Annotated in this window: 46 protein-coding genes, 4 tRNA genes, 1 rRNA gene and 2 pseudogenes; 32 read left to right on the forward strand and 21 right to left on the reverse strand. The window is 41.8% G+C overall.

The genetic code is table 11. The features are described from left to right. Positions 1–133: 133 nt before the first annotated feature. Positions 134–248 (forward strand): 5S ribosomal RNA (gene rrf, locus B2W49_RS08440). 138 nt (positions 249–386) lie between these two features. Here the strand turns inward: rrf and B2W49_RS08445 are convergent. The 4 genes from B2W49_RS08445 to B2W49_RS08460 form a co-directional block, all read right to left on the reverse strand. Next, positions 387–1,769, reverse strand: a complete 1,383-nt coding sequence (locus B2W49_RS08445) for a dihydrolipoyl dehydrogenase (RefSeq protein ID WP_291338774.1) — start codon at positions 1,767–1,769, stop codon at positions 387–389. An 89-nt stretch (positions 1,770–1,858) separates the two neighbouring features. Then, on the reverse strand, positions 1,859–2,848 hold the full coding sequence (locus tag B2W49_RS08450; RefSeq protein WP_291338775.1) for a hypothetical protein: 990 nt from the start codon (positions 2,846–2,848) through the stop codon (positions 1,859–1,861). A 391-nt stretch (positions 2,849–3,239) separates the two neighbouring features. Then, entirely contained in the window at positions 3,240–3,662 is a 423-nt protein-coding gene (locus B2W49_RS08455; RefSeq protein ID WP_291338776.1) for a beta-lactamase hydrolase domain-containing protein, read from the reverse strand. Next, on the reverse strand, positions 3,655–3,990 hold the full coding sequence (locus tag B2W49_RS08460; RefSeq protein ID WP_019838040.1) for a TIGR01244 family sulfur transferase: 336 nt from the start codon (positions 3,988–3,990) through the stop codon (positions 3,655–3,657). The genes B2W49_RS08455 and B2W49_RS08460 overlap by 8 nt, the downstream gene beginning before the upstream one ends. 124 nt (positions 3,991–4,114) lie before the next feature. On the opposite strand from B2W49_RS08460, the gene B2W49_RS08465 reads away from it, so the two are divergent. From B2W49_RS08465 to B2W49_RS08475, 3 genes are all read left to right on the forward strand, one after another. Next, on the forward strand, positions 4,115–5,014 hold the full coding sequence (locus B2W49_RS08465; RefSeq protein ID WP_291338777.1) for an alpha/beta hydrolase: 900 nt from the start codon (positions 4,115–4,117) through the stop codon (positions 5,012–5,014). Then, positions 5,011–5,442, forward strand: a complete 432-nt coding sequence (trxC, locus tag B2W49_RS08470) for a thioredoxin TrxC (RefSeq protein WP_104853053.1) — start codon at positions 5,011–5,013, stop codon at positions 5,440–5,442. Before B2W49_RS08465 ends, trxC begins: the two co-directional genes overlap by 4 nt. A gap of 96 nt (positions 5,443–5,538) precedes the next feature. Continuing rightward, complete coding sequence (locus B2W49_RS08475; RefSeq protein ID WP_414630593.1) at positions 5,539–5,913, forward strand: acyl-CoA thioesterase; 375 nt, start codon at positions 5,539–5,541, stop codon at positions 5,911–5,913. 319 nt (positions 5,914–6,232) lie between these two features. Here the strand turns inward: B2W49_RS08475 and B2W49_RS08480 are convergent, their stop codons facing one another. Both B2W49_RS08480 and B2W49_RS08485 read right to left on the reverse strand, forming a co-directional pair. Beyond that, entirely contained in the window at positions 6,233–6,742 is a 510-nt protein-coding gene (locus B2W49_RS08480; protein WP_291338779.1) for a DUF4442 domain-containing protein, read from the reverse strand. Between the two features lie 12 nt (positions 6,743–6,754). Beyond that, the gene (locus B2W49_RS08485) at positions 6,755–7,243 is read right to left on the reverse strand and encodes a YajQ family cyclic di-GMP-binding protein (RefSeq protein WP_004976234.1); all 489 of its coding nucleotides are present in this window, start codon (positions 7,241–7,243) and stop codon (positions 6,755–6,757) included. Positions 7,244–7,335: 92 nt separating this feature from the next. Between B2W49_RS08485 and B2W49_RS08490 the strand changes: the two genes are divergently transcribed. Further along, on the forward strand, positions 7,336–7,650 hold the full coding sequence (locus B2W49_RS08490; RefSeq protein WP_004976235.1) for a rhodanese-like domain-containing protein: 315 nt from the start codon (positions 7,336–7,338) through the stop codon (positions 7,648–7,650). Between the two features lie 79 nt (positions 7,651–7,729). Here the strand turns inward: B2W49_RS08490 and mnmC are convergent, their stop codons facing one another. From mnmC to B2W49_RS08510, 4 genes are read right to left on the reverse strand one after another with little or no spacing between them, the layout of a single operon-like run. Next, positions 7,730–9,631 (reverse strand): FAD-dependent 5-carboxymethylaminomethyl-2-thiouridine(34) oxidoreductase MnmC, encoded by a 1,902-nt coding sequence (gene mnmC, locus B2W49_RS08495; RefSeq protein ID WP_291338780.1) that lies wholly within the window; start codon positions 9,629–9,631, stop codon positions 7,730–7,732. 37 nt (positions 9,632–9,668) lie between these two features. After that, positions 9,669–10,124, reverse strand: coding sequence for a hypothetical protein (locus tag B2W49_RS08500; protein WP_291338781.1), 456 nt, complete (start codon positions 10,122–10,124; stop codon positions 9,669–9,671). Positions 10,125–10,129: 5 nt separating this feature from the next. Further along, positions 10,130–10,432 carry a YciI family protein gene (locus B2W49_RS08505; RefSeq protein WP_004976238.1) on the reverse strand — a complete coding sequence of 101 codons (303 nt, stop codon included), beginning with the start codon at positions 10,430–10,432 and terminating at the stop codon, positions 10,130–10,132. Positions 10,433–10,461: 29 nt separating this feature from the next. Further along, positions 10,462–11,073 (reverse strand): inner membrane-spanning protein YciB, encoded by a 612-nt coding sequence (locus B2W49_RS08510; protein WP_291338782.1) that lies wholly within the window; start codon positions 11,071–11,073, stop codon positions 10,462–10,464. Between the two features lie 45 nt (positions 11,074–11,118). Between B2W49_RS08510 and B2W49_RS08515 the strand changes: the two genes are divergently transcribed. Then, entirely contained in the window at positions 11,119–11,970 is an 852-nt protein-coding gene (locus B2W49_RS08515; protein WP_019838029.1) for a PHP domain-containing protein, read from the forward strand. Positions 11,971–12,060: 90 nt separating this feature from the next. On the opposite strand, the gene B2W49_RS08520 is transcribed toward B2W49_RS08515, so the two are convergent. Both B2W49_RS08520 and radC read right to left on the reverse strand, forming a co-directional pair. Then, complete coding sequence (locus B2W49_RS08520; RefSeq protein WP_019838028.1) at positions 12,061–12,969, reverse strand: bestrophin family protein; 909 nt, start codon at positions 12,967–12,969, stop codon at positions 12,061–12,063. A gap of 68 nt (positions 12,970–13,037) precedes the next feature. Then, complete coding sequence (gene radC / locus B2W49_RS08525; protein WP_019838027.1) at positions 13,038–13,736, reverse strand: RadC family protein; 699 nt, start codon at positions 13,734–13,736, stop codon at positions 13,038–13,040. A 113-nt stretch (positions 13,737–13,849) separates the two neighbouring features. Here radC and coaBC point away from each other — a divergent pair, with 113 nt between their 5' ends. Next, a complete protein-coding gene (coaBC, locus tag B2W49_RS08530) occupies positions 13,850–15,124 on the forward strand; it encodes a bifunctional phosphopantothenoylcysteine decarboxylase/phosphopantothenate--cysteine ligase CoaBC (RefSeq protein ID WP_019838026.1) in 1,275 nt (424 codons plus the stop codon). 82 nt (positions 15,125–15,206) lie between these two features. Here the strand turns inward: coaBC and secB are convergent, their stop codons facing one another. Genes secB through B2W49_RS08545 form a run of 3 tightly spaced genes read right to left on the reverse strand, consistent with a single transcriptional unit; the run spans position 15,207 to position 16,395 of the window. Next, positions 15,207–15,665 carry a protein-export chaperone SecB gene (secB, locus tag B2W49_RS08535; RefSeq protein ID WP_004976246.1) on the reverse strand — a complete coding sequence of 153 codons (459 nt, stop codon included), beginning with the start codon at positions 15,663–15,665 and terminating at the stop codon, positions 15,207–15,209. A gap of 34 nt (positions 15,666–15,699) precedes the next feature. Then, positions 15,700–15,954, reverse strand: a complete 255-nt coding sequence (gene grxC / locus B2W49_RS08540) for a glutaredoxin 3 (protein WP_004976247.1) — start codon at positions 15,952–15,954, stop codon at positions 15,700–15,702. 33 nt (positions 15,955–15,987) lie between these two features. Next, positions 15,988–16,395: a rhodanese-like domain-containing protein gene (locus B2W49_RS08545; RefSeq protein ID WP_004976250.1), complete on the reverse strand. Its 408-nt coding sequence runs from the start codon at positions 16,393–16,395 to the stop codon at positions 15,988–15,990. A 269-nt stretch (positions 16,396–16,664) separates the two neighbouring features. On the opposite strand from B2W49_RS08545, the gene B2W49_RS08550 reads away from it, so the two are divergent. The 11 genes and pseudogenes from B2W49_RS08550 to B2W49_RS08600 all read left to right on the forward strand — a co-directional run bounded on the left by B2W49_RS08550 (position 16,665) and on the right by B2W49_RS08600 (position 24,620). After that, a complete protein-coding gene (locus tag B2W49_RS08550; protein WP_291338783.1) occupies positions 16,665–17,855 on the forward strand; it encodes a tyrosine-type recombinase/integrase in 1,191 nt (396 codons plus the stop codon). A 140-nt stretch (positions 17,856–17,995) separates the two neighbouring features. Next, positions 17,996–18,868, forward strand: a complete 873-nt coding sequence (locus B2W49_RS08555) for a DUF6387 family protein (protein ID WP_291338784.1) — start codon at positions 17,996–17,998, stop codon at positions 18,866–18,868. An 86-nt stretch (positions 18,869–18,954) separates the two neighbouring features. Continuing rightward, positions 18,955–19,248: a helix-turn-helix transcriptional regulator gene (locus B2W49_RS08560; protein WP_291338785.1), complete on the forward strand. Its 294-nt coding sequence runs from the start codon at positions 18,955–18,957 to the stop codon at positions 19,246–19,248. Between the two features lies 1 nt (position 19,249). Further along, entirely contained in the window at positions 19,250–19,471 is a 222-nt protein-coding gene (locus tag B2W49_RS08565) for a helix-turn-helix domain-containing protein (RefSeq protein WP_291338786.1), read from the forward strand. After that, the gene (locus B2W49_RS08570) at positions 19,468–19,707 is read left to right on the forward strand and encodes a hypothetical protein (RefSeq protein ID WP_291338787.1); all 240 of its coding nucleotides are present in this window, start codon (positions 19,468–19,470) and stop codon (positions 19,705–19,707) included. The genes B2W49_RS08565 and B2W49_RS08570 overlap by 4 nt, the downstream gene beginning before the upstream one ends. Beyond that, positions 19,704–19,901, forward strand: a complete 198-nt coding sequence (locus tag B2W49_RS08575; protein ID WP_291338788.1) for a hypothetical protein — start codon at positions 19,704–19,706, stop codon at positions 19,899–19,901. The genes B2W49_RS08570 and B2W49_RS08575 overlap by 4 nt, the downstream gene beginning before the upstream one ends. A 2-nt stretch (positions 19,902–19,903) precedes the next feature. Then, the gene (locus B2W49_RS08580; protein ID WP_291338789.1) at positions 19,904–20,290 is read left to right on the forward strand and encodes a hypothetical protein; all 387 of its coding nucleotides are present in this window, start codon (positions 19,904–19,906) and stop codon (positions 20,288–20,290) included. Next, positions 20,283–20,678, forward strand: coding sequence for a hypothetical protein (locus B2W49_RS08585; RefSeq protein WP_291338790.1), 396 nt, complete (start codon positions 20,283–20,285; stop codon positions 20,676–20,678). Before B2W49_RS08580 ends, B2W49_RS08585 begins: the two co-directional genes overlap by 8 nt. Continuing rightward, positions 20,675–23,074 carry a DUF3987 domain-containing protein gene (locus B2W49_RS08590; protein WP_291338791.1) on the forward strand — a complete coding sequence of 800 codons (2,400 nt, stop codon included), beginning with the start codon at positions 20,675–20,677 and terminating at the stop codon, positions 23,072–23,074. Before B2W49_RS08585 ends, B2W49_RS08590 begins: the two co-directional genes overlap by 4 nt. A gap of 262 nt (positions 23,075–23,336) precedes the next feature. Then, positions 23,337–23,660: pseudogene (ssb, locus tag B2W49_RS08595) on the forward strand (single-stranded DNA-binding protein); the annotation flags it as partial. A 360-nt stretch (positions 23,661–24,020) separates the two neighbouring features. Next, positions 24,021–24,620 carry a hypothetical protein gene (locus tag B2W49_RS08600; protein WP_291338792.1) on the forward strand — a complete coding sequence of 200 codons (600 nt, stop codon included), beginning with the start codon at positions 24,021–24,023 and terminating at the stop codon, positions 24,618–24,620. A gap of 569 nt (positions 24,621–25,189) precedes the next feature. Here B2W49_RS08600 and rsgA read toward each other — a convergent pair. Further along, on the reverse strand, positions 25,190–26,248 hold the full coding sequence (gene rsgA, locus B2W49_RS08605) for a small ribosomal subunit biogenesis GTPase RsgA (RefSeq protein ID WP_291338793.1): 1,059 nt from the start codon (positions 26,246–26,248) through the stop codon (positions 25,190–25,192). A 123-nt stretch (positions 26,249–26,371) separates the two neighbouring features. On the opposite strand from rsgA, the gene orn reads away from it, so the two are divergent. Beyond that, positions 26,372–26,929: an oligoribonuclease gene (gene orn / locus B2W49_RS08610; RefSeq protein WP_291338794.1), complete on the forward strand. Its 558-nt coding sequence runs from the start codon at positions 26,372–26,374 to the stop codon at positions 26,927–26,929. Between the two features lie 308 nt (positions 26,930–27,237). On the opposite strand, the gene B2W49_RS08615 is transcribed toward orn, so the two are convergent. Beyond that, positions 27,238–28,113: a metal-dependent hydrolase gene (locus tag B2W49_RS08615; protein ID WP_291338795.1), complete on the reverse strand. Its 876-nt coding sequence runs from the start codon at positions 28,111–28,113 to the stop codon at positions 27,238–27,240. 132 nt (positions 28,114–28,245) lie between these two features. Here B2W49_RS08615 and B2W49_RS08620 point away from each other — a divergent pair, with 132 nt between their 5' ends. The 5 genes from B2W49_RS08620 (at position 28,246) to B2W49_RS08640 (ending at position 33,733) form a co-directional block, all read left to right on the forward strand. Continuing rightward, entirely contained in the window at positions 28,246–29,313 is a 1,068-nt protein-coding gene (locus B2W49_RS08620; protein WP_291338796.1) for a helix-turn-helix transcriptional regulator, read from the forward strand. Between the two features lie 406 nt (positions 29,314–29,719). Next, a complete protein-coding gene (gene trpA / locus B2W49_RS08625) occupies positions 29,720–30,523 on the forward strand; it encodes a tryptophan synthase subunit alpha (protein ID WP_291338797.1) in 804 nt (267 codons plus the stop codon). Continuing rightward, the gene (gene accD, locus B2W49_RS08630; RefSeq protein WP_291338798.1) at positions 30,520–31,416 is read left to right on the forward strand and encodes an acetyl-CoA carboxylase, carboxyltransferase subunit beta; all 897 of its coding nucleotides are present in this window, start codon (positions 30,520–30,522) and stop codon (positions 31,414–31,416) included. Before trpA ends, accD begins: the two co-directional genes overlap by 4 nt. Further along, a complete protein-coding gene (folC, locus tag B2W49_RS08635) occupies positions 31,413–32,696 on the forward strand; it encodes a bifunctional tetrahydrofolate synthase/dihydrofolate synthase (RefSeq protein WP_291338799.1) in 1,284 nt (427 codons plus the stop codon). The genes accD and folC overlap by 4 nt, the downstream gene beginning before the upstream one ends. Then, the gene (locus B2W49_RS08640) at positions 32,687–33,733 is read left to right on the forward strand and encodes an SPOR domain-containing protein (protein WP_414630592.1); all 1,047 of its coding nucleotides are present in this window, start codon (positions 32,687–32,689) and stop codon (positions 33,731–33,733) included. Before folC ends, B2W49_RS08640 begins: the two co-directional genes overlap by 10 nt. Before the next feature lie 149 nt (positions 33,734–33,882). On the opposite strand, the gene B2W49_RS08645 is transcribed toward B2W49_RS08640, so the two are convergent. Next, complete coding sequence (locus tag B2W49_RS08645) at positions 33,883–34,524, reverse strand: peroxiredoxin (RefSeq protein WP_291338801.1); 642 nt, start codon at positions 34,522–34,524, stop codon at positions 33,883–33,885. Between the two features lie 338 nt (positions 34,525–34,862). Here B2W49_RS08645 and secA point away from each other — a divergent pair, with 338 nt between their 5' ends. The 8 genes from secA (at position 34,863) to B2W49_RS08685 (ending at position 41,292) form a co-directional block, all read left to right on the forward strand. Then, the gene (secA, locus tag B2W49_RS08650; RefSeq protein ID WP_291338802.1) at positions 34,863–37,577 is read left to right on the forward strand and encodes a preprotein translocase subunit SecA; all 2,715 of its coding nucleotides are present in this window, start codon (positions 34,863–34,865) and stop codon (positions 37,575–37,577) included. Between the two features lie 163 nt (positions 37,578–37,740). After that, the gene (locus B2W49_RS08655; protein ID WP_291338803.1) at positions 37,741–38,097 is read left to right on the forward strand and encodes a hypothetical protein; all 357 of its coding nucleotides are present in this window, start codon (positions 37,741–37,743) and stop codon (positions 38,095–38,097) included. Between the two features lie 194 nt (positions 38,098–38,291). After that, positions 38,292–39,512: a bifunctional glutamate N-acetyltransferase/amino-acid acetyltransferase ArgJ gene (gene argJ / locus B2W49_RS08660; RefSeq protein WP_291338804.1), complete on the forward strand. Its 1,221-nt coding sequence runs from the start codon at positions 38,292–38,294 to the stop codon at positions 39,510–39,512. A 150-nt stretch (positions 39,513–39,662) separates the two neighbouring features. Beyond that, positions 39,663–40,730 carry a quinolinate synthase NadA gene (gene nadA / locus B2W49_RS08665; RefSeq protein WP_291338805.1) on the forward strand — a complete coding sequence of 356 codons (1,068 nt, stop codon included), beginning with the start codon at positions 39,663–39,665 and terminating at the stop codon, positions 40,728–40,730. A gap of 154 nt (positions 40,731–40,884) precedes the next feature. Continuing rightward, positions 40,885–40,961, forward strand: a tRNA-Pro gene (locus B2W49_RS08670). 46 nt (positions 40,962–41,007) lie between these two features. After that, positions 41,008–41,084: transfer RNA gene (locus B2W49_RS08675), tRNA-Arg, on the forward strand. A 37-nt stretch (positions 41,085–41,121) separates the two neighbouring features. After that, positions 41,122–41,197: transfer RNA gene (locus B2W49_RS08680), tRNA-His, on the forward strand. 18 nt (positions 41,198–41,215) lie between these two features. Next, positions 41,216–41,292: transfer RNA gene (locus B2W49_RS08685), tRNA-Pro, on the forward strand. 180 nt (positions 41,293–41,472) lie between these two features. Here the strand turns inward: B2W49_RS08685 and B2W49_RS08690 are convergent. The 3 genes and pseudogenes from B2W49_RS08690 to B2W49_RS08700 all read right to left on the reverse strand — a co-directional run. Then, positions 41,473–41,951: pseudogene (locus B2W49_RS08690) on the reverse strand (OmpA family protein). Next, on the reverse strand, positions 41,944–43,179 hold the full coding sequence (locus B2W49_RS08695; protein ID WP_291338806.1) for a diguanylate cyclase domain-containing protein: 1,236 nt from the start codon (positions 43,177–43,179) through the stop codon (positions 41,944–41,946). Before B2W49_RS08695 ends, B2W49_RS08690 begins: the two are co-directional and overlap by 8 nt. Beyond that, positions 43,176–43,802: YfiR family protein (locus B2W49_RS08700; protein ID WP_291338807.1), on the reverse strand; the 627-nt coding region annotated here is incomplete at its 5' end. The genes B2W49_RS08700 and B2W49_RS08695, both read right to left, overlap by 4 nt.

Raw genomic sequence — 43,802 nt, forward strand, 5'->3', positions numbered from 1 at the left:
GAACGCTAAACAATAAACTTCAGACCCAATAGCCAACCTGTTAATAACTCATTTGGAACCAAGTAAGGCATTACATGCAAAGCATCAAGCAAAAGCAATGTAACTAAGACCCGAACAAGTCCATAACAGTTGTGCTGGCGACCATAGCAAGAGTGAACCACCTGATCCCTTCCCGAACTCAGAAGTGAAACCTCTTCGCGCTGATGGTAGTGTGGGATTACCCATGTGAGAGTAAGTCATCGCCAGCTCATTATTCAAACACCCCCAACTAACGTTGGGGGTGTTTTTTTATGCAGATAAAAAAAGATAGAGACTACTAAAAATAAAGAACACCAAAAAAAACCATCAATGGATGGTTTTTTAGATAAGCATTTTATTTTGTAATTTTAGCCAGCTTCCCGCAGTTGTCTGCGTGCATGTTTAAATGCAGTTCTTAGGCCTTCCTCTAGGGTTGGATGGTAGAAGGGCTTATCTAAAATATCTTCAAGTGTAAGTTCCCCATCAATCATCCATGCAAGTAAATGCGCCATGTGTTCTGCTGCTTTGACAAACAGTTCTGCACCTAAGAGTTTATGGTTACTTGAATCAATATAGACTTCAATACCACCTTTATTTTTACCTAAAACTAAAGCACGACCTTGTTTTTCATAAGAAACAAAACCTGTTGTGAATGCAATATTCTGATCTTTTAGCTGTTTGTAGCTTTGTCCTACAGTTGCCATTTCAGGTGAGCTAAACACAATTCCGATTGGTGTTAGTGTTTTTAAATTTTTTAGGTTTGGATAATTCAGACAATTGTGCACAGCTTCACGGCCTTCATGTGCAGCTTCGTGCTGAATTGGTGTATTTGTATGGGCATCACCGACTACAAAAATAGCATGTTGCCCAAGTTGTTTGGTGTAGGCATCAATCGGGAGGTGTTTTGAATTATTAAAGCTTTGATCTATATTTTCGAGTTGAAGTTGATCTAAATAGCTACGTCTACCTGTAGCAACCAGAACGTAATCTGCAGTTAAGTTTTGCGTTTGTCCATCTTCTTGATACTCAAGTTGTACACCTTGCGCTGTTTTTTTAAGTTGTGTTGGCAAGGTTTCAAATTTAATGTTCAGTTCTTTGCTGAGTGTGTCTTGGGCAATTTTTTGTAGTTCAGGACTACTGAGAGAGCCTACTTTGCGACTACGTGCAAAAATAGTGGTATTTACTCCTAAGCGCTGCATGGCTTGAGCTAATTCGATTGCAATCACACCGCTACCAATAACTGCTAAAGTCTGAGGTATTTTTTCCAATTCAAAAATTTGGTCTGATGTTATTAAGCGCTCCCCCAAAGCTTGTTTCCATGATTGGTCATAAGCAGGGGTAGAACCCACAGCTATAATAAAGGATTTCGCTTGATATCGTTGTCCATTGACTTGAATGGTACGGGCATCTACGAATGTCGCAAAGCCTGAAATTTTGTGGGATGTCTCCCAGCGATCTACATCTTTTTGTGTTGCTGCAGTAAAGCGATCACGTAATTTACGTACGTGTGACATGATTTTGGATGTATCAATTTTTGTATCTACATTAAGTGCAACCTCTTGTGCATGTTGAATGTCATGCATGCGATTGGCACTGGAGATGAGAACTTTACTCGGCATACAACCCACACGGGCACAAGTGGTATCCCAAGGGCCGTGATTAATGATAAGTAGATTTTGGGTATATTTAATGGCTTCTTTATAGGCGCTGATGCCGGCGGTGCCTGCACCAATGATAATGAGGTCGTACATATGTAATCTTAACTTATTAAATTTATTTAAATCTAATACAAAAAAGCCTCCATGTTGGAGGCTTTTTTGTATTCTTAGATTAACATTTATTAGTATTTGATAGCACTTGGAGAGCTAAATTCTGTGATTATACCTGAAGCTGTATTTTTTGATTGGCCTGCATAGGTCACGCCATTAAGAACGTGTTTGAATTTTAAAATTGAATCTACTGCAGATTGTTTAAAGTCAAGAATACTTGGACCTTCCAGGTAAATACTTCCGATAAACTCTTTAGCATTTAATGTTGGTTGCTCGTGTTCTACACGTGTCCCAGATATTGTTACACTCGGCAGGTTTAAAGTTTCAATGCTATTCAAAATCTTATATGTGCTTGGTGCAATGCCTAGCTCAGAATCGATGCGGAAGTTTACTGGTTCAGCAAAAGCTACGTTGGTATTATCATTAATTAATGTATTAAAACCAGAACCTGCTTCTGTTACATAATATTCACTATTGTCAGCTGTTTTAGGTACTTTATAGATACTGAGAGCACCAATTACTGTGCTTTGAGTCGCTCCAACTTCTGTTACTGTTACTTTGAAATCGCTTGTTTCATTATTAATTAGAATAAAACGCTTCTGTAGTCCTGCAGTTTGTGCGAATGGGTATGAAAAAGCCCCTGAAATGGTAATGTCTTGTAAATTTTTTAGGTTATTTTCATTTTCAAAGATAAGTAAATATGTTTCACCATAATAACTTTCTAAATTAGGTGTAATGTCAGTTGATTTTAAACGGATATTTGCTAAATCGTCTCCGATTGTTTGATCATATAGGTTATCTGTTGTGCCATTATCAATAACAAAATCCCAATTATCGTATTTCGATCCTAGTAATTTATTAATATCATCACCTTTGAAAACATAGCAGGCGCGATTATCAATTTTACTTTCATCAAAGCATTTTTCTTTGCGGTTTGTTGCTGCAAAAACTGTGAAGTCAACATTTCTAATATCTTGTGAGATTTTTAGGATACTTTGAGCATAAGCATCTAACGCATGATCAACGTAACCCTTTTGTTCAGGATCTGCTTGTCCAAACAACGCAGCAGCTTCTGTTTTTAAAGAATCAAAAATCTTTTGTGTTTCAGCAGTTGTAGTATTTCCACCTGTTGGTGGTTGCGTAGGAGTGTTCGAGCCACCACCATTATTATAGTAGCCATCACTGCCACCGCCCCCACATGCGGTAAGTAAACCAGTTAATGCTACTGCGAGCGTTCCTTTAAAAAATTCATTGTGTAATACCCCGAATTATATTGTTATTAACAAAAAATAATTTTGCAAAGATAGCATATATTAAAAATGGCGCATATAGCGCCATAGGTTGAACAATAAAAATTATAAACTGGTTCCCACACTCACACCCACCGTTGGACGTACTTGAATAGAACTACACGCACTGAGAAACAAGACACACATTACTGCCAATAAAATTTTATTCATGCAACAAACCTTGAGATTTTGCCTGATGAAATAAAGCACTGGAACGAGCGCCACTACGACAAATCATCAGAATGGGTTTTGGAAGCTCATTATAATATTTGGCAAATTCAAGAATATCTGTTTGAGAAATTTTACCGCTACTAACGGGTTGATAAATCACACTGACCTGAGAATTTTCAGCAATATTGCGTAATTCGCTGACTTTGACCGCATTGCCAATCTCTTGATCAGGGCGGTTCACAATCACAGATTTAAAACCTTGTCGCATCAACTGTGAAAATTTGGCAGCATTCATCTGACCTGCAACACTGACTTGAGTATTTAAAGCCTGAGCATCGTTTTGAGCGTGACTCAACGAGATACTGCTGCAGATCAGAATACAGCAAAACACATGTTTGAGGATGTGTTTAGTCATCCAACAAATCCATTTGTTTAGCTAACTGAAATAAGTTGTTTGAGCGGTTACCTGTACGGCAGAACATCAACACAGGTTTTGGCAATTCATTATAGTGATTGGCAAATGCACGAACATCTAACTCGGTAATTTGACCAGATACTACAGGCTGATAAACATAATCCAAACCTGCAGCACGTGCTGCTTCTTCAATTTGTGCACTAGTGGGCTGTTCAGGACCACCTTCCATATCTGGGCGGTTATTAATAATTGACTTAAAACCTTTCTCAAGTACCTGAGTTACATGCTCAGGACCAATTTGACCTGCAAAACCGACTTGTTCAGACATGGGGAACACTCCATCATTTTATTCATGACAATATGCTTTATGATAGCATTAAGCAGATTCATGAGCTGAATGTTCTGAAATATTTATAACGACGATAACGATAAAATAACGCAATGGAGCGCTTATGCATTCCTATATGGTTGAGCCTTTATATGTCAAAAGTGATCATGAGGTGATTGCTGCAGACTTTTATCGCCCTAAATCTATAGAAAAACCCGCGGTGATTCTGATGGCGCATGGTCTGGCGGCCTTGCGTCATTTTAAATTGGTGCAATATGCACAACACTTTGCTCAGGCAGGCTATGCCGTGGTGCTATTTGATTATCGCTATTGGGGTGGAAGTACAGGGCGTCCACGTGAGTTGGTGTCCATAGAGGCGCAGTTAGATGACTGGCGCAGCATGATTTCACACATTGCAGAACGTAAATCCATTGATGCCAAACGTATGATTCTGTGGGGGACATCGCTCAGCGGTGGATATGTACTGAGTTTGGCCTCGCGCTTACACAATATTGCCGCAGTCATGGTACAAGTGCCTTTTGTAGATGGTGCGGAAAGTGCCAAGTTGTATCCTTTACAGCAACTTCCGAAAGCTTTAAAAATTTCCAGTCAGGACTATATGGGAGCAAAGGTGGGCATGTCACCCAAAACACTGGCAGTGGTGGCGCAAAAAGAACTGTGTTTTTTTCCGACTACAGACAGTTATGCAGGTTATATGTCGATTGTGAACCCCGACCATTACTGGAGTGGGGAAATTCCTGCGCGGGTATTTTTTAATTTGATTCGTTATCGTCCCATTCAAGAAGTGCGGCAAATCAACATTCCTGTGTTATTTATTGCCGCACTGCGTGACAGCCTGATTCCAATTGAATCGAGTCGTGAAACGGCCACCAATATTGCGCCTTATGTGCAATATGAGGAGTGGGATATGCATCATTTCGATATTTATCATGGCGAATGGTTTAAAAAAGCCATTCAGACCCAATTAGAGTTTTTACAGCAACTGTTTGGAGTTAGTAAATGATAATTGTATGCCCTGAATGCGGTGCAAAAAACCGTGTACCTGAAGATAAATTATCTGCCAATCCTGCATGTGGGCAGTGTCATCAAGCGCTGATCCCACTTGCACCCATTGAATTAAATGAGCAAAATTTCAGTAATTTTATTCAAAATAGTGATTTACCTATTTTGATTGACCTTTGGGCGGACTGGTGTGGTCCTTGTAAAATGATGGCACCACATTTTGCAACAGTCGCTAAGCAAAATCCGCAGGTGGTGTTTGCCAAAATTGATACCGAAGCCAATCCACGTTTAAGCAGCGCGTTTCATGTGCGCAGTATTCCAACACTGGTATTGATGAATAAAAGCAATGAAATTGCTAGAATAAGCGGCGCGCTACGAGCGACTGAATTACAACAGTGGTTGGATCAGCAACTCAACGCCCAGTCTTAATGCACTGTTCGTGCTAATTTAATGCAAATGTCCGGAGTGAACGTGTCAGATTCTCATGCAAAACCAGAGGGAGTGCTTTCCCTACAAACAATTGCCATGCCAGCAGATACCAACTGGAGTGGAGATGTCTTTGGAGGCTGGATCGTTTCTCAGATGGATTTGGCAGGTGCGATTCATGCCGAGCGTTTTAGTAAAGGACGTTGTGCTACGATTTCCATTAACCAAATGACTTTTTTGGTGCCTGTAAAAGTGGGCGATGTGATCAGTTGCTACACCAAAATTCTAAAAGTGGGCAATACCTCCATTCAAATGCAAATTGAAGTGTGGGATAGCCATGACGATTCACGTGAAGCTGTGCGCGTCACCGAAGGGGTATTTACCTTTGTTGCGGTTGACGTCAAAGGCTCAAAACGTCAGATACCTGAAGAAGCCAAACAGAAGTTTTTAGAAGCTCAGGCTAGGGGCTGTTGACATTTCATAAATGGCTTGCGCTGTAGGCTAAAACTGAGCAGATCAGGCATGAAACGCAGGGAATAGCGAGACTATTGCCAAGTTTCATAACGTAATCTGAGAAAGTTTTAGCCACAGCCTTTCAGGACAAGCATATTTTTTGCTGCTATTGCGTTATGTGCCAGTCATTTAGAATGACTAAATTTCCTGTCCCATGCCTTATATCAGCTAAAAATATGCGTCGTCGCAAACATAGACGAATTGTCAACAGACCCTAATCATCATAATTAAAAAATCCCAGCTCAGTAGCTGGGATTTTTTTATTGGAGAGAAACAAGTATCAATCTTGTTTTTGCTTTAAATGTGCTTTCGACACCCATGCCCACAACATTTCACACTGAATCGGGGCTTCCCCTGATTCATCAATCACACTGACATTGACCAGCGTTTCGCCTTTGTCGGTGCTGTGCATGCGTTGTTGCTGTTCTGGGCTTAATGTAGCAATCGCTGTCATTGCACCTTGAGTCGGACGTTTAAAGTCCACTTTCAGGCTTTTAATCAGCACAATGGCACTATCTGGTACATTCATAGCCGTTACAAAACCTGTGGCAGTTTCGGCCAACAGTGTCATAGCACAGGCATGCACCTGTCCAATATGGTTCTGCATGGCTTTATGATTGGCAAGACTGACCACCACTTGTGATGGAGTTACTTCGTGATAGCGAATTTTCGCAGTGCCCACCATTGGTACGACACGACCAAAGGCTTGACTCAAAAGGCGGCTTTGAATGCCTTTCGGCAATTTTGATGTTGCTTTGACCAGTTTGTTTAAGCGATTGGTTGGTGTCATGACATCCTCAAATTAATCTTTAAAGTTGTTAAATTGCAGCGGCAGACCAAATTGTTGCTCTTTCAAGAACGCCATGACTTGTTGCAATGTATCGCGTTTCTTGTCGGTTACACGAATTTTGTCACCCTGAATAGAAGATTGCACTTTAATGCCACTGTCTTTAATGGCTTTGTTAATTTTTTTTGCGGTATCTGAGTCAAGACCATCTTTAAGTTTGATCACTTGAATCACATTTTTACCTGATGCGGTCATTTTTTGAGGGTCAAGTGCTTGAATGTCGACTTTACGCTTATAGAAGTGATTTTCGAGCATGGTATACACTTGCTCACATTGGAAATCACTTTCAGTGGAGATTTTAATCTCTTTGTTTTTTTCATTGAGGTCGATAGAAACGTCCTGACCACGAAAATCGAAACGAGTACCGATTTCTTTTTGTGTGTTTTGAACCGCATGATTCACTTCAAAAAGTTCTAATTCAGAAACAATATCGAAAGAAGGCATAATGAAGACCTTTGCAAATGGAAACAATATCTGAGATGCTAGGGATGTTTTCTTCATTTGCCAAGTGTTGTTTTACATCAAAGGAGTGCGCAATGATCCGTAAACAAGAAATTACAACATTTGAGTTCCCAGCTGACGCGATTATCTGGGATGTACGTGATGCAAGTGCTTATGCCGAAGCTCATGTTAAAGGTGCTGTGAATCAGCCAATTAACGATCTATCAGCAGAGAGCCTCACTCAGGTGTCGGCGGATCAACCCATTTACATTTTATGTGGTGGCGGAAGTAAAGCCCCACGTGCAGCGGAAAAACTAGAAGGTTTGGACAGCTCACGTGAGTATGTGGTTTTAATGGGTGGTACACGTGCTGCGCGTGATGCAGGCATGCCTTTGGAACAAGGTCACTAAGTATCATCAATATGAAGAAAGCGCCGCAAGGCGCTTTTTTGTTGGGTATCTTTTTATTGTAGTCCGCTATAAGTAAGCGTCAGGTTGAAGGTGGAAGCGCTTTAAAATAAGGTTTTTTGGTTTTCCTCTTTTTCTGAAAGCGTGTAGCTGCCAGTTTTTGTAGTAAATTTTTAGGTACAGGGCATGCTTCTGCTAAAACTTGTGCTGCCAGTATTTCACTGCACAACGGAGCAAATAAAAAGCCTTTAGAACCCAGTCCTGCAAAGCTGTAAATTTCCTGATCATCACGCATTTTGCCAAGCAAGGGAAAATAGTCCTGACTTTGGGCGCGTAGCGAAGCACGACCTTGCCAAGTATCTATAGGTGCTAAGTTTTCCGCATACGCAGGAAAGACATTGTGGATAAGTTCGTAGTTATGCACATGGTCTTCTGCCAAGACGTCACAATCTTCCCGATTTGGATAAAACGATGCACCTAAAATCAGTTGATCGGCATTGAGCTGCATGCAATAGCCGCCATAACTATAGGCTTGTGATAATGGCAAAGCCTGATCGGCATTATTTACCCAGCTGACTTGCCCACGAATAGGTTTAAGCACAGGGTAATACTCAAAAAAAGCACCACTTTGCAGTGCAGCACAGACGATGACATGATCAAATGTTCCAAGTTCAGCATCTACGCTGTGTAAGATCAATTGCTGTGCTGTCGGGGTGATTTGTTTAATTTGTGCTTGTTGAAACTGAATGTGCGGATGCGTAAGAATTTCATCACGCAGTTGATGCGGAGAAACTGCACCTGCTTGTAATAAATTCAAACTGGCAAAGTCACTTTGTGGCGTGAGTTCGGTTGCATGCTGTGCTGCTAAAATACCTTTTGGATATTGTGCGGCTAAATCCAACAATTCATCGGCATGTTTCAGTGCCAGTTGGTGAATCTGCAACGGACGAAATGCCTTGAATGTGGCATAGTGATTTAAAGCATATTGCCATGCCAAGGTCATTAAATGGTCGGCACTTTGATGAATTGGGCAAAGTTTGGGATTTAAGAGCGCCAAAGGATTGCCAGAACCGCCTGCAAGTGGTGCTGTTTGATCGTATAGCGTGACTTGATGCCCTCGTTGAGCAAATGCCCAAGCGCAGCTTAAACCCGCAATGCCTGCGCCTATGATCGCAATATGGCGCTGTTGGTTGCTTGTTGTGGTATTTGTTGCAGTTTGAGTTTTGTTCTGATCGGAGATTGACGCTATTTCAGGTACTTGCCAGATAGCTTTCAGCATTTCCCGTTTGTGTCCAAAACCGCGTGGGCGGGTGATGTGAATACCGTGTTGTTTTAAGCCACGTTTGAGTACGCCTGCCACACTAAAAGAGGCAAAGGTCGTGCCGTAATCGGACAGCGCTACAATCGGGTTGAGTACGGTTTCCTGCCACATATCTGGGTTACAGGAGGGGGCAAAGCCATCTAAAAACCAAGCATTGACAGGAGCAGTTTTGGGAATGACAGGAAAAACCTCCTGAGCATCGCCTAGCCATAAATCTAGGCTAAAGCGTTCATCTGGAAAGTTTAAACGATGACAGCCTGCAATAGCGGCAGGGTATTGCTGAATCAGCTGTTCAGACAGATGACTCAGTTCTGGCCAAGCGGCTAAGGCACGAATTAGATCGGCTTTGCGGAGTGGAAATTTTTCTACAGAAATGGCCTGCAAGTGACTGTGATTATTAGGACGTACCTGTTGCCACAATTGCCACAGCGCTAAAATATTTAAGCCTGTTCCAAAGCCTGTTTCACCTACGCAAAAATATTCAAAATCGTTGAGTGCTGCCAAGCGGGTGGGTAAGTCGTTGCCCTGTAAAAACACATGCCGCGTTTCGAGCAGGCCATTGTCTTTAGAGAAATACACATCACCAAACTGTTTGGAAATGGGCACATCAATGCCATCGACCAGTTGCCAATCCAGCTCGGCAGTTTGAATAGGCTGAAACAAATCCAGAGTACCTTAAATTAAGAGGTGAGGGCTCACCTTACCATTGGCGGCGACGTTTGGTATAGACGTAGCTGGCAATTAAGAAGCCGAGCAATACGCCAACCGCGAGTGTTGCAGCACCGTATAAAAACATTTGCGCACTGCGTTCACTTTGCAGTACTTGAACTTGCACGCCTAAATTATCGTTTTTAAGTTGCAGTTCCTGATTCTGTGCCAAAGCATCGAGGTTCGCTTGTTCAAGTTGTTGCAAACGTGTGCTTTGGTCTTTAATTAATGCTTTGGTTTTGGCTTCCTGAAGAGTTTTATTTTTGGCAATTTGCTCTGCAGTTAGGGGTTTATCCTGTGCGGGAGTAACCCCATTGGCTGTTGCTGCCGCTGCCGTGTTGGTCACAGCAGCAGGAGCAGGTGCAGTAGGTGTGGTTGTGGCTGGCTCAACTGCATAAACAGGTGAACTGAGTAGAACAGCAACAACACTGGCAACAACGAAACGCATAGCGCTTATCCTTGAGGGAATGCTTTATTGAATGGCTTAACGTCAATGTGGCTATATACGCCTTCTTTTAAGAAAGGTTCATCTTGTAGCCAAGCATCGAGTGCTTCACGACTGTCAAAATCGACAATCATGGTGCTGCCATAAAAGCCTGCTTGTGGATTGCTTGGGTCTTTTGGCATTGCCCCCGCCACAATTAAGCGACCTTCGGCATCGAGTTGTTGCAAACGTGCAAGATGTGCAGGACGGGTCGCAAGACGTTTTTCCAGTGTACCTTCACGGTCAGTACAACTCAGAACAAATAAAGGCATAGTTACTCTCGAATATCGCAGATCAGAAATTATTCAGATGTTTTAAAGTATTTGCGCAATACAATAAACTGCACAATGATAAAGGAAAACATCACAATCATGTCACCAAAAGCGGTGAATTCACCCCAATATTTTCCATCCATAAATAAAAATGCAAAAAATACGTGTAGGAAAGACATGACTGCAAACATGGCTGCCCAAGCATAATTCAAGTTTTTCCAGCCAGCTTCGGTTAAGTTGAACACAGGGCCAAATAAGCGTTGAATCAGTGGTTTACGGTCTTTGCTAAACCATGGTGACAGCAAAAAAGCACCTGCAAATACAATGTTTAAAATGGCAGCTTTCAGGCGAATATAAAAATCATCGCTTAACATTAAGGTAACGCCACCAAAAATTACAGTCATAAACAACACAATCCACTGTTGTTTATCTAAACGGAATTTTTGCATGATGAACAATGCGCCGTACACCACCAGCATTGAGATGATCAGCCCTGTGGTGGCTACCAAAATATGGTTATTATCGACACCGCCTGCAGAGCCGATGAGTTGTAGTAATTGATGATTAGTGTCTTTTGGATCTACAGTTTTGTATAAATAAAAGAAAATAATGAGGGGCACAAAGTCTAAAAGTGCTTTCATGTTAGAGTATCTAAATCTGATCAAATAAATGACATAGTATAAGTGATGCACGGCGTAGATTTACATACACACAGTAATATTTCTGATGGAACTTTGTCACCCGCAGAACTGGTGGCGGCAGCCATTCAACAGGGCATTCATACCTTGGCATTGACTGATCATGACAGCATGGATGGTGTGGCGTTGGCACGACAAGCCGCACAGGGGCAGGCTTTAGAGATTATTTCGGGTGTGGAAATTTCCAGCCAATGGTCACGTCCTGCCACTCAAAAAAGCTACAGCGTGCATGTGGTGGCGTTAAATATGCAAAATCCTGCACCTTTACAGGCGCTGCTTGAACAGCAAAAACAAATTCGTGCAGAACGTGCCAAACAAATTTGTGATTTACTCACTCCGCTGATTGGGCAAGATATTTATAACGATGTGCTGCTTAAAGTCGAAGGCGTGGCAGATCGGATTACCCGTACCCACATTGCCAAAACTTTACAGGAAAAAGGTATTGTAACGCGAGTGCAGCAAGCATTTGATAAATACATCAAAGAAGGCAAAAAGGCTTATGTGAAATTTGATGGTCTGAGTTTGGAAGATACGATTCGGGTAATACATGACAGTCAGGGTTTTGCTGTGTTGGCGCATCCCACCCGTTATGATTTATCTGCGACTAATATTCGTTATTTGATTGAAATTTTTGCCAAATATGGGGGCGATGCAGTGGAGTTGCCACCTAATATTGACCCTGCATCGACCCGTCAAATGGTGGATCGCTTGATTGCTGGACATGGTCTAAAAGTATCTGTTGGCAGTGATTTTCATGGTGAAAATATGCCGTGGATTAAATTAGGCAATATTCCGCGGGTAAAAGAAGGTCAAATCGGGATTTGGGAGAGTTTTGTTTGACCTCTCCTGGAAGGAGAGGCGATATCCATTTTTAAAATTTAGAAAAGATAAAAACGCCTTCTCCCTCTGAGAGAAGGTTGGGAAAAGGGTCTAAAGTAAATTATTGTCCTGTGCCTGAATCGGTGGTGGCGTTGGTTTGCCCAGCGTGCCCAATAATTCAATTTCAATGGTACGCACCATCGCATCTAAAGGTAAGTCATTGCTTTGTGTGCCAAAAGGTTCTTCAATTTCTGAACTGAGCGCATCCAGACCTAAAAAAGTATAAGCTAAAATACCAACCAAAAGCGGAGTTGCCAATCCAAGCGTAGACCCTAAACTAAATGGTAGCATAAAACAGAAAAAGTACACGGTACGATTTAGTAATACCGAATAAGCAAATGGCAGTGGGGTGGTGGCAATACGGTCACAACCCGTGAGAACCAAACTCAGCTCTGTGACGTATTGATTCATTTGTGTGTAAATAATATCGGAAATTTCGCCCTCTTTGAGTGCTTGCATCAACTCCCATTGAATCAAGCTCAGCGTGTATTGCGGTGCGTTCGCTTGTTGATACAGTTGGGTAATCGCTTGCTGACTCATGCCACTGGTTTGAATTAACTCGGTTGGATTGGCGGTTTGATGACGAAGTCGGTCACGCAAGACATTGGCGAATACAATCACGTGTTGAATGACGCGTTCACGTCGTGCCTGACTGAGGATACGACAGTCGCGGTCAAAGTGGCGCGCGGTGGCAATCAGCAAGCCCCAAAGTTTACGTGCTTCCCACCAACGGTCATAACAGGCAGAGTTTTTAAAGCCTAAAAAAATCGACAACACCACCCCAATTAAAGTAAAGCCAACCAAAGGCAATTCTGGAAAATGAAAATAGCCAATATAAGACAAACCACCAATAATTGTGGAGATGAGCATCACCACGCCCAAAGGCGGCAAGATCTTCGGTAAAATCGTGCCCCGCCAAGAAAATAGTAAGTTAAATACACTGGGTTGATCGACTATCATTTTATTAGAATCATCACAATTTTTTGATGATCTTCTGTGCTTGTGCGGGCTTTGTCAATATACAAATTTTAAGTGTGCTCAAATTTAAGCAGTTGTTGTTCGGCAAAGGAAAAATTACCTTCACTTGAGATGATGCAGTGATCAATCAAACGCAGCTCTAGCAACTGACAGGCTTGCTGAATCTGCTGCGTCAGGACTAAATCTGCAGGGGAAGGATGTGGCAATCCGAAAGGATGATTGTGTGCAATCACAATCGCCGTTGCATGTTGGCTAATCGCAAAACGTAGCAATTGATTAATAGAAATTTCACACGAATTTACTGCACCATAAAATAACTTTTTAAAGCTGATTTTGCGTAAACAGGCATCAAGGCAAAGTACTGCAAATACCTCACGTGTTTCACCCAAAAGTTCAAAACGCAAATACTCCATCAGACGTTTGGAATTGCTAAGCTCAAGCGCATCTTGTTTTAAATGTTCGGCTACATAGCGCCGTCCAAGTTCTTTGACTGCCATGAGTTGCGAGTATTTACTGCTGCCCATGCCGTGAAACTGACATAGTTCTGCGATTGGAGCATCCAACAAGGTGGTTAAGTTGCCAAAATGTTGAATCAGCAGTCGTGCTAACTCTACTGCAGAATGTTGCTGTGAGCCTGAGCGCAAGAAAATAGCCAACAGTTCGGCATCTGATAAACTGCCAGCACCATTTTGAATCAGACGTTCACGTGGCCGTTCTTGTTCAGGCCAATGTTTAATAGATAAATGCATTGTTATTTGACTTTTTTATTCTAAATTGGAAACTTTAATCCAAGCAGATCTCTTGGGAATGACATTATTTAATGCTATTGTGAGCGCCACTGCAACAAAAAGGTGGCTTATTTGTGAGCTTCGATTTAAGCGTCATCCCTCATAAAAACATTATTTTAGCTGTGACAGGCGGCATTGCGGCCTATAAAAGTGCGATTTTAGTGCGTCGTTTAAAGGACGCAGGGTTTAGTGTTCGCGTGGTCATGACCAAGGGGGCACAAGCTTTTATTACACCGCTGACTTTTCAAGCACTGTCGGGCAATCCAGTACATACCGAATTATTAGATACCGAAGCCGAAGCAGGTATGGGGCATATTGAATTGGCACGTTGGGCCGATTTAATTTTGGTTGCGCCCGCCAGTTGCGACACCTTAGCCAAATTTGCTGCAGGTCTGGCCGATGATTTGCTCAGTACTTTATATTTAGCCACCAATGCACCAGTTTGGGTTGCACCTGCCATGAATCAGCAAATGTGGGCAGCCAAAGCCACACAGCGTAACTTAACCACTTTGGTGGAAGATGGCGTGCACGTAATTATGCCCGATGCGGGCGAACAAGCCTGTGGAGATGTTGGTTTAGGGCGTATGCCAGAACCTGAAGATTTGGCGCTTCAGGTGACGCAGTATTTTCATCAGGCGCAGCGTGCTTTGGTGGAAAAATTTGGTATGTTGGCCGGTAAAAATGTCACCATTACGGCAGGTCCAACCCGCGAAGCTTTAGACCCTGTGCGTTATATTTCTAACCACAGTACAGGCAAAATGGGTTTTTCTTTGGCTGCAGCTTGTTATGCGGCAGGGGCAAAAGTAACGCTTATTGCAGGTCCAGTCAGTTTAGATACACCTAATGGGGTACAGCGAATTAATGTGTCTTCTGCAATTCAAATGCTAGATACCAGTTTGCAAATGCTAGAACAAGGTTGTGATATTTTCATCGCGACAGCCGCAGTGGCGGATTACCGTGTGGCAGAAATTGCGGAACACAAAATTAAAAAATCAGGCGATGAGCTGAATGTGGCCTTGGTCAAAAACCCAGATATTGTTGCGACTATTGCTCAGCAGAAAAAACGTCCGTTTATGGTCGGCTTTGCCGCAGAAACTCGCAATGTAGAACAATATGCAGCAGGCAAATTGGTGGCGAAAAAATTGGATATGATCGCTTGCAATGACGTTTCTCGTGCCGATATTGGTTTTGCTTCCGATGAAAATGCCATGACCGTATTTTTTGCCGAAAGTTACCGTATGGAAAAACGCGATTTGGAAAAAGCCTCGAAACAGGAAATTGCGCAGCAATTGGTCGAAGCAATTCATGATGCCTTGTATCGTGACCCATCACAGGATGATGAGTTTTAACCTTTATCGTATATCCATAAGTTAGTGACATAAAAAAAACCGCTGAAATTTCAGCGGTTTTTTAGCTTAAATACAGCGTAAATTAAGCTTGGCCTTCGGCTGCAGCAGCTTGAGCACGTTGCATATTGGCTTCAAACTCTGCATCGAAGTTGATTGGGGTGAGCAATAATTGCGGGAAGCTGCCTTTGGTAACCATATCATTTACAGCTTCACGCAAGAATGGGAACAAAATGTTCGGGCAGTATGCGCCAAGAATGTATGGTAAACGCTCCTCTTCAACGCCATCAATTAAGAAAATACCAGCTTGGGTCACATCAACAATAAATGCCGTATCGCCCGCGTTGTTGGCTTGAACTACAACTTTTAATGCCACTTCAAAGTGGGTTGGATCAATTTTTTCTGCTGAAGATGACAGGTTGATGTTCAATTCAGGCTGCCATTCTTTGGTAAATACTTGTGCCCCAGGAACTTCAAAAGAAATGTCTTTAGTATAAATACGCTCTAAAGCCAATTGTGGTTGAGCTTGTTGTTCTTCACTCATATTAAATCCTTAAGAGTTGGTTATCGTGTTATGTTTATGCCAATAATTGATCAAGCTTGCCTTCGCGATCTAACGCATATAATTGGTCAAAGCCGCCAATAAATTGGTCATTGATGAAAATTTGTGGAACGGTACGATGATTGGTACGTTGCATTAATTCAACACGTACTTCAGGCGCTTCATTCGACAAATTAATTTCTTTATAGGCAACGCCTTTACGCTCAAGGAGTTGTTTTGCACGAATGCAGTATGGACATACAGTCGTTGAATAAATAGTGACTTCAGCCATGATTGTTCTCCTTGCGAAAAATATTGGGTAAAACTATTTGCTTTTTACTAAAGGTAAACCTTGTGCTTTCCAGTTGCTAATACCGCCATCTAAACGATAGGCATCGGTATGTGCGACCTGTTGTAAAGCACTGCCTGCAACCTGACCCAAGTTACAGATAAAGACCAATGGACGATCTGAGGTTTTTAACTCTTCAACATGCTTGGTAATTTGGCTATAGGGAATATTGCGGCTACCACTGATATGGCCTTCACGGAAATCTTTGGCATCACGTAAATCAATCAACATTGCATTTTTAGCTTTGACTAAAATACCTAAAGATTGTGGGGAAATTTTGCGACCATTGCGTTGACCTTCTAACACAAAAAACAACACCACCAATACTGCCAGCGTCCCAAATAAGAAGGGATGATTTCCCATAAATTCGAACCAACGTTCCACAAGTCACCTAATTACAATGTCAAAATTGTTCAAGAGTATAGCGTATAAATATAGCAGTATTCTAACAAAAACCAACTATCACACGCCATAACTCTAAGCCTTTGCCGTAAAAGGTTTTAGGCTACTTTGTTGTGAACGGCAACAACATGCAATAGACTAACAAAACCACCCAAGCGGAGGTTAAATTGGAGGTTAAAAAAAATTGATTGCCATAAAATATTACACCTCTCTAATGCTATGAAAATTAAAGAAATGTCGTGAGGTCGCCCATGCTGTCTAAATTGCAGATTGATGCTATCAAGCCAACGTCAAAAACACAGAAAATACATGACAGTGAGTTATTGTATTTATTTGTATCTCCGACAGGTCGCAAGACTTGGAAAGTGCTTTATACGCTTGATGGAAAGAAAAGCACAATCACACTGGGCGAATATCCAAAGGTGCTGAATGCTAAAGATGCTCGTTTAAGACGTGATGAGATAAAAAAACAAATATCTGAGGGCATTAATCCGACTGAGCAAAAACGACAGGAAAAAATCAAAGACTTGTCAGAGATGAGTTTTGCCGACCTGATACGGCTTTATATGGAAAAGGTCACACCACACAAAAGAGGTGGAGCTGTAGAGGTCACTGTATTAAATGGTTATATAAAATCATTTCCCCGATTGATGAAAAAACCAGTAAACCAACTGGGGCAGCTAGATATGATTCAATTTAGGGATGAACGGTTGAAAAAGGTTAAGAGTGCAACAGTAGCTCGTGACTTAGGCTTACTGGGTGCTGTGTTCAAATACGCACGCCAGGAACTAAGGATTATGACCGAGTCCCCATTGCACGATATAGCAAAGCCGAAGCAGTCACCGAGTAGAAATAGACGCATATCTCAAGACGAGATTAATAGAATCCTAGACGCATTCAAATATGATGGTATCTCTCAACCAGTCACCAAGAAACAACAAGCGGCGTGGGTATTTCTATTTGCTATTGAGACGGCGATGCGAGCAAGCGAGATAACCAACCTAAAGTGGGCAGACGTTTACGATAGGCATGTTGAACTAGAAATCACAAAGAACGGTACAGCTAGAAAAGTCCCTTTATCTAAGCGAGCTATTGAGCTTCTAAGCTATATGCGAGGGATACATGAAACCGATGTTTGTACTGTGAAAAACCTAGTCGCAAAGGGCGAAGTGGGCGGAAACGGCTTATCTACAATTTTTAATCAGGTTGTGAAGCGTGAATTAAAAATTAATGACTTAACTTTCCACGACACCCGACATGAAGCCATCTCACGGATGGTTAAAAATGCAAAACTCTCAGTAGAGGTACTGGCAAAAATCACAGGTCATAAAACCATTGGTATTCTCATTAATACCTATTACAACCCTGATATTGAAGAACTGGCAGACCATCTACACAAAGAGGATGACCCCGACATTATTCCATTTAAAAAGACAGTGTAAGCGACAAGCAAGGACGTTCAATAACTTTCTATTACATGATTATTTGATATATTTAGATTGCTAGGTATAGGAGGCATCCGACAAGCAAGCACCCAACTTGTTTACCTAGCGACTTTTGGGGATGCTGTGGGAGGCATGAATTGAAACGTATAAGCGATAAAAAAAAGATACCTGAATTTTTTAATAATAAGAGATATGACGAACATTATAAAAATTTTAGTGTTGTGGGGCTAACTCACGAAATCCAAGATAGGCAAAGCACGTCACCCCACATTAATTCAATACTTGAAGGTGATTACGCCACCCCAATCACAGAGGATGACAGAAAGAATAAAAAATTTATAACCATAAAGTATTTTAAAATTATTGATGGTAAGCGCGTTGAATATACTCCACCACCTCGAACTATCGAACAAATTATTGAGGATGGTAAAGAGTCATATCTACGATGGATTGAGACACGAGCAGAGTCAGAATTTTTAGACCATCCCCAACTTGGCAGAATATCAAACAGGAGAAAGCCGCCTAGAATACTTGCGGGACTTCAAATCTATAATACGCCATATATACAGCCAATTAAAATTATAAGTGATGATATAGATACTCGTTTTGAATATGCGCATAGACGCAATATAGATAAGTATGATGAGTACCCAGCAATTAGTATTAATCTTGATTTTTCGGATGATGCAATCATTGCAGATATAAAAAAGCATTTAAAAAAATTGAGAAAGCAACTAAAGCACAGACCAAAACTCCTACCGCCTAAAGAGTTTATAAGAAAGTTTAAAAACTTTCGGACGCTACAAGTCATTGATATTCTTTTATGGCAGAGGCTAACAGACCAACACATTGAGTACGATACACTGGCAGAGTTTTTATTTCCTCATGGTCAATACACTGGAAAGCAATTGCGAGAAACAATCATACCTTTTGCAAAAAAACTCTTAAATTCAAGAAGTAATGAGAGTGCATATCTATTCTATTTATCAGATCAAAGTAGTGAAAAGTAATATTCATTCGATGTCACAACTCTAATAATTATTAAAAAACATACTGCACCCAAGCAATAACGCTTTCCAACTTGCAAGGGTGCAACATGTCAGCACATGAAAAATACGCTCGTATTAAACAATTAGCGAGCGCACCATCTACCCCCGAAAAAATCTACACCATTAAGACAGGTGAGAACGCAGGCAAGAAACGCAAAGTAAGCGCAAAGCCTGAGCGCATCGGACTGTTACCAGTGACCGAAAAAACTATATGGACTTGGGTGCGTGATGGGAAATTTCCGAAGCCTTTAAAACTCTCAAGCAACGTCACTGTATGGCGCATGTCAGAGGTCGAGGCGTGGATTGAAGAACAAGCCGACATTGCAACAATGGAGGCTTAACATGAACAAAACTACTCAAGACCAAACCATCCTAAATCACCTCAAAAGCGGTAAAACCATCACACAGGCAGAGGCGGCTAACTCTTATGGCTATTACCGACTAAGTGCGAATATCGAGCGTTTACGCAAAGCTGGCTACGACATTGTGACCCATTACGAGAAGAACAGTCGCAGCACTGGCAGACATGCACGGTATGAACTTATTAGCGAGGTGAAATCATGAAAGATTTTGTATTGGCTTCATACCGACCAATGAATGACACAGAAACCGAAGCACATTTAATCGTGAATGATGATGCGATGGTTTTTGTGGAACTTGATGTGGTGGATGGTGCAGAGCTAGAGATTTTGGCGGCTCATGCACAATTAATGAAAAACCCCGATGCGGTGGACGTTTTGGCATTTCACTACGGCAGCTTAAAGACGTTGTTTGACAAGTTGGCAGAGGTGAAGTCATGAGCGAAATTATAGATTTTAAATCTGCAAGCGTGGTGGATGACCTCCCCTTTACAGATGATGAATTGCGGTTAGCGAATATCTACGATGTTGCAGTCGGTTTAATTATTGATATTGAGGATGGACGTATTTTCTCAATGGCAGAAATCAAAGCACAGATGATTGAAGTCCTAGAGATTATTCAAGAGGAGTTATAAGCATGAAAGAGCTATTTTTTGAAATGTTTAAGGGATTGCTTCTAGGCATGTGCTTTGTTTTGCTTTGCTTTGTTATTGCAAGTCTAAGCCGTTCCGCTTATGCTGTAGGCCTCTCAAATAGTCTTAGCGATTCCTCACATCGTAAAAGTGATTTTTTTGTGCCTAAGTTTTGCAAAGCCTCTCAAGCTGTGCAGAAAACAAGCGCAAGCGTTTCAGCTACGCCAACAAGGCTGCAATCCATCTATGATGGGATGACATCACAAAATAAGTCAGCAATGGCGAATATGTGGGGCGAGTCTAAGACCTCGAGAGTGAATCCCATCACCAGTTTTATATTGGTGAAACTTCTCAAAACTCAAACTGTCTTAGGAGGCAATTCTCATGCCTAAACAAATCAATAAAACCGCTCAAAACTTTTTAGAAAATTCTCAAGTGATTATTGAATCACTGGAGGGTACATTGCTTCGCTTATATGTGAGCTATGACCAACACGACATATCAGATGACAAAGCAAAGGCGATGCTTGAAGTATGCGAAACGCTGGCAAGTGCCGCTTTAGAAGATATTGAAAGTGCAAGCGCAAAAACAATCCTAGACATCTCAATGATTGTTAATCTTGCTACTGGCATCTTATACACGCTTGAAGAACTTGCGCATTTAAACCTAGCAAAAGGGCATACAGCAGCAGCTATAAACGGACTAACCCTAGCTTGTAGCTCATTAGATGAATTGCTAGAAGTTGCGGTGGATTATGTAATGAAAGGGGGTGCGAAATGAATGCAAAACCCCAACTAAATACACTTGCACCAAGTATGAAAGAGGCAGAGCGCATGTTAGACATGCTGGATGCTGGCGGTGAATTTACCTTTCAAACCTTTGCTGATGCAGACAAAAACAAAAACCTTGTTCATATCTATCACGGCTCACTAGAGGCTCATTTTGACACCTTAGCGCGGCTGAATGGTCAAGGTGCAGGCGTATTCGTTACGGTCAATCAAACCGACTTACAAGGTCGTACAAGCGACAATGTAACGCGTGTGCGTGCGCTATGGGTGGATTTTGACACAGTAGACCATGCGCGATTAGATCGGCTGATGAATATGGATGGCATTCCACCCAACTTGATTATTGAGAGTTCCGCAGGCAAGCATCACGCTTACTGGATTATTGCCGAAAATGACGAGATTCCACTTAATCAATTTACTGAACTACAAAAGCGATTAATTCATCACTTTGCTGATGATGGTGCAGATAAAGCTATTCATGATTTACCGCGAGTTATGCGGCTAACTGGCTTCTATCACCGCAAGGGGGAGGCATTTATGACGCAAGTGGTACATTCTGATGAATGGCGAGATGCTGCGGACTTGATTGCATGGATTGAATCGCTACCCATGCCTGAGGTGGCAAAACCAAAGGCACAGGCAGAAAAACCACAAGCAAGACAAACACAACAAACACAACAAGCACATTATAACCTAGATTTTAAACAGGCTAAATTATTAGCGCGTGGTCGTTGGGAGGAGATTCTAAGTCGCATTGGCTACCCATTTACAGCAACAGCACCTAATGAGCATGTTGCATGTCCTATGTGTGGCGGTGTAGATCGGTTTAGATTCGACAACGAAAATGGCGATGGCTCTTTTATCTGCTCACAGGGTACAGGCGAAGCGATTGCTGGCGATGGTTTTGCACTATTAGAACATGGTGGAAAATCAGCAGCAGAGGCATTGCAGGCAGTCACTCATGCACTATTTGCAATGGGCTTGATTAGTGAGTATGACAGCAGCAAAACAGATCGTGAATGGGGAGAACCGCAACTTTTACACATTGCTGGCCAATATGTTGAGGGTGAATATCCTATTCATGCTTTCCCTGATGTTATTGCAAAAGCTATTAAGAAATCCGCTCATTTTCACAATGTACCGTTAGCAGTAGCGGCTCAAACGTATTTAGGCGAGCAAGCATATATAGCGCAAAGACACATCAAAGCACCCAGCGACAAGTCAGAAAAAGGGCAGCCATGCAGCCTATTCATGCTTACTATTTTTCCATCGGGAGAGGGTAAAGACGTTTGCAAGAATGATGCTTCAAAAATCAGTGGGGAAATCGAATCTGAAAATATGAATCGGTTTTACGCAGATTATAAAAGCTGGAGTAAAAAGAAGTCAGATGAGCGTGGTGACGCTCCAGTGAACCCGATGTCGAGATTCAAGAAAACCACGACACAAGCCATTATCAGAATGATGGCAGACGGAGCTGGCAATAGTTATATATGGGCAACTGGCGAGGGTGGTTATCTCTTTAGTGGCTACTCATTAAAAAGCGACACTGTAGGCGAATCAATTAGCGTTTTAAATGACCTAGTTGATACTGGCAAGGGAAATGCACTTTTAAGAAATGCGGAGGATAGCCATTTTTTTGAGAACAAATATTTTTCCCTAGATATTGCTGTGCAGGATGTTGTTGCAAGACCCGCCCTAACCAACTCTCTACTACGTGAGCAAGGTTTTTTGGCTAGAGTTTTGTTTGCAGCACCTACACCACTCCAGCACCGTGAAGTGACATTAGAGCAGCAGAGCATCAAACCATACGATGATGAGGATTTAAAAGCATACTGGCAATTCTGCGAGAAGATGCTGACCACTCCGTATTTTGGCAATAAACTTTTTGTTGGTGACGATGGCAGAGTCATAATTACAAAATGCCAAGATGCTGAGAGGTTACATATTCAGTATCAGAACTATATCGGGCAGGAAGTTGGCAAGGGTGGAAAGTATGAATTTATCAGAGCCTATGCTTTACGCACTAATCAGTATGTTTTGCGAGTAGCTGCAATTTTGGCGTATTGCTCGGAGGTTGATTATATTGACGCTCGCATCATGCAAAACGCTATAGACCTTTGCAAATACTCTTTAGATGAGTGGCTGCGCTACTACGGCAAGGCGGAAAAGTCAGACAGCGAGATGATGCTGGAGTGGCTGAAAAAGCAAGATTCATCAAAGATATTGAAATCAGCCATTTCAACTACTGTTTATCCAAAGCACCTACGCAGTAAAAACAACCGTGATGCTGCACTCAGTCACTTAATTGATGCTGAGTATATCCATATCGAGCAAATCGGGAAAAAGGAATATGTGGTTTTAAATCCTCTTTTCTCAAAAGTGGGCTAAAAAGGCTAAAATGCCTGAAACCCTTGCGTACTAAGACTTTCACTCTAGCCAACCCAAAGGCTAAGAAAGGCTAAAAAGGCTAAAATGATGCTGATAGATATTAAATCTTAGCCTTTTTAGCCAACTTTAGCCAAGCCATAGGCTAAGGCGAAAGCTATACGTGGCAAGGCTTACAGCGACTTTAGCCAAAATAGCCCGATTCCTAGACTAGAAAAACTTATTTTCAAATTAATGACCACATTAGATATTAGAGAATTGAACAATGCCAAACGTGAACAAAGCAATCGTGATGGGTGTGTTAGGTCGTGACCCTGAAACTAAGAATTTTCCCAACGGTGGCAGCGTTACAACATTCAGCGTTGCAACTACTGACCACTGGAAAGACAAAGCCACTGGAGAGCGCAAAGAGGCTACAGAATGGCACAGAATCACCACTAGCAACCGATTAGGCGAGATTGCGAGCAAGTACCTCAAGAAAGGCAGCAAGGTGTATATCGAGGGCAGCTTGCGTACAAGGAAGTGGAAAGACCAAAGCGGTGCAGATCGGGAAGTCACAGAGATAAAGGCGGATATTCTGCAATTGCTGTGATGCTAGATAACTTGTCACGGATAGCTCCCTAAATATGGGGAGCTTTTTTATTGGCTGAATGGTCAAGATAATCATGCAGATTCAACTATCATGGAAATCGTGACAATAGAATAAACGCTTCTTTCATAGGGATTGTTTCGCAAATGCTGCTTTATGCCAAAAACGAGCTTTAGATTGCTTTAGATTCATGCAGTCTAATTAGACAAAAACTTAAACATGATTCAAACCTAGACCTTGATTGCCAACCTAAATCATTAGTGAAATTTCATATTGAAAAACACTGTAAAATGACTAAAACACAGGGTACATAAGGCATTGAGCTTGATTTAATACCCATCAATTAAAGCGAGGTTGTCAATGGAAAAAACACACGGTCAAATTGAAGATTGCCTGAGCTTGGACAGCCGTGTCATGGCTCGATATAAGGTATTTGATGGTGGAGGAAGTAACTCATGGGCATGGCGAAAAGGTAAATCTCAAGAAGTATTTTCATCTATAACATATCACTACGATAACGGCGGTTTACTATTAAGCTACTCATGCAACGAGCAGCAGCACCGCTATTTAGTGGATGTTGTCACCACACCATGCAACTATGGTGGCAAACGCTATTGGTTTAATTGCCCAAAGTGTTCTAAGCGAGTTGCAAAGCTATACCTACGCAATTCAATGTTTTTCTGTAGAACTTGCCACAAACTGAACTACAGCACACAGCAGAGTTGCAAATTAGAAAGCACACGAGCAGGCATGTATAAAATCAGGAATAAACTTAACTGGCAGTATGACACCGCATTCATGAAGTCGTGGCATAAGTTGAAGCCTAAAGGGATGCACCATTCAACCTACAACAGATTGGTGCAGAGGCATGACGAGCTAGAAAGAAAGTCAGAGCAATATTGTATTGCAGGCTTTCATGCCTTTATGAATAGACATGGTTTAAAACCATCATGGGAATGATGAACTTGCACAGTAGTCCAAGCCTTATCATTTACTAACATTATGATGACGCAAAATTGCGTTGGCTAAATCTATGTTTTAAAAGCGATGCTCAAAATTGAGCAACGGTATTCACTGAGCGCAAAATTGCGTTGTGTTTCGCAACAACTACGCGCGCGCGCGCGAGGGATGGGCGGAAATGTGGTTTTAATGCTTAAAATCCCAATAGAACTACAGTGCAATTATTCGGGCGGTTTACTTCTGCAAATAACCTGAACATAGGATTACCCCCACTGGGGGATATATCCAAACTTGGATGGATTTCAAAACCGATCAAGTGAGTACCTTAAAGTCACTCACAAAGAATAAGATTCTAAATCTAGCCCCACCTGAGCCACCAAAATGAGGAAGCGAAAAAAATAATTTATTGCTCAAAAATGAGGGGTACAGAACACGATTGGAGGTTAAATTGGAGGTTAAAATTTTAACTCACATAAATAAAACCAACAAAAACAACAACATGCAGATTTAATTGATTGCATAAATATGGCGATCAAAAACACCGCTTCAAGGGCGGCGCCATAATAAAATTAATTTTTTTGTTGCGCTTCGGCAATTTCATCACAGAGTCTTAAATAACTGTCTAAACGACGCGGCAAAATTTCACCCTGTGCGGCTGCCTGTCGCAACGCACATTGCTTTTCGTGTTTATGGGTACAGTTACGGAATTGGCAATGTCCCAGCAAATTTTCAATTTCAGGAAAACCGTGCTGAATTTTATCTGCACTTAAATGCCACAAACCAAATTCACGAATCCCCGGTGAGTCAATTAAGGCAGCACCATTTCCAAAGCCAATCAAGCGGGTAGAGGTCGTTGTGTGTTGCCCAAGTGCCGAGTTTTCCGAAATGATATTGGTCTTTTGTGCCGCTTCAGGCACGATAGCATTAATCAGCGAGCTTTTACCCACGCCCGATTGCCCGACAAAAGCTACCGTTTCACCTGCTAAACGTGCCGCTAAATGCTCTAAATTCGCATCGGACTGGGTTTGCATGACTTCATAGCCCAAGTCTTGATATTCCTTGAGTAAGTCTAAAATCGGGTCGTTTTCTTTGAGTAAATCAGATTTGTTTAAGACCAATAAGGCTGGAATATCAGCATCTGCACAGGCAACTAAATAGCGGTCAATCAAGCCTGGTGCAGGTTCAGGTAGAGGCGAAAAAACTATCACAATCAAACTGATATTAGCGGCAACAGGTTTAACCTTATGGTAGCGATCTGGTCGGGTCAGTAACGATTGACGTGGATGAATCGCGGTAATAATTCCCAAACCTGTATTTGGATCGGCCTGCCATTTGACCCGATCTCCTGTGACCAATAATTCTAAATTGGTACGGGTGTGACAGCGCCAAACACTGCCCATTTCAATAGGTTTCCAAAAAGGCTCTGGATCGCCTGCTAGGACTATCGGCTTTTCAGGATGAATTTCAGGGACAGATAAAGCCTGTACTTCTAATTGACGGCCATAGTGTTGTACCACCAAGCCTTCTAAATCATGTGAAGTGTCAATGTCTGTCTGACGTGACTTGTGTTGTTTTTCAATTCGACGTTGCTGTTGTTCAGTCAATCGACGCTTACGAATTAAAGCCATTCATATCCTAAAAAACCATGAACTCAGGATGGCAAAAATAGCATGAAGCGGGGGCACAGTTACAGCCAAGAAGCAAGAAATTTGCTACTATGTTGTTTTTAAGCCGAATAAGATTGCACATTTATGAGCAGCACGCCTGATACTCGCCTCATTTGGATTGATTTGGAAATGACAGGTTTGGATACCGACAACGACCAAATTATTGAAGTGGCTACCATTGTGACCGATGATCATTTAAATATTTTGGCAGAAGGTCCTGTGCTGGCTGTGCATCAACCCGATCGTATTTTAAATGCTATGGATGAGTGGAATACACGTCAGCATAGACAATCGGGCTTAATTGAGCGTGTGCGTCGCAGCAAACTCACTGCGCAGGATGCAGAACAGCAAACTATCGAGTTTCTGAAAAAATGGGTCAATCCGAAAACATCGCCAATGTGTGGCAACTCGATTTGCCAAGACCGCCGTTTTTTACACCGTTTAATGCCTGAAATGGAACAATATTTCCATTATCGTAATTTGGATGTTTCATCAGTGAAAGAGTTAGCAAAGCGCTGGCGTCCAGAAATTATGAGCGGTTTGAAAAAGAATGCGTCACATTTGGCGATGGATGATATTCGTGATTCGATTGCCGAGCTGAAATATTATCGCCAATACTTTTTTATTATGAATCAGGACTAAAACCTTTTTCTGCGTAAGAGGTGGCGCTATCACAGTAATAGCGATCTCTTGCGCCAAAACGGTATTGATCATTTATAAATAAAAAATAAATGAGAAATGACTCAGCATTGCTTCGCACTACCTCCTGCGGTATATATCTGATCCTCAGCCATATATGGCGCAAGAGAAGAAAGTTTTATTATTCATTTAAATATGAATATAACGATCATTTCTTGATTTATGAAAGATATCTAATAGCTCTATATAAAGTAGGGCATAAGGCAATGCTGAGGTATTTATTAATTAAAAACCAAGCAAAATAAAAAGCTTTATTTTCCTGCCTGCCAAAATGCTTCTCCCGCCTGAATTGGGTCGCCTGTTTGCGCTAAAGTGTCAAGCCAGACATCATATTGTGCAATAATTGGATGTTGGCTAGGGTGAAAGTCAGGTTTAAACCAATCACGATATTGTGATTGCATTTTGCGTAATTTTCCTTGTTTGCCAAATAGCCATTGCAAGCCACGTACATTCATTTTGAGGCGTTGGGTGCGATTAAAGCCATCGCATTTCAGCATGACATTGGCGCGGTAAAGGGTAAACCCAAACATTAAGCCTGTGGTAAATACCAATGCCATTTTTCGGGTCACTTCAGGCACATTACCTACCTGCTGCATCACATCAAACGCCACATCACGATGTTCCATTTCTTCAATCGCATGCCATGCAAATAAGGCGCGGACATACGGATGTGCATCTTGTAGCGTTTCTTTTTCGCCATAAAAAGTTTCTGCCATGAGTGCAGTTAAATGTTCCGCAGCCGCTGTCATGGCGATATTGTATTGGGGTGAGCGATATTTCAGTTCAAACTTAAACACTTTGTTTAGACGCTGAATAAACTGATCTACAGGCATGCCTTGATCTTTCATGATCTGATTCATTTTGTCGTGTGCAATGCCGTGCTGGGCTTCTTGTCGAATAAAATCGGCAACACGCTGTTTTAAGTCAGGGTCTTGAATTTGATCGCGGAACAAACGTACCGATTGAATGAAATAACGCTCACCATCAGGAAAAGTCAGGCTTAAAGCGTCAAACATGCGGGTCAGAAACGGGTCACCCGCAAACCAGTAACGCGGCACATCAGTTAATTTAAAATCGAGATTACTGCGTACTATCGGCGTAGCATGATATTGGACAAGTGCATTCATTTTATTTTATTTCACTCTAGTCAATTCTGTTTGCAGTATGTCGGGCTTTGGCAGATTTGTTTTGACAGTATTTGCCAGTTTTTATACATTAAACGACAAAAGAAAATGATGCATGTCAAGATGAGCAAGCACGTGAGCGAAATTCAAATTCCAAATGGCTATTATCAACTTTGGTTACGCTATTTATCTGCACAGGAAAAGGTTCCTGAGCAGCTTGGATTTTCTCCTGCACAATTACAGCAGTTACAGCATGTGTTGGCATTGCCCATGGATACCCAATCGTCTTATCAGTTTTTTAATGACATCATCCAACACAGTATTCAGTTTTTGGACTGCCCAACGCTTATTTTTGAATTGGCGCGTTATATTCAGCCTGAACATTTTGGCGTGCTTGGCTATATGGCATCGCGTAGTAATAGTGTTGCAGAAGCCATTCAATATATGATGCGTTTTAGTCGTTTGGTGGTAGATGGTACGGCAGCAGTACCCATGCAGCTGGAACAACAATCGGATGCCTTATATTTATCATGGCCGTTGGTGGATGAAAAGTATAGCCTGGTTCATGAAATGACGTTTGCTTGTATGACGCAATTGGCAATGCAAATTTTTAATTTTCAACATTCCCCGATACGGGAAATTCATTTTGCCCACGCACCGCGTGTGGCGATGCTGCATTATGAAAAGTTTTATGGTTGTAAGGTTTTATTTAAACAAACGGAATATCAAATTGTTTTAAATTTAGAAAGTCTGAGTTTAAAACCACAGCAGGCCGATCCCTCTTTAATTCATTTATTGACCAAACAAGCCGAAGATGCGATTGCGCTAAAACCACAATTAGAAACCGTGCGGCAACAAGTCCAAGAGCAGGTGGCGTATTATTTACGTTATGAACAGCAAGTGCCGAATATTGAATGGGTGGCACAGCGTTTATTTCGTTCAGGGCGTACGCTACAGCGCCAGCTTAAACAGGAAGGTACGGGTTTTAAACAGATTCTTGAAATAGAACGAATGCAGCGCTGTGAACATTTACTGCGACAAAATGTGAGTCTAAGCGACATTGCACAGTTGTTGGGTTATTCAGACCAATCGGCTTTGGCACGTGCTTATAAAGCCTGCACAGGACAGACGCTGCTAAAACGTAAACAACAATTGCAGCAAGCAGAAAATGATGCACTTTCTATACAGCAAGCTATGCCATAAATTGGTTGGATTGGCCCATAATCAACAGGTCATTTCGCGTTAAGAAATTGAAGATAATTGGTCTGCAGCCACGACTGAAACAGCTTTTGCAAGGTTGATAAAGCCTAAGATAAAAACTTATGTTGTTTATTTTAATCAATATTTTTAAATTTAAAAGCTCGATTGAGCAAGTTTCTATAACCAATAAGCAGGCAAAATTAGGCATCTTTGATCATTGAGAAAAAAGTGCAAATATCAGTAAATGTAGCCTCGCGGTTGTTCTGAATAAATTGTTTTGCAAACAGAAATGCAGCAACCCATGCCTGTGCGCTATTCATTGAGTAAAAAATAGCGTTACAATGGGTCAATTTGTATTTCTACAATAGCAAATGTCTCAGTTTTAATCATTCAAGGAAAATACAACCCTATGTCACGTTTAGCCACACGATTTGCACAGCTTGAATCTCAACAGCGTAAGGCCTTGGTTTCTTATGTTATGGCAGGTGACCCTCATCCAGAAGTCACAGTTCCGTTGTTACATCAAATGGTCGAGGCAGGGGTAGATGTCGTTGAATTAGGTTTGCCGTTTTCAGACCCAATGGCCGATGGTCCAGTGATTGCCCTCGCTGCAGAGCGTGCGTTGGCAGGTGGAACCAATACGCTAGATGCTTTAAGCATGGTCAAAGAATTCCGTCAAAAAGATCAGGAAACTCCTGTGGTGTTGATGGGATATTTAAACCCTGTAGAAGTCATTGGTTATGAAAAGTTTGTTGAATATGCACATAACTGTGGTGTCGATGGTGTGCTTTTGGTGGATTTACCGCCTGAAGAAGCCCGAGAGTTTGATGAAGTCCTGAATAAATACGGGATGAATCAAATTTTCTTGTTGGCACCAACCTCTACACCAGAGCGTATTCAATTTGTGGCAAACCAAGCCAGTGGCTTTATTTACTATGTTTCTTTGAAAGGCGTGACGGGTGCAGCAACACTTGATGTTGCAGAAGCAGCGGCCCGCATCCAACAGATTAAAGCGGTAACCAACGTGCCTGTAGGTGTGGGTTTTGGCATCAGTGATGCTGCATCTGCCAAAGCAATGGGCGCGGCTGCCGATGCAGTTATTGTCGGAAGTGCTTTTGTAAAACAATTTGCGAGCTTAGCACCAGAACAAGCCGTCATTGCAACGGTTAATAAAGTGAAGGAGCTTCGAGCTGCGCTCGATGAGTTAGTATGAGTCAAGAAGTGAAAACAGGGAAAATTCTAAGCCCATCGACGCCGTGGACTGCACGAGGTGTACCTGGTATTCAAACACCAGATGAGCAACAATCATTAAAAGCGATCTTTACTGAACCAACGATTGAATGTCCAGAATGTCATGCCTTGGTGACACGTACGGCAATGTCGTTCAACGCTTATGTATGCCCACAATGTGATGAACATTTACGCATGAAAGCGCGTGAGCGTTTAACTTGGTTCTTTGACCAAGTACAAAATGAATTAGGTCAAGAATTCTCTGCCAAAGACCCACTTAAATTTGTAGATAGTAAACCTTATCCTGAGCGTATGACTGAAGCGCAAAATAAAACAGGTGAAACCGAAGCTTTAGTGGTGATGCAGGGCTTATTAAAAAATATGCCAGTCATTGCTTGCGCATTTGAGTTTGATTTTATGGGTGGCTCAATGGGTACCGTAGTTGGTGACCGTTTTGTCCAAGCCGCTGAACGTGCGATTCAGCAAAAACAACCATTAATTTGTTTCGCAGCATCGGGCGGTGCGCGTATGCAAGAAGGCATGTTGTCTTTAATGCAAATGGCGCGTACTTCTGCTGCAATTCAACGCATGAAAGAAGCAGGCTTGCCGTACATCGTGGTATTAACTCATCCTGTATATGGGGGCGTAACTGCATCATTGGCGATGTTGGGTGATGTACACATTGCAGAACCTAAAGCGATGATTGGTTTTGCGGGTAAACGTGTGATTGAGCAAACTGTACGAGAAAAACTCGAAGAGCCGTTCCAACGTGCAGAATACTTACTTGATCATGGTGTGGTCGATCAAATTGTCCATCGTCATGCATTACGTGATACAGTTTATCGTATTCTTGCGAAACTGATGAACTTGCCTTGAACACAGCACCTCTTGCAACCGATGATCTAAACACATGGCTCAATTATTGGAGCCATGTTCACGTTACGGGTATTGATTTAGGTTTGGAGCGGGTCATTCCCGTTGCAGAAAAACTTGGGGTAACTCATCCTAAAGCCAAAGTTATTACGGTTGCGGGAACCAATGGCAAAGGCTCTACCACAACCACTTTAGCGGCCATTTTAAATGCGCAGGGCTATCGGGTTGGGTTGTACCAATCGCCTCATATTTACCGTTTTAATGAACGGGTCAAATTAGCAGGCGTTGAGGTTGATGACCAAAGTTTGATTGATGCTTTTGTACAAGTCGATCAAGCGCGACGTGATTGCGATTTGAGTTTATCTTTCTTTGAAGCTACGACTTTGGCGGCCTTTGTGATTTTTAAAGCACGTGACTGCGATGTGTGGGTGCTTGAAGTTGGTTTAGGTGGGCGCTTAGATGTGGTCAATGTTGTCAATCCAGATGTCGCGGTTATCACCAATATTGGTTTAGACCATGTCGATTGGTTGGGCGATAGCATCGAAAAAATTGCCTATGAAAAAGCAGGTATTATTCGTCCTCACATTCCTGTTATTTTTGCAGGTCAGCAAAATTTGCCTCAAGCTATTCAAGATAAGGCAGTAGCCTGCAATGCCTCCTTATTTGTTTTGAATCGTGATTATTTTTATCGGGACATGCAAGATGGTGAGTCGTGGATGTTTGCTGCATCGGGCTGCACCTTAAAACTTCCAACAGGCAGCTTGGCACTCGATAATATTTCAACTGCGGTGGCAGCAGTCTTGCGTAGCGGTTTAGAAATCACCCAAGATGCGATTGCACAAGGTATTCAAACAGCTAAATTGTCAGGGCGTTTTGAAATTCGTCAAATTCAGGGCAAAACTGTGATTTTTGATGCAGGACATAACCCGCATGGCGTTGAATTTTTGTTAAAGCAATTGCGCAATTTCTTAAATTACAATAAACAGTACACTGAAGTAATCAGTGTTTTTTCAATGCTTGCAGATAAAGATATAAATTCTGTGGTTGAGTTATTGAAAGGTAGTGTCGTAATGTGGAAAATTGCCACATTAAATGTGCCTCGTGCGGCAGAGATCACGGTTTTGGATCAGGCTTTGCAAGGCGAAACAATACAACACTTCGACAGTATACAATTGGCTTTTAAATCAGCACTGGATGAAACTAAAAATAATCAGCTGATTTTGGTATGTGGATCATTTCATACCTTAGAAGCGGTATGGGAGTATTTGGAAGAATGTCAATGAATAACAAACAACGCTGGATGGGTGGCGTTGTTTTATTAGGTGGTGGTGTTTTATTGGCAGCATTGCTTTTAAAAGGGCAAGAAGAAATACATCAAAATAATGTGAAAACCCCAAGCCAAGCCGAACAAGTTCAACATAAGAATGCCAATCAGGCAGAAATGGTGCAATTGCAACCTTTAACTGTCGATGTGCAAACCGAGCAGCGTCTGCTTGAAGAACAACGTCGTGCGCGTGAAAAAGCAGTGGCAGAGCAAGAAGCGCGTGCAGCTGAGTTTTTAGCGATGCAGCAACAGGCAGAAGCAGAAGCAGCGCGTAAAGCTGCAGAAGAATATGCTGCCTTAAATGCATTACGTTCTGGTCAGCAGCAAAGTTCTGACAATATTCCGCCTGAATTGGTCGAAGATGAACAAGTCAAGCAAAAGCGCTTAGCTGAAGAAAAAGCTGCTCAACAAAAAAAGTTAGAGCAGCAAAAGGCAGTAGATGCCAAGAAAGCTGCTGAGTTAAAAGCTGCGCAAGAGCGTAGTGCTGCAGAGAAAAAAGCAGCAGATGAAAAACGTTTAGCGCAAGAACAACGCATTGCAGAAGAGAAGCGCAAAGCGGAAGAACAACGCCAAGCCGATGCGAAACGTAAAGCAGAGCAAGAGCGTAAAGCAGTTGAAGCGAAAAAAGAAGCAGAACGTAAGGCTGCCGAAGAAAAGCGTAAAGCTGAGGAAAAACGCAAAGCTGAAGAAGCTGCCAAGAAAAAGGCTGAGGCTGAAAAAGCACGTAAGTTATTGGAAGAAGATGATAAGCAGTGGATGGTACAGGTGGCTTTGGCGGCTAATCAAGCCAATGCAGATGCTTTGGCGGCAAAATTGAAAGCCAAAGGTTATAAAGTCACCCAAAGTCCAACCTCTAAAGGAGTTCGAATTATGGTTGGACCATCTAAAGACCGTGATGCTGCAGATGCAACCCGCAAGAAAATTACTGCAGACCAAAGTTTGAATATGAAATCGGCATGGGTGATTGACTGGGTGCCATTAGATAAACGTGACTAGATCATCCGACTAAGATGTGTATTAACAAAGGATTTAATCTTTCGGGTTAAATCCGTTGTTCATGCTGATTGAATGAATTTAGGTGTGGTTTCAAATGCTTTGATTGTAAAAAGCCTATCCAAAGATAGGCTTGCTCACGCAATATTCAATTAAGTGCGATTCGGCTGTTTGGTTAAACGTAAATAAGGCTTGATGGCTTGATATCCATTTGGGAAGCGTTGTTTAAGCTCTGCTTCGTCTTGAATGGACGGTACAATTACCACATCTTCACCATCTTGCCAGTTGGCAGGTGTTGCAACTTTGTAATTGTCAGTCAGTTGCAATGAGTCAATCACACGTAAAATTTCATGGAAATTACGCCCTGTAGATGCAGGATATGTGATGATCAAGCGTACTTTTTTATTCGGATCAATAATGATCAGTGAGCGAACAGTTAGTGTTTCGCTGGCATTCGGGTGAATAAAATCGTACAGGGTAGATACTTTACGATCTTTGTCAGCAAGAATTGGAAAATTAACTGTTGTATTTTGAGTTTCGTTAATATCTTGAATCCAGCCTTTGTGAGATTCAGCATCATCTACAGAAAGAGCAATTGCTTTAACATTACGTTTACTGAATTCATCTTTCAGTTTTGCAGTATAGCCTAGCTCGGTGGTGCAGACAGGAGTGTAGTCGGCAGGATGCGAAAATAAAATGCCCCAGCTGTCGCCTAAAAATTCATAAAAATCAATTGGGCCTTCATTTGAGTCTTGCGTGAAGTTGGGTGCGATGTCACCTAAGTGAATAGTCATTGTGTACCTCTGTCTTGTTTTGTTGTTTGATGTATGTGTACTACTATGTGTCATTTCTTTTGCAAAATTAAATGGTGTTTTTGCATGTTCTTATGAGTAAATTGAATATGGTGTGTCATTTTTATTGCATTTTCAAAATAGATTCATGTGTGATTGCTATATATCGTCCGCTCGAAATTTGTTACATTAACTGCCACTTAGCAGCGAGAAATGGCAAGTAGAGATTGGAATTTTTAATAGGTTTTTGTGCAAAACCCTTGTACTTCAAATTTCTAGCACCATAATAACCCCTAAGAAAAACCTATTTATTTGACAAGCAAGATTTAGAGAGTTTATTCATGTTGGCAAGTCTGATCGGAGGAATCTTCGGTACTAAAAATGAGCGTGAACTCAAACGCATGCGTAAAATCGTAGACAAGATTAATGCGCTCGAGCCGACGATATCTGCCTTAAGCGATGCAGACTTATCTGCTAAAACCGAAGAATTCAAACAACGTTATAACAAAGGCGAAAGTTTAGATAAATTATTACCAGAAGCATTTGCAGTATGTCGTGAAGCCGCCAAACGTGTCATGAGCATGCGTCACTACGACGTGCAGTTGATTGGTGGTATTACCTTGCACGAAGGTAAAATTGCAGAAATGCGTACAGGTGAAGGTAAAACCCTCATGGGGACTTTGGCCTGTTATTTAAATGCTTTAAGCGGTCAGGGCGTGCACGTCATTACTGTGAACGACTACTTGGCGCAGCGTGATGCTGAACTTAACCGCCCTTTATTTGAGTTTTTAGGTTTAAGCATTGGCATTATCTATTCCATGCAAGACCCGACTGAAAAAGCACAAGCTTATCGCGCAGACATCACTTACGGTACCAATAACGAATTTGGCTTCGACTACTTGCGTGACAACATGGTGTTTTCGTTAAGCGAAAAAAAACAGCGTGGTCTGACTTATGCCATTATTGATGAAGTCGACTCGATCTTAATTGATGAAGCACGTACACCATTAATCATTTCTGGTCAAAGCGATGACTCATCCCAGTTATATGCAGCGATCAACACTATTCCGCCAAAATTGCATCCGCAAAAAGAAGAAAAAGTAGCTGATGGCGGACATTTCTGGATTGATGAAAAACAACGTACTGTAGAAATGACCGAAATTGGTTATGAAACGGTAGAAAATGAATTAATTCAAATGGGCTTGTTGGCAGAAGGCGAAAGTCTGTATTCTGCATCCAACCTGAATTTGGTGCATCACGTATCTGCAGCTATTCGTGCGCACTTCCTGTATCAACGTAACGTGCACTACATCATCCATGATGGTGAAGTGATTATTGTTGATGAAAACACTGGTCGTACCATGCCTGGTCGTCGTTGGTCTGAAGGTTTACACCAAGCGGTAGAAGCCAAAGAAGGTTTGGAAATTCAGCCTGAAAACCAGACTTTAGCGACTACAACCTTCCAGAACTATTTCCGCTTATACAAAAAACTATCGGGAATGACGGGTACTGCAGACACTGAAGCTGCAGAAATGAAAGAAATTTATGGTCTAGATGTCGTCATTATTCCAACCCACCGCCCAATGATTCGTAATGATCAAAACGATTTAATTTATTTAAACCGTACTGGCAAATACAACGCGATTATTCAAGAAATTAAGCGTGTGCATGAAGCAGGTGTCGCACCCATTCTAATTGGTACAGCGACCATTGAGGCTTCAGAAATTTTATCGGATAAATTACGTGAAGCGGGTATTCAGCACGAAGTATTGAACGCGAAGCAACACGAACGCGAAGCTGACATTATTGCGCAAGCAGGTGCCCCACGTGCGGTGACCATTGCCACGAACATGGCAGGTCGTGGTACAGATATTTTGCTAGGTGGTAACTGGAAAGCACTGCTAGCTAAAATTGAAAATCCAACCCCTGAAGATGAAGCACGCTTAAAAGCGGAGTGGGAGCAAAACCATGACATGGTGTTAAGTTCAGGTGGCTTACACATTATTGGTTCAGAACGTCATGAATCACGCCGTATTGATAACCAGTTGCGTGGTCGTGCAGGTCGTCAGGGTGACCCAGGCGTGTCGCGTTTCTATTTGTCACTTGAAGATGACTTAATGCGTATTTTCGCAGGTGATCGTGTTGTGGCAATGATGCGTGCCATGGGCTTGCAGGAAGATGAAGCAATTGAACACAAAATGGTGTCGCGCTCTATCGAAAATGCACAGCGCAAAGTTGAGGCGCGTAACTTCGACATCCGTAAAAACTTGTTGAAATACGATGATGTAAATAACGAACAGCGTAAGATTATTTATTCACAGCGTGATGATATTCTGGCAGAAAGCACGTTGCAAGACTATATTGAAGAAATGCACCGTGAAGTGGTTACAGGCATGATCGCCAATTATATTCCACCAGAATCAATTCATGACCAGTGGGATATTGATGGTTTAGAGCGCGCCTTGCGTGATGATTTAGGGATTGACCTACCCATTAACCAATGGCTTGAAGATGATCGTCGCCTAGATGAAGAAGCTTTGGTTGAGCGTATTGCCGATGAAATTGTGGCGCGTTACCGTGCGCGTCGTGAGCAAATGGGTGATGAATCTGCCGCGATGTTAGAACGTCACTTTATGCTCAGTTCACTCGATCGTCACTGGAAAGATCACTTGGCGGCCATGGATTATTTGCGTCAAGGGATTCATTTACGTGGCTATGCGCAAAAAAACCCTGAGCAAGAGTACAAAAAAGAAGCCTTTAACTTATTCGTGAATATGTTGGCCGTGATTAAAGCCGATGTCGTTACTGATCTTTCGCGTGTGCATGTACCAACACCTGAAGAATTGGCTGCGATGGAAGCGCAACAGCAAGCGCAAGCAGAAGCGATGCAGCTTAATCTTTCACATGCTGATGTAGATGGTTTAACGGGTGAAACCTTTGAATCAGAATCACAGTATAGTGCAGCTGAGCAAACTGTTATTCCGCCTGCGAGTCGTAACTCGCCATGCCCATGCGGTTCAGGACTAAAATATAAACAGTGTCACGGTAAAATCTAAAACTGACTTGTTGCAACTTAAGCAGAACTTCGGTTCTGCTTTTTTGTGTTTTAGTGCAAAGAATCTTTGTGATAATAGCTTTGCAAGATGTATATAGCATTTGCAGATTTTGGAATTAAATGCTATTTAATTGCACATGCAATATCCACGTGTGGAACAAAAAATGAAAAAAGTATTACGACCTTTAATGATTGTTGCCTTGAGCCTGCCTAGCTTCGCATTTGCTAATACGGCAACCACGACAACGCCTGCAAAAGTACAAGCTGCTGTCGGGCCGACTACAGCACAGGTACAGGTGGATAATGGGCATGTGACTGTGGCAAGCCCACGCACAGGTATTCGTTATACCTTTGCCAATCCAGATCAGCGTCCAATCGTGTTGCATACCGCAGCGATTGCACCTGCAAATGCTGCAAATGTAAATCGTATTGTGGCTGCCAATCCTGCTTTATCTGCAGCAAGTCAAGAACGTGCAAAACAGGCTTTATTGGGTGAAACCGTGGTTGCGACCACGCCATAATCCAAATAGAGTTCAATCAGTACAACTTCAGGTGCTGATGTATTAAAGTGAAGATGAAAACCAGTCTAAACGGCTGGTTTTTATATTTCAGTGCCTACATAAACAAAAAGCGAAACGACACAGGCGGATGCTCGATTTTTTCTTCATTTTCCACTAAGCTGTGACATTCTCAAATTTATACTGGAAATTTCAAAATGGCAGTTGGTGACGTCTCTATGCCACACATGCATGTGGTCAAAGGTGTAAAAATTGGTTCAGCAGAGGCTTATGTGCGTTATCAGAACCGACGTGACCTGGTTATTTTTGAATTTGCAACAGGCTCAAATGTGGTGGGTGTATTTACTCAAAATGCATTCTGCGCCGCGCCTGTGCATGTATCTAAAGCACATTTGGCTCAAGGCAGTCCACGTTATTTGGTCATTAACACAGGCAATGCCAATGCGGGTACAGGCAAATTGGGGATGCAAAATGCAGAAATTACTTGTGCCAAATTGGCTGAGTTGACAGGTGTCTCTACCCAAGAAGTTTTGCCATTTTCTACAGGTGTGATTGGCGAACAATTACCCATTGAGCGTTTGGTCACAGGCTTAGCGCCTGCATTGGCATCGTTACGTGAGGATGCTTGGCATGATGCTGCGACAGGTATTATGACCACAGATACCACACCAAAAGGTGCATCTGAGCAGTTTGAGTTAGATGGCATTACTTATAGCATGACAGGCATTTCTAAAGGTGCAGGTATGATTCGCCCGAATATGGCGACCATGCTTAGTTATGTTGCAACCGATGCACCAATTCAACGTGACATCTTACAGCAATTGCTCAAGCACAGCGTAGAACAATCGTTTAACCGTATTACTGTAGATGGCGATACCTCGACCAATGATTCATGTATTTTGGTGGCGACAGGTCAGGCGGGTGGCACTGAAATTTGTAGTGAAAATGATCCGCGTTATGCTTTAGTGTTAGATGTTTTGAATCGTGTGATGTTGCGTTTGGCGCAATTGATTATTCGTGATGGTGAAGGTGCAACGAAATTCATCACGGTTCGTGTTGAAGGTGGTGCCAATACCCAAGAATGTTGTGATATTGCTTACAGCATTTCGCATTCGCCATTGGTAAAAACTGCTATTTTTGCCTCAGATCCAAACTGGGGACGTATTCTTGCTGCGATTGGTTATGCAGGCGTGCCAAATTTAGATGTTGAAAAAATTCAGGTTTGGTTAGATGATGTGCAAATTTGCAAAGATGGCGGTGCTGCTGCCGACTATACCGAAGCAGCGGGCGCACGTGTCATGGCGCAAACTGAAATGACCATTCGTGTAAATTTAGGACGTGGTCAAGCGACAGATACAGTCTATACTTGTGACTTATCTTACGATTATGTCAAGATTAACGCGGATTACCGTTCGTAAAAATTCAAATTGAGTGATAAAGCCTCCGTTGTGAGGCTTTTTTAGCATTGAATCGGCAAAGGTCTGGTGAATGAGCAAATTGCCTCCATATCATCAGTGACTTGGGTAAGCTTGTGTTCGGGCAAGCATGAAGATAGAGAAGACGTTGTTATGAATGATGCGACCAATTTAATTGCCAATGAAGCCAAATCAATTGTGCAGGCGCATTTAGATCGCTTGGGCGAAACCAAAGAACATCATTTGAGTGAGCAAGCCAAGCAAGAAAAATTTGCGCAAATTCAAGCAGAACTCGAAAAGCGGAATGCTGTCTTGGTCGCCCATTACTATTGCGATCCTGAAGTACAGGAACTGGCTGAATTAACAGGTGGCTGTGTTTCAGATTCATTGGAAATGGCACGTTTTGGTCGTGATCATGCGGCAACCACATTAGTCGTGGCTGGGGTAAAGTTTATGGGCGAAACTGCCAAAATTTTATCGCCAGAAAAAACAATTCTTATGCCAACTTTAGAAGCGACTTGTTCACTAGACTTAGGTTGCCCTGTCGATGAGTTTAGCCGCTTCTGTGATGCGCATCCTGATCATATAGTCGTTGTTTATGCCAACACATCAGCTGCGGTAAAAGCACGTGCGGATTGGGTCGTTACCTCAAGCTGTGCGGTTGAAATTATTGAACACCTCGATAGTTTAGGTGAAAAAATTATTTGGGCGCCAGATCAGCACTTGGGACGCTATATTCAAAAGAAAACTGGCGCAGATATGCTGCTTTGGGAGGGCTCGTGTATTGTGCATGAAGAATTCCGTTCACGCGGTATTGCCAATATGAAAGCCTTGTATCCTGATGCAGCAGTTTTGGTTCATCCAGAATCACCAGAATCAGTTGTTGATGTGGCTGATGCAGTCGGCAGTACCTCGCAACTTATTCAGGCGGCAAAAACTTTGCCACACGAGCGTTTAATTGTGGCAACTGACCGCGGTATTTTCTACAAGATGCAACAAGCTGTACCGAATAAAATTCTAATTGAAGCGCCCACTGCAGGTGAGGGTGCAACCTGTCGTTCATGCGCGCATTGCCCGTGGATGGCGATGAATGAATTAGATGGAATTTTGCATGTATTGCAAACGGGGGATCAAGAAGTATTCGTCGAACCTGCTTTGGCAGAACGCGCTAAATTACCACTAGATCGTATGTTGAATTTCAATGCGAGCTTAAAACGCTAAAATTGATTGAAAAATATCAAAAATGTTTGATAAATATACGGTTGAAGCTTTTTTTTAATTTTTTTTAAATATAGGTGTTGACGTCTCCGGGCGTCACGCCTAGAATGCACACCGTACCGCACGATAGTGCGTTACATAAAAAGCTGAGATGAATCGGAGCATAGCACAGCCTGGTAGTGCACCTGGTTTGGGACCAGGGGGTCGTAGGTTCGAATCCTACTGCTCCGACCAATTCTTCAAGGCAACGTATCGCATGATATTACGTATCATCGGTCATGCGCCTGTAGCTCAGTTGGATAGAGCATCCGCCTTCTAAGCGGATGGTCACAGGTTCGAATCCTGTCAGGCGCGCCATTTTCGGTAGCTTGGTATAAAAGAACCGAACATGATGGTGGATGTAGCTCAGTTGGTAGAGCCCTGGATTGTGATTCCAGTTGTCGCGGGTTCGAATCCCGTCATTCACCCCAATCTCTTTAAGAGATAAACGGAGCATAGCACAGCCTGGTAGTGCACCTGGTTTGGGACCAGGGGGTCGTAGGTTCGAATCCTACTGCTCCGACCACTTTCTAAGATGCTAAATAGAAATGGTCAAGTCAATAAAGATACCGCGTTAAGCGGTTTTTTTATGTCTGAAATGTATGAAAACCTTATGAGTTTCAAAATATTTCATATTCGTGATTGGACAGCATAAAAAAGCCTCAAAAATGAGGCTAAAATAAGGAAAGTTTTTGTGCTTTGTGTATTAAGGCACAATCGTCACATTGACGCGTCGGTTAGTGGCACGATTTGCAGGTGTGTCATTGCTCACCATCGGTTGTGTTGCACCGCGCCCAATCACCAGAATATTTTTTCTTTCATAACCTTGATCTAAAAAGATCTGAGCCACACTTTGGGCTCGTTTTTCTGAAAGGGTTTGATTGTAGCTAGCTAAACCTACGTTATCAGTATGACCAATAAATATAAGTTTATCCAAGTCATATTTATGCAGCTGTTGCGCCAATTGGTTCAAGCGTTTTTTTTTTGGTTATTTTGAATAGCATATTCATCAAAACCAAATAATAAGCGTTCAGGCAGGGCTAACGTCCAACCCTCATCACTTAAAATAAAGCCTTCTTGTTTTAGCATGCGTGCTTGCTTATAGCTGACATTCCCCAAACTCATGCAAGCACTGAGTGAAACCATAACCAGAATAAGTGTACTGATCAGAACCTTTTTAAGCATAAGGAACCTGTTTATTGTTTGATTGAGGTGAAATATACCATTTTGATTGATCACGTTTGGCTTTGAGCATCGCGCGATCGACATCGGCAATTAAATTTTCAGGAGTTTTGGCATATTCAATCAAGGCTACGCCAATACTGACATTTAGGGAAACTTGTTGTTGTTCATACCTAAATGTAGAGGCATAACATCCATGAATCTTTTCACAATAATCCTCTAATTCTGTAGTGGAATATGAGCCAGTTAAGATCACTGCAAATTCATCTCCACCTAAACGCGCAACAAACGCATGTGAGGGCAAAAGCTGAATCAGACAGTGTGATGAATCACGTAAAATATTATCGCCAGTCAAATGTCCAAATTGATTATTGATTTGATTAAAATTATTAATATCTAAAAAAAATACTGCAGCTTTAGCGGAAGGCTGGGTGAACAGTTTAAACAGTGTTTCATAAAAATAATTACGATTTGGTAACTGCGTCAAGTTGTCATATTGCGACTGAAATCGCAGTTTATGATTTTCAAACAATAAATTTTTATGGGATTGTTCAATCTCATTGAGTAAGGCATTAAAAGCACAACTCAGTTGATGAAGTTCTTGAATATCTGAACTCGAAACGCGCAGTTTGTAATTCTTGTTTGCGCTGATCTCACGTGCTGAGCTGACAATGGAAGTTAAAGATTGCATGAGATATTGATAAATTGAGTTGATTGACCAAAACACAGCAATTAAAAGCAAAATAAAACTAAAAATTAATCCTAAAATGATTTTATAAAAGAAACTGACCAAGTCACTAGAGTTTCCATACACTATCAATTTGCCATAGTTTTGCTGATCATGGTGAATACTCAGCCGAACAGGATGATTAAAAAACAAATAGTCCAATAGGGCTTGGATTGAGAAATGATCTAAGTCTTGCTGCTCAATAAAAGCTATACGCGTTTGTTTCGGTGAGAGTACTTCAATCGAACGAATAGAATAACGCTGCGTATGTTCTGAGAGAATATTGTTGAGCGTCATTTGATCGTTAAAAACCACTGCAGGCTGAATACGTTCATTTAACGCAGCAGACAAGTTTTTTAGGCTGCTTTTGGCATAAGTATTCATGGTGTAGGTTGAAATCACCAAAAAAATACCAGAGCAAATCGTAAAAGTTAAAACAAAAATAGTGAGTTGAGAACGGGTGAATAATTGATGTAAGGTAATTGGAGAGTATAACTGCTTCATGAGTTAGACTCCGTGGTTTTAGCAAGCAACAACACACGCGGATCAATATGCACTTTAGACTGGGTTAAGCTTTCCATATTGACTTTAAAGGCATAATTTTGATTTTTCTTATAGATGCAGAATGCGCTACCTGTTTCACACTCTAGATTGTTCATACTAATAGATAAAGCAGGAAATTGTACTTGAGTATTTAGAGTATGTTGTTCTTGTACTAAAGAAAGCGTCGAAAAAATTAAAATTTGGCAGTTGCTCTGTGCAATATTTCTAAGGGAAATAGATTGAATGTCATAGTTGTGATGTGAATGCTTGGCATTTTTAAATTGTTGTGCCATCACATTATTGTCTATGATGCAAAGCTTGGGCGTGTCATGTTCCCATTTTGCGTAAGATAAAATAGAAAATGTAGTGTTATAAAGATTTGATGTGGGTGCAGCATACAAAAAAGTAGGCGTTAGTATTGCTACAAATGACAGCAAGGTTATTATTTTAAAAATTTGAGTCATTTCGACACAACACGAATAAACATAAAAATAGTGTAGCCAAAATTTGAAAATAAGCCTACTGCTAATTTTGAGCAAGAATGATACAGATTTAAAATATTTTGCCGAATAAATAACCATTTG

Source organism: Acinetobacter sp. UBA801 (assembly GCA_002296655.1).
GTDB lineage: Bacteria > Pseudomonadota > Gammaproteobacteria > Pseudomonadales > Moraxellaceae > Acinetobacter.

Bases quoted from the DNA above. Each gene is read 5' to 3' on its own strand.
- B2W49_RS08445 (WP_291338774.1), bottom strand. From the start codon at position 1,769: ATGTACGACCTCATTATCATTGGTGCAGGCACCGCCGGCATCAGCGCC.
- B2W49_RS08455 (WP_291338776.1), bottom strand. From the start codon at position 3,662: ATGACTAAACACATCCTCAAACATGTGTTTTGCTGTATTCTGATCTGC.
- B2W49_RS08460 (WP_019838040.1), bottom strand. From the start codon at position 3,990: ATGTCTGAACAAGTCGGTTTTGCAGGTCAAATTGGTCCTGAGCATGTA.
- B2W49_RS08465 (WP_291338777.1), top strand. From the start codon at position 4,115: ATGCATTCCTATATGGTTGAGCCTTTATATGTCAAAAGTGATCATGAG.
- trxC (WP_104853053.1), top strand. From the start codon at position 5,011: ATGATAATTGTATGCCCTGAATGCGGTGCAAAAAACCGTGTACCTGAA.
- B2W49_RS08475 (WP_414630593.1), top strand. From the start codon at position 5,539: ATGCCAGCAGATACCAACTGGAGTGGAGATGTCTTTGGAGGCTGGATC.
- B2W49_RS08480 (WP_291338779.1), bottom strand. From the start codon at position 6,742: ATGACACCAACCAATCGCTTAAACAAACTGGTCAAAGCAACATCAAAA.
- B2W49_RS08485 (WP_004976234.1), bottom strand. From the start codon at position 7,243: ATGCCTTCTTTCGATATTGTTTCTGAATTAGAACTTTTTGAAGTGAAT.
- B2W49_RS08490 (WP_004976235.1), top strand. From the start codon at position 7,336: ATGATCCGTAAACAAGAAATTACAACATTTGAGTTCCCAGCTGACGCG.
- B2W49_RS08500 (WP_291338781.1), bottom strand. From the start codon at position 10,124: ATGCGTTTCGTTGTTGCCAGTGTTGTTGCTGTTCTACTCAGTTCACCT.
- B2W49_RS08505 (WP_004976238.1), bottom strand. From the start codon at position 10,432: ATGCCTTTATTTGTTCTGAGTTGTACTGACCGTGAAGGTACACTGGAA.
- B2W49_RS08510 (WP_291338782.1), bottom strand. From the start codon at position 11,073: ATGAAAGCACTTTTAGACTTTGTGCCCCTCATTATTTTCTTTTATTTA.
- B2W49_RS08515 (WP_019838029.1), top strand. From the start codon at position 11,119: ATGCACGGCGTAGATTTACATACACACAGTAATATTTCTGATGGAACT.
- B2W49_RS08520 (WP_019838028.1), bottom strand. From the start codon at position 12,969: ATGATAGTCGATCAACCCAGTGTATTTAACTTACTATTTTCTTGGCGG.
- radC (WP_019838027.1), bottom strand. From the start codon at position 13,736: ATGCATTTATCTATTAAACATTGGCCTGAACAAGAACGGCCACGTGAA.
- secB (WP_004976246.1), bottom strand. From the start codon at position 15,665: ATGAGTGAAGAACAACAAGCTCAACCACAATTGGCTTTAGAGCGTATT.
- grxC (WP_004976247.1), bottom strand. From the start codon at position 15,954: ATGGCTGAAGTCACTATTTATTCAACGACTGTATGTCCATACTGCATT.
- B2W49_RS08550 (WP_291338783.1), top strand. From the start codon at position 16,665: ATGCTGTCTAAATTGCAGATTGATGCTATCAAGCCAACGTCAAAAACA.
- B2W49_RS08560 (WP_291338785.1), top strand. From the start codon at position 18,955: ATGTCAGCACATGAAAAATACGCTCGTATTAAACAATTAGCGAGCGCA.
- B2W49_RS08565 (WP_291338786.1), top strand. From the start codon at position 19,250: ATGAACAAAACTACTCAAGACCAAACCATCCTAAATCACCTCAAAAGC.
- B2W49_RS08570 (WP_291338787.1), top strand. From the start codon at position 19,468: ATGAAAGATTTTGTATTGGCTTCATACCGACCAATGAATGACACAGAA.
- B2W49_RS08575 (WP_291338788.1), top strand. From the start codon at position 19,704: ATGAGCGAAATTATAGATTTTAAATCTGCAAGCGTGGTGGATGACCTC.
- B2W49_RS08580 (WP_291338789.1), top strand. From the start codon at position 19,904: ATGAAAGAGCTATTTTTTGAAATGTTTAAGGGATTGCTTCTAGGCATG.
- B2W49_RS08585 (WP_291338790.1), top strand. From the start codon at position 20,283: ATGCCTAAACAAATCAATAAAACCGCTCAAAACTTTTTAGAAAATTCT.
- B2W49_RS08590 (WP_291338791.1), top strand. From the start codon at position 20,675: ATGAATGCAAAACCCCAACTAAATACACTTGCACCAAGTATGAAAGAG.
- B2W49_RS08600 (WP_291338792.1), top strand. From the start codon at position 24,021: ATGGAAAAAACACACGGTCAAATTGAAGATTGCCTGAGCTTGGACAGC.
- rsgA (WP_291338793.1), bottom strand. From the start codon at position 26,248: ATGGCTTTAATTCGTAAGCGTCGATTGACTGAACAACAGCAACGTCGA.
- orn (WP_291338794.1), top strand. From the start codon at position 26,372: ATGAGCAGCACGCCTGATACTCGCCTCATTTGGATTGATTTGGAAATG.
- B2W49_RS08615 (WP_291338795.1), bottom strand. From the start codon at position 28,113: ATGAATGCACTTGTCCAATATCATGCTACGCCGATAGTACGCAGTAAT.
- trpA (WP_291338797.1), top strand. From the start codon at position 29,720: ATGTCACGTTTAGCCACACGATTTGCACAGCTTGAATCTCAACAGCGT.
- accD (WP_291338798.1), top strand. From the start codon at position 30,520: ATGAGTCAAGAAGTGAAAACAGGGAAAATTCTAAGCCCATCGACGCCG.
- B2W49_RS08640 (WP_414630592.1), top strand. From the start codon at position 32,687: ATGTCAATGAATAACAAACAACGCTGGATGGGTGGCGTTGTTTTATTA.
- B2W49_RS08645 (WP_291338801.1), bottom strand. From the start codon at position 34,524: ATGACTATTCACTTAGGTGACATCGCACCCAACTTCACGCAAGACTCA.
- secA (WP_291338802.1), top strand. From the start codon at position 34,863: ATGTTGGCAAGTCTGATCGGAGGAATCTTCGGTACTAAAAATGAGCGT.
- B2W49_RS08655 (WP_291338803.1), top strand. From the start codon at position 37,741: ATGAAAAAAGTATTACGACCTTTAATGATTGTTGCCTTGAGCCTGCCT.
- argJ (WP_291338804.1), top strand. From the start codon at position 38,292: ATGGCAGTTGGTGACGTCTCTATGCCACACATGCATGTGGTCAAAGGT.
- nadA (WP_291338805.1), top strand. From the start codon at position 39,663: ATGAATGATGCGACCAATTTAATTGCCAATGAAGCCAAATCAATTGTG.
- B2W49_RS08695 (WP_291338806.1), bottom strand. From the start codon at position 43,179: ATGAAGCAGTTATACTCTCCAATTACCTTACATCAATTATTCACCCGT.